Source organism: Hyphomicrobium sp., assembly GCF_019753045.1.
Lineage (GTDB): Bacteria > Pseudomonadota > Alphaproteobacteria > Rhizobiales > Hyphomicrobiaceae > Hyphomicrobium_B.
Map to the genome: position 1 here is coordinate 1 of NZ_JAIELN010000008.1, position 57,671 is coordinate 57,671.

Here is a 57,671-nt window from a genome sequence, read left to right on the forward strand (position 1 = left end):
CGGACGCGCTTTCGCTGCCGTCGTCCTCGAGCGGTCGCACGCCTGCGAAACTCCAGACGATGTCGGGACGCGTGACGGGTTCGCGGAAAAAGCGATTGGCGGCGTCGAGCAAGTAATCTTCTTCTTCGCGCGAGGCGCTGGCAGTTCGCGGATCGCCTGCGAATGTTTCCTCGGTCGTTCCGATCAACGTGAAGGCGTCTTCGAAGGGCAACGCGAAAACGATGCGGCCGTCGCGGTTTTGAAAGGTGTACGCGTCGTCGGCTCCGGCAATGCGCGGCACGGTGATGTGGCTGCCTTTGACCAATCTGACGGTTGGCGGTGCCGCTTTTTGCTGGCCGGTCGCGAGGGCTGCTACTTTCGCAACCCATGGTCCCGCCGCATTGACGACGGCGCGGGCGGCAATGCGTCGTCCTGACGATCCGAGAGCGGCCGCCCAAACACCATCTTCGGCTTGCAAGCCGGTGACGGGCGTTCTCGTTGCGACGCGTGCTCCGGCTTCGCGCGCGGCGATCGCGTTCAAAACGACGAGACGGGAATCGTCGACCGCGCAGTCCCAGTACGTGAAGCCGCGAAGCAATTCGGAAACGAGAGGTGCGCCGGCAGGATCCTGCCGCAGATCGATGGCGTGCGACGCGCCCAGGGACTCGCGGGCGGCAAGATGATCGTAAAGAAAAAGTCCCGCGCGCATCATCAGCTCGTGTCGCATCCCGGCGACCTGCGGAAGGATGAAGCGCAGCGGGCGGATGATGTGCGGCGCTTTCGCGAGAAGCACTTCGCGCTCGGCCAATGCTTCGCGAACGAGCCGGAATTCAAAATGTTCGAGGTAGCGGAGGCCGCCGTGAATGAGTTTGGAGCTCGCCGATGACGTTGCGCCCGCAAGGTCGTCGGCTTCGGCAAGGAAAACCGACAGGCCACGCATCGCGGCATCGGCCGCGATTCCAGCGCCGTTGATGCCGCCGCCAATCACGAGGAGATCGTAAATCTCGTCAGCCATTGCGTTGGTGCCGCCGTGCGTTGCGCCGTTTCTCGGACGCGTTGTCACGAGCCCAACTCTAGGCGACTCGTTCGCGCGCGCGAAGGTTTCAGGCGGGCGCTTCGGGCGTCTTTTTTCGCGGCCGCAGCAGAAGGCTGATCAAAAGTCCTGCAATGAAGCCCGCAGGGACGGCAACCAGCGTGATGGCTGCCGGTTTCAGGCCACCCCAGTTGGCAATTGTCGTGACATGCTTGACGAGAGCCGCGTGCGCGAGCGCTGCGGCGTCGGGTGTCGTCGCTGCGGCGAGAGCGGCCTGGAGTTCCGCGAAGCGCTTCGCGGCAACCGCGGGGGCATCCGAAAGGCCGCCCGAAATACTGAACAGTTCGACCGGCCAGATGTGGACACCGAGCAGATAGACGGCGGTGATCAACGTTCCGACGAGCATCGCCGCTATCGCGCCTGCCGCGTTCATATGGCGCCAGTGCAGCCCAAGAACGAGGGACGGAAAGATGCCTGCGGCAAGCAACGAAAAGCCTTCGGCGGCGAGCAGTCCCGTTCCGATAGCGGCAAAGAGTGCTACCATCGCGGCGACGACCAGAAGAGTTCCGCCGACCGACACCGAACGAAAATCCATATCGGGAGAGCGCTCTTCGCGCGTCGTCCTGATCTCGCGATCGGCGACGACGATCGAGGAGAGGAGCGCGTTTCCGACGAGCACGGACGCGAGTACGACGGCGAGCAGCAACGGATATTCCAACATGGGGCTGAGGCCAGAAATCATGGGTGCTGCAACGACGAACCCGTCCGTCGTGAACGCCAGATCCTGAAGTCTGAGGAAGCCGCGCTGTCCGGAAGCCTTGGCGCACGCTGCGGCGAGATCGGCCGATGCGAGTGAGGTCTGGTCGCAGACTTTTACCCAGCCCTGCGCACTCGCCTCGGCGAACGACTGGGGAATCGAAGCGATTTCGATACCCTTGGACATCACTTCTTCGAAGCCGATGCGACTGTAGATCGCGAGCGGCGGAAGACTGGCGATAAGTATGGCGACGGCGACGAGGGCGACAGCTGTACGCTTGACCGCGCCTCCGGGTGCGACCGCCGATTGCGATACGTGACGCCCGAGAAGATGCGGAGCCGCGACGACGCCTAACGCTACTGCGAGCAGCAGGCCCGCGAAATTTCGCATCGAAAGTTGGAGGAATGGGGACGTCATCGGCGTCAGAGATTTCACGTCCGATAGCCTGCTGACGACGAGCGCCTGATTGAGATTGGCGTGGCTTTCGAGGGCGGAGCCGAGCGTGAAGTGCGGCAGCAGCGAGCCGCTTGCGAAGACTGCGAGTGCGATGAGCGTTGCGAGCAGTCCGGCGGCGACGGCGACGAAGCCCAATCCGCCGCTCATTTTTGCCGGTGCGAAGAAAGTGCCTGCAAGCCAAGTCGCGGCGATCGCCACCGTGATACCGAGGATCGCCTGGTGCATCGGGATGCTGATGAGGCTCTGCAACGCGAGAGAACCCGCTCTGATGTCGGCCGCCAGTAGCAGGCCCGTTGCAGCCGACGCGATGAGAAACGCCAAGCGGCGCGTCAGGCTTCCGCCGTAGCGGATCGCGAAGAAACCGCTGATCGATTGCACGGGATAAAGAACGAAGCGCGGCGCTACGAGGATTGCGAGCAAGGCAACGCCGGCGACGAGGCCGAGCGGCAGCGCCAAGCCGTCGTAGCCCATTGCCGCGATGTAGCCGGTGAAACCCAGAAGCGCGACTGCACCGACGATCTCGCCCGCGAATATGAGCGCAGGGCGGATGCCTTCGCGCACCGGCACGCCGCCGGCTTTCCAGGCATAGAAAGCGACCAACGCAACGAGACCGATGATTGCGCCCTGAGCAGCAATCCAGAAGCCAAGCGGGAATCCGCCGATACGGATGACGTTGAGCGTCAGAGCCGACAACGGCAACGCAATCGCCAAGATCAGCCAAATCAGCAGGCTCGCCAGCAGCAGGCGACCAGAAGGCCGACTTGCGCCGGCAATATCCCCCAGACCCATCTTCACCCTCTCTGCGCCCCCGACACAGCATCCAAAGCGCGCTATTGGCGTCAGAAAGGCGTTACGATCAAGGCAGCGGACACAATTGGCCCGGCGGCCTGCCCGCCGGCGCCGCCCGGGATATCGGATACGGCTCCGTTGTGCTCGGTGCCGCCAGCGCGTGTGTTTGAAATTTGAGGGGTATTAAAACGGCAATGGGGTGGTTCGCGTTACCGAACCACCCCAATAGTTTCGTCCCTAGACTTGGACCTTTATTCGTTTTTTAGCCCTGCGACCGGTCCCGGCCTTCGCAAGTGGCCGCACCATGTACCAAACGATCTTCTGCGTCAAGTCACCGCGCGACATAAATAATTTTCGATTTTTCGATGCCCGAAAGATGATCAGTTGCGGATCGCACGACGGTGGATTTGCGCCGTTGTTTTACTCATGTGTCATATCGTGGTGCATGGAGCCCATCGAATCATCAACAGGCTGCTTGGCAAGGCCGTGAGGGCCCATAGCGCCTGGGGCCTCGACCGTTCCTTCGACTTCGATGGGTCCGGCCTTTTCGAAGGTCAGCGTGAGCTTGACGAGGTCGCCCTCTTTCAGCTGCTGCTTTAGACCCATCAGCATGATGTGATCGGCCATCGGCTTCAGAACGATGGATTGGCCGGGTTTCAGGTCGATGCCGTCGAGGCGGCGCATCTTCATGACATCGCCGTCCATCGTCATCGAGTGAACTTCGCCGTTTGCCGCGACGGGCGATGAAACGCCGATCAGCCGGTCGGAGGTATCCTTGTCGGTCTTGATCTCGGCGAACGCCGCGCCGATTTTCTGGCCTTCCGGGGTCGCGCGCGCCCAGGGATGGGCAACCGTTACGCCTTTGACGGTCACCTCGTGGGCCTCGGTGGCCTCAGTCAGAGCCGGCGCCAAGGTGGCTGCAAGGCCTGCCAGGAGGGCAAGGGCGGGGATTTTGAAACGCATGGGCAAATTCCTCCAGAGTGCGCGTTCGGGCGGATATAAGTCAAAACTGGATAAATGGCACGGGGCGACCGTGAAATTTGCCCTCTTGGCGAACGGCTTAACCTCAGGCTTCGGGGAATGTGCTAAAATGTATATTCTATCGAGCGGTAACGGGACTTAACGATTTGTCTTCGGCCAAGCGCATCCTACTGATCATCGGCGGCGGAATTGCTGCCTATAAGTGCCTGGACCTGATCCGGCGGCTTCGGGAGCGGGGTCATAGCGTCCGCGCCGTGATGACCAAGGCCGCCCATCATTTCGTGACGCCGCTTTCCGTTGGCGCATTAACGAACGAGCGGGTGCTGACCGACCTCTTCGATCTCGACGATGAGCGGGAGATCGGACACATCAGGCTGGCGCGCGACAGCGATTTGATCGTCGTCGCACCGGCGACCGCCGATCTCATCGCGCGGATGGCCGGCGGCCACGCCGACGATCTCGCGACGGCCGTTCTGCTTGCCACCGAGAAGCCCGTCCTGCTCGCACCTGCAATGAACCCTCAGATGTGGCTCAATCCGGCGACGCGCCGGAACGTTGCTCAACTCAAAGCCGACGGCATCCAGATCATCGGGCCGGCTGTCGGCGAGATGGCCGAGCGCGGTGAAGCTGGGCCTGGACGTCTCGTCGAGGTTCCGGAACTCATTGCTGCCATAGAAGGCGCATTCGAAGCAGGCGGGTCCGGCGGCGGCGTCCTCGAAGGACGGCACGTCATCATCACGAGCGGACCGACACACGAACCCATCGATCCGATCCGGTATCTGGCGAACCGCTCATCGGGCAAACAGGGTTTCGAACTCGCGGCTGCCGCGGCCGAACTCGGCGCGCGCGTGACGCTGATCACCGGCCCCGTTTCGCTTGTGGAGCCGGCTGGCGTCGAAATCATCCGCATCAAGACGGCTGCAGAAATGCTGGAAGCGGTGAAGGCCGCTTTGCCCGCCGATATCGCCGTTTTCGCCGCGGCCGTTGCGGACTGGCGCGTCGAGACCATCCAGACCGAAAAGATCAAGAAGTCCGAGAAAGAGGGTGCGCCCACGCTTTCGCTCACGGAAAATCCGGATATCCTTAAGATGATCGCACGGCCGGGGCCTGAGCGGCCGCGTCTCGTCATCGGCTTCGCGGCTGAAACGCAGAATGTGTTGACCCACGCCCAGGCGAAGCTCAAATCCAAGCGCGCCGACTGGATCGTCGCCAACGACGTTTCGCCGTTGTCGGGTGTGATGGGCGGCGAAAACAATACCGTCCATTTGATCACCGCAAGCGGTGTGGAGAGTTGGCCTGAGATGAGCAAGGCGAAGGTTGCGAAAAAACTCATGGAGCGCGCCGCGGAGCAGCTTCACGCCAAGCGCACGGCCGCTGAATGAAGGTCAAGGTCAGGCGTCTCGAGCACGCAGAAGGTCTTCCGCTCCCCGACTATCAGACCGCGGACGCCGCAGGGTTCGATCTCGTGGCTGCTGTTTCGGGCGATGTTGGCGTCACCATAGCACCCGGAGCACGCGCGCTCATTCCGACGGGCTTGATCTTCGAGCTGCCACGCGGAATGGAAGCACAGGTACGTCCGCGATCGGGGCTTGCCGTGAAGCACGGCGTGACGGTTCTCAATAGCCCCGGCACGATCGACGCGGATTATCGGGGCGAAGTCGCTGTCATTTTGATCAATCACGGGACTGACCCGTTTATCGTGGCGCGCGGAGAACGGGTCGCACAAATGATCGTTGCTCCGGTTGCGCGCGTAAAACTCCGCGAAGCCAAAAGGCTTACTGCAACAAAAAGGGGCGCGGGTGGTTTCGGGTCTACGGGTATTAGCGAGTCCCCATCCCATGATACGACCGGACGGCAGAAAGCCGTTGCTAAACGATCGGGCAAGGCGCAAAAAAAATCCAAATCGTGAGGTCGCGCGCAGGCGCGTTAATCACAAAAAGTGCAATGCTTATGGGCCTCTATGCGCGTTCCTCACCTCTTGAGGGCGACACTCGAACCTGCGAAAACCGTTCCCATATTGCGCACAGTGAGCGCGTCAATCCGAGGGCGAATCGAGATAACCATGACAGACACGATCGAAATCAAAACACTCGAAGCCACGAAGAGCTGGGGACGCGGTCGCGTCTACGAGAGCATCACTGAAACAATCGGTCATACGCCGCTCGTGCGGCTCTCGAAGATCAAAGCAGCAGCGAAGCTCAATGCTGACATTTTGCTGAAGCTTGAATTCTTCAACCCGCTCTCATCGGTCAAGGATCGTATCGGCGTTGCGATGATCGACGCACTCGAAGCTGAGGGCCGCATTAAGCCCGGCAAGACGGTGCTGATCGAACCAACTTCGGGGAACACAGGTATCGGTCTCGCATTCGTCGCTGCGGCGCGCGGCTACCGGCTCATTCTCGTCATGCCGGAAACGATGTCGATCGAGCGCAGAAAAATTCTGTCGCACCTCGGCGCGGAACTCGAATTGACGCCAGGCGCTGGCGGTATGCCGGCAGCTGTTGCGCGCGCTGAAGAGCTTGCCAAGGTGCTTCCCGATGCCGTGATCCCTGGCCAGTTCGACAATCCGGCCAATCCGCTCGTCCACGAAAAGACGACGGCGGAAGAACTCTTCAACGATACGAAGGGCAAGATCGACGCGCTTGTCATCGGTGTCGGCACCGGTGGCACGCTGACGGGTGTCGGCCGCATTCTCAAAAAACGCATTCCGGGGCTCAAGGTGATAGCTGTCGAACCGACGACTAGCGCGATCCTCTCCGGCCAGCCGCGCGGTCCGCACAAAATTCAGGGCATTGGCGCAGGGTTCATTCCAAGCGTTCTCGATACCGGTCTGATCGACGAGGTCGTGACCGTCGCGAGCGATACGGCATTCGAAGTTTCGCGCACTGTTGCCAAGGTCGAAGGTATTCCCGGCGGTATCTCGACGGGCGCCAACGTCGCCGCGGCGATTGCCGTCGCCGAAAGGCCGGAATTCGCGGGCAAAACGATCGTCACGTTTGCGCCGTCGTCTGCGGAGCGTTATTTCTCGAGCGAACTCTTCGTCGATCCGCAGCCGAAGACCTAAGCACTCGCGCGAAAGATTATCAGGCCCCATGGCACAGCTCACGTCAGACGAAGTGCAGCGCTTTAAACGCCACCTTGTTCTGCGTGACGTGGGTGCCCCGGGGCAGCAAAAACTCAAGGCGGCGCGCGTGCTCGTCATCGGCGCCGGCGGACTTGGTTCACCGGTCGTCACCTACCTCGCGGCGGCTGGCGTCGGGACGATTGGCATCATCGACGACGACACTGTCTCAATCGACAACCTTCAGCGCCAGATCGCTCATCGCACGGAGGATGCGGGCAGGTTGAAGGTCGACAGCGCACGCGACGCGATCCTTCGCATCAATCCGCACGTCACCGTCGAGACTTATGCTGAGCGCATCGACGCTTCGAATGCCCTAGACATCATCTCGCGCTACGACATCGTTGCTGACGGTTCGGATAATTTCGCGACGCGTTATCTGGTTTCGGACGCGTGCTATTTCGCGAAGCGGCCGCTTGCTTATGCGGCGCTCGGATCGTTCGACGGTTACGTCTCGGTTTTCAAGCCGCACGAGAAAGACCCGCAAGGGAATCCTTACCCGTCGCTCCGCTGCGTTTTTCCGGAAGCGCCTCCGGCAGGGCTTGTCGCCAATTGCGAAGAGGTCGGCGTGCTCGGACCGGTCGCGGGCGTCGTCGGGACTTTGCAGGCAACGGAAGTCGTGAAAGAGCTGTTGGGTCTCGGCGAGAGCCTTGCCGGACGGCTGCTCATCTACGACGCGCTCGCGACGCGGTTCGAAGTCGTCGCAATCGCCTGGGATCCGGATAATCCTCTAACGGGACGGAATCCGACGATCACCGATCTTGCGTCGGGGCAGACTTCTGCAAATCCGGCGTGCGCCGCGGAATAATTTTCAGAAAACGTTCGAGAGCAAAATTTTGAGACCGGCGGCGCTTGTCGTCGCCGCCGGTAAAACTCAGCTCAGAGCATCGCAGGATGAACGCGGTCGGGCGGTGCGTGCCCGTCGGCGAACGCCTTGATGTTGATGATCACCTTCTCGCCCATGTCGACGCGGCCTTCGATCGTCGCCGAGCTCATGTGCGGCAAGGCAATGACGCGGTCGGACGCCAAGAGCCGCGGATTGACGGCCGGCTCGTGCTCGAACACGTCGAGGCCTGCGCCTGCGATCGCGCCCGCTTCGAGAAGGCGAGCCAGCTCGTTCTCGTCGACGACCTCTCCGCGCGCCGTGTTGACGATGTAAGCCGACGGCTTCAGCAACTTGAGCCGGCGTGCCGACAACAGGTGATAAGTGCCAGGCGTATGCGGGCAGTTGATCGACACGATGTCGACGCGCGTCAGCATCTGGTCGAGGCTCTCCCAGAACGTTGCCTCGAGTTCCGCCTCGACGTCTTCGGAGACGCGACGCCGGTTGTGATAGTGGATCTGCAAGCCGAACGCCTTGGCGCGACGCGCAACCGCTTGGCCGATGCGGCCCATGCCGACGATGCCGAGCCGCTTGCCGTAGATGCGGTGTCCGAGCATCCATGTGGGCGACCAGCCGGACCATTTTGTCGCGGGGTCGCGCATGTACGCTGCGCCTTCGGCGAGGCGCCGGGGCACCGCGAGGATGAGCGCCATCGTCATGTCGGCGGTATCTTCGGTCAGCACGCCGGGCGTGTTGGTGACCAGGATGCCCCGGTTGCGGGCCGTGTCGAGATCGACATTGTCGACGCCCGTTCCGAAGTTCGCAATCAGGCGAAGCTTCGGGCCGGCTTGCGTCAGCACGGCGCGGTCGATGCGGTCAGTCACCGTCGGCACGAGGACGTCGGCGGTTTTGACGGCTTCGACGAGCTGAGCCTGACTGAGAGGCTTGTCTTCGAGATTGAGGCGCGTGTCGAAAAGCTCGCACATCCTAGTCTCGACGACATCGGGCAGCTTGCGGGTGACGACGACAACAGGTTTCTTTGGGGGGGTGGGCATTCGTTTCCCGTTGCAAGAAAATCGCGGCGTTCACATGACCCTTGCGAGGCCGCTTGAGAAAGTGCGGCCCCGTGTCTATCAGATGGTCTTCGCGAAGACAAAGTCCTGAAATCAGTTGCGGACGCCTAACACGAAGGCACGCTAGCCATTTTCTTTGCCGAGCGCGGGTTACACGCGGGGTTACAGGCCGCTTCAATGACAATATCGTTCCTAGAGCATAGACACGCCCGGCCGCGGGTGGGGTTGCGGCTGCCGCTTGGAAGCGGCTGGGCGACCGGCTTTCGGGCCGTACAGGCCAGGTTAGCGGGCGTGAGGGCAATTGGCGGCGGGGCGGTCCTCGCAGCTGCAGCAATCGCATTGGCCCTGGCAGTGCCCGGGCACGCGCTGGCGGCTGATTCGCCGGCGCTCGCCGGAAGCGGCTTGCCAGTGCCTCGGTTCGTCAGTCTCAAGTCGGACAGGGTCAATCTCAGGAACGGGCCGGGGACCGACTACCCGACCTCATGGGTCTACCGGCGCGCCGGACTTCCACTGGAAGTCATCAAGGAATTCGAGATCTGGCGCCAGGTTCGCGACGCCGAGGGCGCTACGGGTTGGGTTTTGCAGTCGTTGCTGTCTGGCCGGAGAACGGGCCTCGTTCTGCCTTGGGAACGCAAGACCGGGACGTCGCCGCCGCTGGTGCCGATCATGGCGAGCGATAGCGAACATACGAACGTGGTCGCGAATGTCGAAGCGGGTGTCATCGCCGACCTGCACATGTGCGACGGGCGCTGGTGCCGCGTAACGGTGGATCAATATAGCGGCTACATCGAGCAGAAGAAGCTCTGGGGCGTCTACGAAGGCGAGACGTTCAAGTAGAGTGCTACGCGCGCCAATCGGTGCGCGAGACGCTCAAGCTTTTGCGAATACTCAAGCCTTCGTCAGGCGCACGACCACATCGACGTGCGTGATCTTCAGGCCTTCGGGCGGCTCGGGAAGTCCGGCGACGGTGATCGCATCGCCGGGGATGTCCATCAGCTCGCCATTCGGCTCGAGCAAGAAGTGATTGTGATTGGACGTGTTGGTGTCGAAGTAGGCCTTCGAGCCTTCGATCGCCAATTCACGTAAGAGCCCGGCGCGCTTGAACTGGTGCAGGGTGTTGTAAACCGTCGCGAGCGAGACATGCTCTCCGAGGCCCGCGACTTCGGCGTGAAGCTGCTCGGCCGTTACGTGGCGGTCGCCGCCCTCGAACAGCAGCTTGCCGAGCGTCATGCGCTGCCGGGTCGGCCGGAGGCCCGCTTTTCGCAGGAGCTCAGGCGTGGAGAGCGGTGCTTCTGGTGCCATGCTTGCCGGAGATTTATCAGACATTTGCGTTTGCAGAACCGTGATTGCGTCCCCACGTTGGACCAACATGATGTCAGTCCCTACGAAACGCGGCGAATTATGATGAGTATAGTCACTTGCCTTAAAAGCCGCAACTTACGGCGAGAATGGCTCTTTAAGACCGGTCAACGCCCTGTTACACGCAGCGGCCAGCACTGCTAGGCGCAAGGGCAGGCGTATGTTACGACCCCCTTATCTTGACCTTCCCGGAGCATAATGTGAACGAACACCGCATAGTCGGCCATGAAACGAGGGGACCAGTGGCGGAACGCCGTTCGAGCTTCGAATTCGATGATTTGCTGGCCTGCGGGCGCGGCGAACTGTTCGGCCCGGGGAATGCGCAATTGCCGCTTCCGCCGATGCTTATGGTTGATCGCATCGCAACGATCTCCGAAACTGCCGGCGCACACGGTAAAGGCCTTATCGTCGCCGAGCTTAAGGTTGCTGGCAACGAGCGCCTGGACTGGCTATTCGCCTGCCATTTCAAAGGTGATCCGGTGATGCCGGGGTGCCTCGGCCTCGACGCTCTCTGGCAATTGACGGGATTCTATCTGGGCTGGCTCGGTCTCACCGGACAGGGCCGGGCTTCCGGCGTCGGCGAGGTCAAATTCACGCGTGAAGTTACGCCTGACGTAAAACTGCTCGAATATGTCATAGACATAAAGCGGGTCATTGCCCGGAAGCTGAAGCTCGCAGAGGCAGACGGTGTCCTGAAGGCCGATGGCGAGGTGATATACACAGCCAAGGACCTAAGGGTCCTACTCAAGTCGAGCGAAGGTCCTTAAGCGTTTGCGCAGAGGGCCCGGCTGTCAAAGCGGGCGGCAGCAGGAACCGCAGGAGTGAACGAGCGCATGCGGCGCGTAGTTGTGACTGGCATGGGTGTGGTGTCCTCGATAGGGAACAACACCCAAGAAGTTCTCGCTTCGTTGAGAGAGGCGAAGTCCGGTATTTCTCGTGCAGAGAAGTACGCCGAATTGGGCTTCAAATGCCAAGTCCACGGAGCCCCACAGATCGAGTGGGAGGCAATGGTTCCCCGGAAGCCCAAGCGCTTCATGGGGGCAGGTGTCGGCTGGAATTGGATCGCGATGGATCAAGCCATCCGCGATTCGGGTCTCGAAGCGTCCGACGTCGTCAACGAGCGCACCGGCATCATCGTCGGTTCGGGCGGACCGTCCACGCGGGCAATCGTCCAGGCGGCTGAAGTTACGCTCGAATCCGGGGGGCCGAAAAAAATCGGACCGTTCGAGGTCCCGAAGGCCATGTGCTCGGGCCCGTCTGCGGCGCTGGCTACGGCTTTCCAGATCAAGGGCGTTAACTATTCGATTTCATCGGCTTGCGCGACGAGCTCGCACTGCATCGGCAATGCTGCCGAGATGATCCAGTGGGGCAAGCAGGACGTGATGTTCGCCGGTGGGTGCGAAGAACTCGACTGGACCTTGTCGAATCTCTTCGACGCGATGGGCGCCATGTCGACGCACTTCAACGACACTCCGACGCGGGCGAGCCGCGCCTACGATAAGAATCGCGACGGTTTCGTTATCGCAGGCGGCGCCGGCGTCGTTGTGCTCGAGGAACTGGAGCACGCGAAAGCCCGTGGCGCGAAGATCTACGCCGAGATCGCAGGATACGGCGCGACGTCCGATGGTTATGACATGGTTGCGCCGTCGGGCGAGGGTGCGGAGCGCTGCATGCGCTTGGCGCTCAAGGGATTTGACGGTAAAGGCTTGCCCAAAATCGATTATCTCAATCCGCACGGAACGGGCACTCCCGTCGGTGATGCGAAGGAGATCGATGCTATCCGCACCGTGTTTGGCGGCAAGGCACCGGTCATTTCGGCGACGAAATCGTTAACGGGGCATTCGCTCGGCGCGATCGGCGTACAGGAAGCGATTTTCTCGCTTCTCATGATGAACAACGGTTTTATCTGCGAAAGCGCCAATATTGACGAGCTTGACCCGGCCTTCGCCGATATGCCAATCGCTCTGAAGCGTATAGACAACGCTGAACTTAACTGTGTGATGTCGAACAGCTTCGGTTTTGGCGGCACAAATGCCACTCTGATTTTCCGCCGGCATGATGCGTGAGTAACAAAAGCTTTCCTGGTCGCCGCTAGGAACTGCGTAGCGGCGGACGGTGAGGGCTATGAGAGTATACAAGCGTGGTGCCGGCTGGTTTGACGTTCGCGGGCGTACCTTTGGTGACAAAACGAGGCTTCCTATGACCGACTTCGATATCGCAAAGCCTGGCCCTTTGATGGCGGGCAAGCGCGGTCTTGTAATGGGGGTCGCCAACGATAGGTCGATCGCTTGGGGCATTGCGCGCGCGCTTGCGGGCCAAGGTGCAGAACTCGCCTTCACCTATCAGGGCGGCGCATTCGGCCGCCGGGCGCTGCCGCTCGCGCAATCGCTCGGTTCGAAAATCATCGAGGAATGCAACGTCCTCGACCTTGCGAGCGTCGACAATGTCTTCGCGCGCATCAAGGAAGAATGGGGCAGCCTCGATTTCGTCGTTCACGCGCTCGCCTATTCCGATCCGAAAGAGCTTGCAGGGCGCTATGCCGATACGAGCCGCGAGAATTTCATCAACTCGATGGTGATCTCGTGCTTCTCCTTCACCGAAATCTCGAAGCGCGCTGCAGCGCTGATGCCGAACGGCGGCTCGCTGATCACGCTTTCTTACGGCGGCGCGACGCGCTGGGTGCCGTCCTATAACGTCATGGGCGTTGCGAAGGCCGCGCTCGAAGCATCCGTGCGTTATCTCGCCGCCGATCTCGGGCCGCAGGGCGTGCGCGTCAACGCGCTCTCCGCCGGTCCGATGCGCACACTTTCGGGCGCCGGTGTTTCCGACGCGCGCGTGATCTTCAATTTCCAGCGCGATAACTCGCCGCTGCAACGCACGCCGACACTCGACGAGGTTGCGGGCTCGGCGCTCTATCTGCTGTCGCCGATGTCGGGCGCCGTCACCGGCGAAGTGCATTTTGTCGATTGCGGCTATAACACCGTGTCGATGCCTTCGCTCGAAGGCCTCAAGGAGCACGACACCGAAGGCAAGACGGCCAGCCGTTCGCCCTCGGCTGCTGCGGAGTGACATTTCGCGGCCGTTGACGTCCGCCAGCGGGCGTCGCAAACACTCCGCTCATGATCGGGGTATTTGATTCAGGTCTCGGCGGGCTGACCGTCCTGCGTGAGCTCGTCGCGCGGTTCAAGGCCGTCGATTTCGTTTATCTCGCCGATCATGCCCACGTCCCCTACGGCAACAGGCCTTCGGAAGACATCGTCGATTTTACGCGGGATTGCGTAGAGCAATTGTTCGCGCGCGGGGCGAAGCTCGCGCTTCTCGGCTGCAACACGGCGACGGCTGTGGCGCTTCGGCGCTTGCAGCAACAGTGGCTGCCGGAGAGCAAGTGGGCAGGCGCGCACAATGTCCTCGGCATCGTCGCTCCGACCGTCGAGGCTGCAACGCAAACGCCTTGGGCGGTGACGTCGCCGCAATATCCGCAGAAGTACAATACCGACACCATCGGCGTGTTCGGGACGACGCGGACGATCTCATCCGGCGTCTACGCGGAAGAGATCCGCAAGCGCTGTCCGAAGGTTACGGTCGTCCAACAGATCTGCTCGGAGCTTGCGGGCGCAATCGAGAACAAACGTCCGCTGGTGGAGCTCGATGTGCTGGTCCGCGATGGTGTTGCGGGTCTTCTCGGTCAGACGGGGAATTTGCCGCCGCATCGCGCAATCCTTGGGTGCACGCACTTTCCGCTCGTCGAGCCTTTGTTCAGGAAATATCTCCCGCCGTTCACACGCATTCTTTCGCAGCCCGAGGTCGTGGCCGACAGCTTTGAAGATTATCTCGCGCGCCGAACGAATTATCTGGATGGCGGTGAAGGCGGCATGCTGACGTTGCTGACAACCGGCGATCCGGACGAAGTGAGTGAAAAAGCACGCGTTTTCTGGCCAGACGTGCCACATTTCGCGAAAGCCTGACGCCGAGTTGCAACGCAGACACGGCATAGCTTCTCCGCCGTCACTGTTCCGATAGCGGTCATTATTCTCCCCTGCTAGCGTCGCCCCGTAAAACTTGGCAGGAGGCTTTGCCTCCAGGGGAGAGGAGTAGCCGAATGGCTCGAAAAATTTCGCTCGTGGCAGCGATGGTGGCAGTGGGCGTGTTGTCCGCTGCGTCACAGGGCATTGCAGCGACAGGCGGATCACTTGGCACGCTGAAGGGCGTCGGGGCCGCTCAGTCCACTGTTGAACAAGCGCACTTCTGGCACCGGACATGCCGCCGTGGACTCAACGGCTGGCACAAGCATGTCAAAGGCATCGGTCGCGTGCAGTGCACGAACCATGTCTGCAAGCACGGCAAGTGCTGGTGGTATTGATTGCATTCGCCCGAGCCGGGATACGATTCCGGCCGAGGTGACTGAGCAATAAAAAAAGCCGCCGGATCGATGATCCGGCGGCTTTATCAATTCTAGATGAGCGATGTCTTAGTTGCGTTCGCGGCGCGGGCCGCGATTGCGATCGCCGCCGCGTCCGCCTTCACGGCGCGGGGGGCGGCTTTCGAAGACCTCTTCCGGCTCGCCTTCAGCGCGCGGGATTTCCTGGCCGGTCGCCTGATCGACGATCTTCATCGACAGGCGGGTCTTGCCGCGATCGTCGAAGCCCAGAAGCTTGACGTAAACTTCCTGGCCTTCCTTCACAACTTCGCCGACGGTCTCAGGACGTCCCTGGGACAGCTGTGAAATGTGAACGAGGCCGTCCTTCGAGCCGAAGAAGTTCACGAATGCGCCGAACTCCATGATCTTCACGACCTTGCCCTTGTAGATCTGGCCGACCTCAGGCTCGGACGTGATGCCGCGAATGCGGGCGAGTGCCTTTTCGATCGACTCGCGGTTGGCGGACGCGATTTTCACCGTGCCGTCGTCCTCGATGTCGATCTTGGCGCCCGACTCGGCGACGATCTCGCGGATGACCGAACCGCCGGAGCCGATGACTTCGCGGATCTTGTCGACCGGGATCTTGATGGTTTCGATGCGCGGCGCGTATTCGCCGAGCTCGGTGCGGGCGCCTGTCAGCGCCTTCGACATTTCGCCGAGGATGTGGAGACGACCCTCCTGCGCCTGATCGAGGGCGATCCGCATGATCTCTTCGGTGATGCCCGTGATCTTGATGTCCATCTGCAGCGACGTGACACCCTTGTCGGTGCCGGCCACCTTGAAGTCCATGTCGCCGAGGTGATCTTCGTCGCCAAGGATGTCGGAAAGAACGACGTAGTCGTCGCCTTCCTTGATCAGGCCCATCGCGATACCGGCGACCGGCGATTTCAACGGCACGCCAGCGTCCATCAGAGCGAGAGAGGTACCGCAGACCGTCGCCATCGACGAGGAGCCGTTCGACTCGGTGATCTCAGAGACGACGCGCAGCGTGTAGGGGAACTCTTCCTGCGCGGGGAGCATCGGGTGGATGGCGCGCCAAGCGAGCTTGCCGTGACCGATTTCGCGGCGGCCCGGCGATCCCATGCGGCCAACTTCACCGACCGAGTATGGGGGGAAGTTGTAATGCAGCAGGAAGCGCTCTTTCTTCGTGCCTTCGAGGCTGTCGACGAACTGCTCGTCCTCGCCGGTGCCGAGCGTCGCGACGACGAGCGCCTGCGTCTCGCCACGGGTAAAGAGTGCTGAGCCGTGCGTGCGCGGAAGGACGTGAACTTCCGAAAGGATCGGGCGAACCGTCTTCAGGTCGCGTCCGTCGATGCGCCGCTTCGTCTTCAGGACGTCGCCACGCATGATGTCCATCTCGAGCGACTTGAACGCGTCGGTGAGAAGAACCTTCTCATCGGGGTTGTCGGGCGGAATGGAAATGCCTTCGGTGATCTGCTTCTTCGCCTGGGAAACGAGATCCTGGCGCTTGCCTTTTTCCTTCGTCGAGAACGCTTCCTTGAGCGTCGATTCGGCGATGGTTTTGACCTGGGCGGCGTACTTCGCCTTGTCCGGGATCTTGATGTCCCACGGTTCCTTGGCAGCCTTCTCGGCGAGCTTGATGATCGCCTGAATGACCGGCTGCATGTGCTTGTGGCCGAACATCACGGCTTCGAGCATCTGCGACTCGGGGAGTTCCTTGGCTTCCGATTCGACCATCATCACCGCGTCGTTCGTGCCGGCGACGACGAGATCGAGGACACTGTCCTTCATCTCATCGATCATCGGGTTCAGTACGAACTCACCGTTGATCAGGCCGACGCGCGCGGCGCCGATGGGGCCGAGGAACGGCAGGCCGGAAAGCGTCAGTGCCGCGGATGCTGCGACCATGCCGAGGATGTCGGGATCGTTCTCGAGGTCGTGCGAGAGGACGGTTACAACAACCTGCGTCTCGTTCTTGAAGCCTTCGACGAAGAGCGGGCGGATCGGACGGTCAATCAGGCGAGACGTGAGCGTCTCTTTCTCGCTCGGGCGGCCTTCGCGCTTGAAGTAGCCGCCAGGGATCTTGCCGGCGGCGTAGGTGCGTTCTTGATAATTCACGGTCAGCGGGAAGAAATCGATTCCGGGCTTTGCTGACCGGGCGCCGACAACGGTCGCCAGCACAGTCGTATCGCCGTACTGCGCCATGACCGCAGCATCCGCCTGGCGGGCGTAGTGGCCGGTCTCGAGCTTCAGCTTGCGGCCACCCCAATCAATTTCGACGCGATGGATATCAAACATGATCAATCTTTCGTTTTTCGCTTTTCTGTTCGGTCGGTCAGCCCGCCGGCCTCATGCCGGACGAGCGATATGGGCGGCCGGCGCAGATGTGCGCCGGCGGCTTTCTTGTTTATCGATTCGTATGACTGGCCATCGGCCTGTCCTGACTGAAGCGCTGAAATGAGCGCGCGAATTAGCGGCGGATGCCGTTCTTCTCGATGATCTTCTGGTAACGAGCGTTGTCCTTGGCCTTCACGTAGTCGAGCAACTGCCGGCGCTGGCTGACCATCTTGAGAAGGCCGCGGCGCGAGTGGTTGTCCTTCTTGTGCAGCTTGAAGTGCTCGGTCAGCTCGTTGATGCGATGCGTAAGCACGGCGATCTGAACTTCCGGCGAGCCGGTGTCGTTGGCCTTGGTTGCGCTATCTTTGATGACGGCCGTCTTCGCCACACGCCTGTGCGGTGCTACCTGCGACATCGAATTCTCCTTTCAGATTTGGAGTTTGGATCAAGCGGCGCCAGCCGGGATGTCGTCCAGCTGGGTCGCAAACGAAAGCCGCGCGGAAACCCGAGGCCCGCGCGGATGCGGTACTTATACACGAATGCCCGCCAAAGGCGAGTTTGAATTCGAGCATAAATCCCTAAGTCTCTTCAATAAGTTAAGACGATTCAGCGCTCGGCTACCCGAGATTGAAGACACGGGTCGGGTGGAGGGCGCCCTTGGCGAGTTCTCCAAGCGCGACAAGCCGGCCCTTCGACGTGGCGTAGGCGGGGCCCGACATAATCGGGGCGTCCCGGCCGCGGATCAAAACGGTCTGGCCTCGTGCAAGGGTGGCTGCATCGCTCTGCGAGACGAGCAGTTCCGGCAGATCGGCGAGCGCCGACTCGACGGGAAGAAGGTATTTCAGCACCTCGTCGGGATCGCCCGACTCGGCGGCTGCGAGAAGTGCTTCCATCGCCACCGCGCGGCCCTCATCGAAGGGGCCGACCTGCGTCCGGCGCAGCGCGATAACGTGGCCGTAGCAACCCATGATGCGGCCCATGTCTCGTGCGAGCGCACGCACATAGGTGCCTTTACCGCAGCGCGCTTCGAACACGCTCGTCGCTTCATCGGGCATGTCGACCAGAGACAGGCTGTCGATGAACACGGGGCGCGGCTCGAGCACGACCGTCTCACCGTTGCGTGCAAGGTCGTAGGCGCGCTCGCCGGCGATCTTGATCGCGGAATAAGCGGGCGGCTCCTGCATGATCTCGCCGTGGAAGCGAGGCAGCAGCGCTTCGATGTCTGCGCGTGCCGGACGGTTGTCGCTCGTCTTCGTTACCTTGCCTTCGGTATCGTCGGTTTCGGTCTCGGCGCCCCAACGAACCGTGAAGCGGTAGGCCTTTTCGCCGTCGACTGCGAACGAGACGGTCTTCGTTCCTTCGCCGAGCGCGATCGGCAGGATGCCAGTCGCCAGCGGATCCAATGTTCCCGAATGCCCGGCCTTCTGCGCGTTGAACGCGCGGCGCACGGCGGCGACGGCCTGCGTCGATGTCATGTTGATAGGCTTGTCGAGGACCAGCCAGCCGTTAACGGCGTTACCTTTTTTGCGTCGTGCCATCTTTTCTCTCAATGCTTCTTCCCATCAGGAACGGGAGAGAAGGTTCAATCTTTTTTTTCGACGTCGCGCCGAACTCGTTCACTGTCGAGAAGGCGATCGATACGCGTCGCTTCCTCGAATGTTTCGTCTTCACGGAAGCGCAAGTCCGGGGCGTAGCGCAGGTTCAGCGCCGCCGCGACTTCGCTCCGGATGAACTTCTTGTTTCGGGCCAGGGCCTCGATGACGGGTTTCACGTCGTTGCCGCCGAGCGGCATGACGTAAACCGTCGCGAGCTTGAGATCCGGTGTGAGACGAACCTCAGGGATCGTAATGACGTGCGATGCCAGAACGTCGTCGTGGATCTCGCCGCGCGACAGCAGCTCCGAGAGTTTATGCCGGATAAGCTCGCCAATACGCAGCATGCGCTGCGAAGGCGCTTTGGAGGATACCGATTTGGTTTTGGATCGCATTCTTAGCTTCCTCGCTCAGGCATCGCCGTCGGCTCCGCGCGATAGCGTTTCTGATAAATCGGCGAACGCGCGCATGTCAGCAACCGATTGAAAGGCGCGTAGCGGCACGATGACCGCGTTTCGCGGTGTCAGGCACAAAAACACATGCGCCGGCGCGTCAATGACGCGGGCGATGCTGTTCCATTCGAGAATTCGCGGCGGCCGGCCGTCGCTGATTTTCAAGTTTTCTTCCGAGACTTCGATTTCCGTATCCTCAGGGGGATATTCGGTCTGTGCGATGCGCCAATACGAGAGCAAGGTTAGCGCGAGGCTAAAAGCTGCAAAGCCGATCGCTCCGGCGACGACCGCAAAAATGATATGGCGATAGCCGGCGAGCGTTTCGGGTACGAAGCCTTCGAGTTGCTCGTCGAAAATCGCGAGCGCCATGCCGCAAGCGAAGATCGTCGCAAAGAATGCGAGCGTGCCGGACTGCGTGAGTTCGCGAGGCAAATGCTCGAACGCTGCGATATCAGCGCGCGTCAGGCGGAATGTCAGCCGCAGAGGCAGCTTAATCGTCAGATCTGTCATGTTCCGACCGCCGCAGGATGGGACCGCGCGCGGCCTCTTTCATTCGAATTGAACAAACACTTCGGCTCAGAGAGCGAAGCAAGCACACCGGCCAGCGAAGCAACGCCGCGCGGGAAGCTCCCGCGCGAGCGCCTTATTGGACGATTAGAGTGATCTCGCGATCGTTTCGACCTGGAAGCACTCGATCTGGTCGCCTTCGCGGATGTCCTGGTAGTTAGCGAAGGACATACCGCATTCCTGACCGGCGACGACTTCCTTCACGTCATCCTTGAAGCGCTTGAGGATCGAAAGCGTGCCTTCGTGGATGACGACGTTGTCGCGCAGCAGGCGAACCTTGGCGCCGCGTTCGACCTTGCCTTCGGTGACGATGCAACCGGCGACCTTGCCAGCCTTCGTGATGGTGAAGACCTGCTTGATCGTTGCGTAGCCGAGGAAGATTTCGCGCTTCGTCGGAGCCAGAAGACCCGACATCGCCGCCTTCACCTCATCCACGAGATCGTAGATGATATTGTAATAGCGGATCTCGACACCCTGAGCATCGGCTGCCTGCTTCGCCTGCGCGTTGGCGCGGACGTTGAAGCCGATGACGACGGCCTTCGCCGCAGCTGCCAGCGCAATATCGGATTCGGTGATGCCGCCGACGCCCGAATGCACGAGGCGCGCTTCGACTTCGTCGTTGCCGACTTTCTTCAATGCGCCAACGATGGCTTCGAGCGAACCCTGCACGTCGCCCTTGACGACAAGCGGGAATTCCTTCCGGCCAGCGTCCTTGAGCTGCTGCATCATCTGCTCGAGCGAGCTCTTCGTACCGGCCGAGCCCAAGGTCTCGCGACGCTTTCTGACGCGATAATCGGTCAGCTCGCGGGCACGTGCCTCGTTTTCGACGACAGCGAACTGATCGCCTGCTTCAGGTGCCGAGTCGAAGCCCAGGACTTCGACAGGAACCGATGGTCCGGCCGTTGCGATATTCGCGCCGTGGTCATTGAGAAGCGCGCGAACGCGTCCCCACGCCATGCCGGCCACGATGATGTCGCCGACGTGCAGCGTACCACGTTGAACGAGGACGGTGCCGACGGGGCCACGACCGCGCTCAAGCTTCGCTTCGATGACGACGCCTTCAGCCGTACGCGCCGGGTTGGCACGCAGGTCGAGGATTTCCGCCTGCAGATGGATCGCTTCCAGCAGCTTGTCGAGGTTGGTGCGCTTCAGCGCGGACACCGGAATTTCCAGCGTGTCGCCACCCATGCTTTCGACGACGATTTCGTGCGAAAGCAGTTCGGTGCGTACGCGGTTCGGATCCGCCTGCGGCTTGTCGATCTTGTTGATCGCGACGATGATCGGCACCTTCGCGGCCTTGGCGTGATTAATCGCTTCGACCGTCTGCGGCATGACGCCGTCATCGGCCGCGACGACAAGCACGACGATGTCCGTCACCTTCGCACCGCGTGCACGCATGGCCGTGAAGGCTTCGTGGCCTGGCGTGTCGATGAACGTGATCTTGTCGCCGTTCGGCGCCATCACCTGATAGGCGCCGATGTGCTGGGTGATGCCGCCGGCTTCACCCGACACGACGTTCGTCGAGCGGATCGCGTCGAGCAACGACGTCTTGCCATGGTCGACGTGACCCATGATCGTGACGACCGGGGCGCGATGTTCGAGGGCGGTCTCGTCGCCTTCCTTCTCTCCGACGAAGCCGATTTCGACGTCGGCTTCCGAGACGCGCTTCGGCGTATGACCGAACTCTTGAACGATGAGCTCAGCCGTATCCGCGTCGAGCACGTCGGTGATCTTATGCATCGCGCCTTGCTGCATCAGATACTTGATGAGATCGACGGCGCGCTCGGCCATACGGTTCGACAATTCCTGGATCGTGATGGCCTCAGGAATGGTGACCTCACGCGCGATCTTTTCGCGCGTCTGCTGAATGCCCATGGCCTTCAGCTTTTCTTTCTCGCGCTTGCGCTTGAGAGAGGCGAGCGAGCGAACCTGGGCTTCGCGGTCGAAGTTCGTGATCGTGAGCTTCTGACGCTGACGCCCATCGTCCTGAACCTTGACGGCCGGACGTGCGACTTTCACGCCGCCGGGGCCGCGTTTGCCGCGATCGTCTTCTTCGACCTGCTGGCGAGCAACGGGCGGCCGTGCGGGACGCGTCGGCTTTTCGATCGTCGTCGAATCTGCAGCGGCGGGAGCACCACGGCGTCCGGGTGTCGGCAGCTCGATTTCGCGCGGGCGACCCGCTTCGCCACGCGGCATGAATGCCGTGTTCGCCGACGGACGATTTGGCGTTCTCTGGAATGGCGGACGGCCACCTTCTTGGCGCGGCGATGACGACGGACCGGAGTCGCGACGATATTCACGCTGCGGAGCGTTGTTGTCGCGCGCAACCGGTGCGGACGGCGCCGGTGAGGCTGGCTGCGAAGGTGCAGGCGCTGCTGCAGGAGGTGCTGCTGCGGCGGGAGCCGGTGCGGGCTCGCTTTGTGCCGGCTGGGCCGGTGCTTCGGCGCGGGGCTGCGGTTCGGGTGGACGCGGAACAGGCTCGAAACGCACCGGCTCGACTTCCGTCGGGCGGGGTTCGTCGGCGCGAGCGGCGGCAAGCGCGCGTTCGCGCGCGGCGCGTTCCTCATTCGAAAGGACGCGGCCCGCAGAGCGTTCGTTTGCGCTCGGCTGATGCTGGGGCGTCGGCGGCGGAACTCTCGAGGGCGGCGTTGGCCGCTCGATCGTTTCGGTCGCTGCCGGCGAGCTGGCCTCTGCTTCTGTGCCGAGCCTGCGTGTTTTCTTCTTCTCGACCACGACGGATTTGGACCGGCCGTGGCTGAAGTTCTGCCGCACATGGCCAGACTCGACCGTTCGCTGCAGCGACAGCGGCTTGCGCGCTCCGACCCGGATGGTCTTATCGGTCTGGTCGTTCGAATCCGTCATGCGTTATCCGTTCAGCCTTCAGCTAGATAGTTCAGAAATTTCGTCCGTGGCCACTGGGGTGGCCTCAATCGCAGAAGACCGGTAGCGCAGAAGCCGCTCCGCTTCTTCCAGAAACCGATCCGACAGTCCTCCGGGTGTGAGGGCAGCATGTACCACACTTCCGCGGCCAATGGCCAAGCTCATTTGCGCAATGGTCAGAACATCGACAATTGCGGCAGGAGCGCCCCGGCTGGCCTGAATGGCCTTGTATTTTCGATCAATTTTACTTCGTCCGTCCAAGGCCGCATCGGAGCCATGGAGTATCGCTCTTACTGGCTTCTTCTCGAGCGCGGCATAAATTTTTTCAAATCCGGCGATAACGCTGCCCGCTTTATTGGCGAGGGACAGCATTCCCGCAACGCGCTTAACGATAAGATCATCTACTCGTTCTGCAAGATCTACCGGCGCTTCGGCCTTCATTTTAAGGCTTTTTGAAAAGGCGTGTGTCGAAACAGCCTTTTCGATCAGGCCCCGTTCGCAGCCGACCCAGACGCCGCGGCCGGGCAAACGCCGGTCGAGATCCGGGACGATTACGCCATCCGGCGACAAAGCGAAGCGGATCAGGTTCTCCGGATCAAGGGCTCTGCGCGTGACGGCGCACAGCCGCTCGGAACCCGCAACGGAGCCTTGCTCCGTCCGGTCCTGCGTAGGCCGATTTTGCCGTTTTGCCATCACGCCTGTTTGTTGCCTCTCCGGACATTCCCGTTAGCCTTCGGCGCCGACGCTACCGGTACCGGCAGCCTCGGTTTCGTCGCTAGCGGGCTTTTCGAGATCTTCAGCTTTGATCCAGCCCGCGTGGACGCGAGCAGCCATGATCATGTTTTCGACGTCGGTGCGCGACAGCTCGAACCCATCGAGGAAGCCTGCGTGACGCGCGTCGCCGTCTTTGTCCTTTTCTTTGTCCTTGTCCTTCTTGCGCTCGGTCCAGCCGATGAGTTCATCGGTCGCGCAGTCGGCGAAATCTTCGACGGTCTTGATGCCGTTTTCACCGAGCGCGACCATCATCGCGGTCGTGATGCCGGGGATCTCGGCCAGCTCGTCGGCGACGCCAAGCTCACGGCGCTTCGCATCGCGATCGGCTTCCTGCTGCTCGAGATATTCGCGAGCGCGGCTTTGGATCTGCTCGGCCGTGTTCTCGTCGAAACCTTCGATGTGTGCGATTTCGGCGATATCGACGTAAGCCACTTCCTCGATCGTCGCGAAACCTTCGGTCACGAGAAGCTGGGCGATGACTTCGTCGACGTCGAGCGAATCCATGAGAAGCTGCGTGCGCTCGGCGAATTCCTTCTGCCGGCGTTCGCTCTCTTCCTGCTCGGTCAGAATGTCGATGTCCCAACCGGTCAATTGCGAGGCCAGGCGCACGTTCTGGCCACGGCGGCCAATCGCGAGCGAGAGCTGGGCTTCGGGAACAACGACCTCGATGCGGTTTGAATCTTCGTCGAGCACGACCTTGGTGACTTCAGCGGGCGCGAGTGCGTTGACGATGAAGCTCGCCGCGTCCGGGTTCCACTGGATGATGTCGACCTTCTCGCCCTGCAGCTCGTTCACAACGGCCTGCACGCGAGCGCCACGCATACCGACGCAAGCGCCGACGGGATCGATGGATGAATCCTTCGAGATAACCGCGATTTTCGCGCGGCTTCCCGGATCGCGGGCGACCGACTTGATCTCGACGACGCCGTCGTAGATCTCGGGGACCTCGGCGCGGAACAGCATCGACATGAATTCGGGTCGCGCGCGGGTCAGAAAGATTTGCGGGCCGCGCTGCTCGCGGCGGACTTCGTAGATGTAGGCGCGGATGCGATCGCCGAGGCGAACGTTTTCGCGCGGGATCATTTCGTCGCGACGGATGATGCCTTCGGCGCGGCCGAGATCGACGATGACGTTGCCGTATTCGACACGCTTGACGGTGCCGTTGATGACGTCGCCGCTACGGTCCTTGTATTCGGAGAACTGGCGATCACGTTCGGCTTCGCGGACCTTCTGGACGATGACCTGCTTGGCATTCTGGGCAGCGACGCGGCCGAATTCCAAGGGGGGAAGCGTTTCGGCGATCATGTCGCCGGCTTTGGCATCGGGGTTGCGCTTCTTGGCGTCTTCGACGGTGATCTGCGTTGCGTCGTTCTCGACTTCGTCGACGACGGCGAGGACGCGGGTCAGCTTTGCTTCGCCCGTCTTCGGGTCGATCTCACAGCGGATGTCGTTCTCGGCGCCGTAGCGCGACTTCGCGGCCTTCTGGATGGCGTCTTCCATCGCCTCGATGACAATCTTCTTGTCGATCGTCTTTTCGCGGGCGACGGCATCTGCAATTTGCAGAAGCTCGAGCCGGTTGGCACTGATGCCTGCCATGGCCATAGGTCAATCCTCCAGGTCGTCTTCGTCGAGTTCGGCGCCGTCACCGGGCCGGTTGGAATGGCGCTCTTTGGCGCGTTGTAGTGCTTCGCGAATAAGTTCGTCCGTCAGAACAAGTTTGGCGTCGGCTATCAAATGAACCGGCAGGCCGAGGTGCTGAACGCCATGTTCGCCGGTATCGGTTTTGATCCGGACTTCGCCGTCCTCGAAACCTTCGAGAACGCCCTTGAACCTTTTACGACCGTCGATCGCTTCATTCAGCTCAATCTTGGCTTCGTGACCCGACCAATCCTCGAAGTCGCTCGGGCGAACGAGCGGACGGTCGATGCCGGGCGACGAAACTTCGAGGCGATAGGCACCCGAAACCGGATCGTTGACATCGAGCACCGGCGAGACGGCTTTCGAAATCGCTTCGCAGTCATCGACGTTGATCGAGCCGTCGGGACGTTCCGCCATGACCTGAACGGTGCGGTCGCGACCGTCGCCCTGAATCTTCACGCGGACCAACCGGAAGCCGAGATCTTCGAGTACGGGTTCGACAACAGCTGCAACGTCTGCTGCAAGACCTGTCTCGCGCAGAAAGCGGCCGGTATCGGAACCCTGTTCCGACGGCGTTGCCGAGCTGTTGGCGATGGTATCCTGCAATTGCGTTCCTGAGCTTAAAGTTCGTCCGGAGCGGGCCTTGCGGTCCACTCTGTATCGGATCGACGTGTTATTGGAATGACCGCTAAATAGGCGAGTTTTCGCCTTTGTGCAAGGCTCGGTTGCCGCTATTGACGCAGAAAGCGGAAATAATAGCGCCGACGGCCTTCTCGCACCGCCTTGGCCTCGTAGCGCGTTTCCGGCCAGTCGAGCGGTCGATCGCGCCAGTCTGCGGGGGTCGCTGCCTGCCACGCAAAGGCCGGTTCCGTCGCAAAAGCTTCAAGCATCGTGCGGGCATAGTCGCCGATATCGGTGCCGATGCGGAGTTCCGCACCCGGCCGCATGACGCGTGCCAAAAGTTTCAGCAGGGAAGAATTAACCAGCCGGCGTTTTCGGTGCTTTCGCTTCGGCCAGGGGTCCGGAAAGAGGATAAAGGCGCGATCGATCGAGCCCGGGGCGACGGACTTCAGAATTTCGCGAACATCGCCCATGTGGACGCGCACGTTTTCCAAATTTTCGGTGGTGACGGCGGTCAAGACCTTGATGACGCCGTCCTCGAAGGGTTCGCAGCCGATCAGCGCAACGTCGCGGTTCTGGCGGGCCTGCCAAAGGAGGTGCTCGCCGCCGCCGAAGCCGATTTCGAGCCAGTTCTGCCGGAAGCCTTCAGGGGGCTTCGCCGGGTCGAACGAAAGCCGCGGCAGATCTTCGCGCAGCAGCGAGGCTTGGCGCGCGCTCGGCTTTCGCCCGCGCCTTCGTCCAAATGATCTCAGTTCGTGGTCGTCAGCCGGCATTTGCACGCTACATCACATCAAAAAGGAAAGGCGGCCATTTGCGCAGCCGCCTTTGAATCTCACAGGCCCAGGTCGTTATCGTGGCTCGTTCGCGTTAGGAAACGGCCTTGGCGATCTTGGCGGCAAGGTCCGTTTTCTCCCACGAGAAGCCGCCGTCCTTTTCAGCCGGACGGCCGAAATGGCCATATGCGGATGTCCGGGAATAGATCGGCTTGTTGAGATCGAGATGGCTGCGAATGCCGCGAGGCGTCAGATCCATGACTTCGCCGAGCACCTTCTCGATCTGGGCTTCGTCGACTTTGCTCGTGCCGTAGGTATCGACGTAAATCGACAGCGGCTTGGCGACGCCGATCGCATACGACAGCTGGATCGTGCAGCGGTCTGCGATGCCCGATGCAACGACGTTTTTCGCGAGATAGCGCGCGGCATACGCTGCGGAGCGGTCAACCTTCGTCGGATCCTTGCCGGAGAATGCGCCGCCGCCATGGGGCGCTGCGCCACCGTAGGTGTCGACGATGATCTTGCGGCCGGTCAGTCCGGTGTCGCCATCGGGGCCGCCGATAAAGAACTTGCCCGTCGGGTTGATGTGCCAAACGGTGTCTTTCGAGATCCAAGTGTCTGGGAGCGCCGCGCGGACGTAAGGTTCGATGATTTCGCGCACCTGACGCGAACTCAAATCCTCGACGATGTGCTGGTGCGATACAACGATCTGGGTGACGCCGACAGGCTTGCCGTTCTCATAGCGAACGGTCACCTGGCTCTTGGCGTCCGGGCCGAGCTTGGCGGCATCGCCCTGCTTGGCTTTGCGGGCGAGTGCGAGGTCGCGCAAAATGTTGTGTGCGTAGTAGATCGGCGCCGGCATCAATTCCGGCGTCTCGTTGCAGGCGTATCCGAACATGATGCCTTGGTCGCCAGCACCTTCTTCCTGGTTCGTCGGCTGCTTGGCGTCGACGCCGGCTGCAATGTCGGCCGACTGGGAATGCAACAGAACTTCGATGTTGCAGTTCGCCCAATGGAAGCCTTCCTGCTCGTAGCCGATGTCCTTGATGGCTTTGCGCGTGAGGTCCTGGATGGCGGCAACGGTCACGCCTTTGGGGCCGCGCGATTCACCGGCGATGATGACGCGATTCGTGGTCGCCATCGTTTCGCATGCGGCGCGGATGCCCCAGGGGTCGAGACCTTCCTTGGCGCCTTCGCGATAGAACGCGTCGACGACTTCGTCGGAAATGCGATCGCAGACTTTGTCCGGGTGACCTTCGGAGACGGATTCACTCGTGAATAGGAAGGACTTGCGCGCCACTGTGGCCCCCGTGTTGAGAAATTAGGTCTCGGCGATCGTTGCCAGTTGTCTTCGATGCCTGTCATGCCGGCAGCTTGAAAAGCGCCGGTTTGTCGCAATCTTGGTGGATTCGGTCAAGCCAGCGCGTGCGGCCGCGCGCCAAATGGGCCGCGACCTAGCGACCCTTCTGCCAAACCGGAGGCTCAGCCGAATATCGGAGCGCTCAAGCTCCGCTTCAGCCTTCTTCGCCAGCCAGGGCACGAACGAGATCGACGATCGAGCGGCGCACCTTCGGATCGGTGATACGGGCGAAGGCTTTGTTCAGCTCGAGCCCTTCGCGTGTGCCAAGAAAGTCGACGACATAGCTTTCGTCGGGCTGGGTCTCGGCAAAGCCTGGCATCTGCACGCTTGCGGCGTGGGCGCCCAGAGGTGCCTCGTCGTAAAAGAACTGCACCGGTACGCCGAGAACGCGGGCGAGATCGAACAGCCGGCTCGCGCCAATGCGGTTCACGCCCTTCTCGTATTTCTGAACTTGCTGGAATGTGAGACCAAGATGCTCGCCAAGTTTCTCCTGGCTCATCCCGAGAAGCATGCGCCGCAGCCTCACGCGTGAGCCGACATGGACGTCCATCGGATTAGCGCGACGAGAACCTTTCGGCGTTTCTTCGCTTGTGTCGTCTTCGATAGATATTTCGTTCACCATCACGCGTACAGCCACCAGTTCCCATCGAGAAAGGGTCTGCACTTCCTAGGTGCACGGGAGACGGGCGTCAATGTTTGACCGCCTCCGCGACAAGTTGACTTCAACACTTTGATTAACGACCATTTTTCCGAAACCGGAAAGCGGCCCCTGCGAAACCTGCCAGAATAAGCGCTAAAGTCCAGTCGCCAAGCCTTGCGTAGAGAGGCGGAGATATCGCCTCCGGCAGGGCGCTGTCGATCTGGCCCCGCACATCTAAACCCAGCGTTTGGAGCGCACGGCCATACGGGTCGATGACGCTGGAAATGCCATTATTGGCGGCCCTTACGAGGGGAACGCCCTCCTCCACGGCGCGAATCCGCGACTGGTGGAAATGCTGGTAGGGGCCGGTCGATTCGCCGAACCAGCCGTCATTCGTGACGTTCATCAGAACGCCCGGCCTCTGGCTTCCCTGGACGATGTTTCCTGGAAAGAGCGCCTCGTAGCAGACGAGGCCCAAAGTGGGCGGCAGGCCCGGGATCGTCATCAGCGGCCGGGGATCCTGGCCGACCGCAAATGAACCGCGGCCATGCGTGAGCTTTTGTATGCCGACCTTAGAAAGCGCGGCCTCCAAGGGCACGTATTCGCCGAACGGGACCAGATTGATCTTGTCGTAGGTCGCCACAGGTTCAGCGCGTTCGTTCAAGACGAGGATGCTGTTCAGCGCCCGGGCATCGGGTGCCGCGGCCGTGCCGGGGGTGGGTGACGGGTCGTGGCGAAGGGCACCCGTGATGAGCGTCGTTCCCGGGGGCAGAATATTCGCAAGGATGTCGAGGGCGACCGGGGCTTCCAGCGGGAAGAAGGGCATGGCTGCTTCCGGCCAGATGAGGTGCGTGATGCCCTGAAGCGAATCCTTCTCTCCCGCCGGGTTTTCGAGCGAGAGCGCGATGTGATCGTCGAAGATGCGGCGTTGATATTCCGACATCCATTTTTCGCGCTGCGGAACGCTCGGCTGAACGATCCGAAGCTTTACGCCGGGCACAAACGCTTGCGGTGTCTCCAATCGCCAGAGTCCATAGGCGAGGAGGAGGCCGATGGGCACTGCCGCGAGCGCTGCGGCGGCACCGATCTTCTGCAGCGAAAGCGGACCGCGGTTGTCGCCGAGCGCCACGAGAGGCGCAGGAAATACGAACAGCGCGATTGCGGTCAGTCCATAGGCGCCGAAGAGCGCAGCGCTCTGCATCAGCGGCAGAGGGTACGTCAGCGCATAACCAACGAGGTTCCAGGGGAACCCGGTCAGGATATGTCCGCGCAGCCATTCTGCAACGGCAAGCGTTATGGCGAAGACGAAAACGCGGCCGATGCCTTCGCACCAGAAGGCGCGCGCGGCCGCGGCGGCGAGACCCCAGAACAGTGCAAGCCCCGCGGGCAATAGCGTCACCGCGAACGGCAGAAGCCACGCGAACTTGTCGGCTTCCACAAGGAAGGCTTCGCCGATCCAGAAGAGATTGAAAAAGAAATACCCGAAGCCGAACGCCCAACCGGCCGAGAATGCGCGACGCCGATTGGTGCTGCCATCGATGAGCCAGACGAAGACGGGCAACGTCAGGAAGAGAATCGGGAAAGCGAAAATCGGCGCAAACGATAGCGCGGAAAGTCCGCCGGCAACGAAGGCAATGAGCATTCGCCGCCAGCCGCGAAGCGCCATTATCCTGGCGCGAATGCCCGAGATTCGCTGCGGATTTGCGATTGCGGCGTCCATCACGCCTTCGGCGTTTCAGGCAAAGACTTCGTGTTGGTGACGGGCGCGCGCGGCGGATGGACCTTGAGCTTTTTCACGCGCCGGGGATCGGCATCGAGCACTTCGAACTCGACACCTGTCGGGTGACGGATGAGCTCGCCGCGGGCCGGGACGCGCCCCAGCATCGAGAAGATCAAACCGCCGATCGTATCGACTTCGGTCTCTTCGTCATCGGGCACCAGCTTCACGCCGAGATGCTTCTCAAGCTCTTCTATCGGCGTGCGGGCGACGGCGACGATGCCGAGCTTCGGATCGACGACGATATTGGTTTCCTCGTCATCGTCGTGCTCGTCCTCGATGTTGCCGACGACCTGTTCGATCAGATCCTCGATCGTGACGAGGCCATCGGTGCCGCCGTACTCGTCGACGACGAGGGCCATGTGGATGCGCGTCGACTGCATTCGGATGAGCAGATCGACCGCGGGCATCGATGGCGGCACATACAGGATCTGCCGGCGTATTTTCACCGTCGTGATGGGACGGCTCAGATCGACGCTTCTGAGATCGAATAAATTCGCCGCGGGCTTCTCGGCGTCTGGATCGGTCTTGGCATTCTTGACGGGCTGCCCCGTCGCTTCCGCCATCAGCCAGCGAAGCACATCCTTGATGTGAATCATGCCTCGCGGATCGTCGAGCGTCTCGCGGAAGAGCGGTATGCGCGAGACGCCGGCCTCGTTGAATGTCTGAAGCAGTTCGGAGATCGGCTCGTCCTCGTCGAGGGCGGTGATATCCGCGCGGGGAATCATCAGCGACGCAACGCGGCTCGAGCCGAAGCGCAGGAGCCGTTCGAGCATTTTGCGTTCGGCGTCGGTGAAGTTCGCCGATGTGCCGGTCTTGAGTGCTCCCTCGAGCGCGTCACGGACATTCTGGGGTACGACAAGGCCGAGCTTGGCGCGAACCGTCTGGAGCCAGCCGTGCTGACCGAAGGATCGACTGTCGTCGTCTAGGGTGTCGGACACTGTCTTATGCTGTGTGTTGTCGGTCATGGCCATGGGTGGGAGTCCGGTCAGTCATTTGTACCGGTTTCCAGTGCGCCCGTGTAGGGATTTGCAACGCCCAACTTAGAAAGTATTTCAATTTCAATGGTTTCCATACGTTCCGCGTCCGCGGTCGTCTCGTGATCATAGCCTAAAAGATGCAACACGCCATGCACCACCAAGTGTTGCACGTGGTGTTCGAACGGCACCCCCTGTTCCAGAGCTTCACGTTCAACGGTTTCCAACGCCATGATGATATCGCCGAGCTGGGCGTCCGACGCATCGCCGCCGGCTGGAAAAGACAATACATTCGTGGGCTTAGCTTTGCCGCGGAAACGTTCGTTGAGATCGGCGACAATGGCGTCGGAGGATAGGGCGATGGTCACGAACGCCGTTTGCAAACCGTCGCTGCCCGCGAGAATTGCTGCGCGGGCAGCGTCCTCGATGACGCCATCCAGGTTGCTCACACGCGACCAGTCGCCGTCATCTTCGACGATTTCGATCTCGAAGACCGGAGCAGATGCTTTTTCAGACGGCGGCATGGTTTTTTGGAGTCAGATGTCCTTCGGGCGATCGTAGGCATCGACGATCTTGGCGACAAGATCACGACGGACGATATCGCCGGCGAGGAACCTCACGATCGAGATGTCGTCCACATCGCCGAGCAGATCGACGGCTTCGACGAGACCTGACTTCGTTCCCGGCGGCAGATCGATCTGCGAGGGATCGCCCGTCACGACCATTTTCGATCCTTCGCCGATACGGGTCAGAAACATCTTCATCTGCATGCTGGTCGTGTTCTGGGCTTCGTCGAGAATGACGAAAGCGTTGGCCAGAGTGCGGCCACGCATGAACGCCAGCGGCGCGACTTCGATGACGCCGGTTTCTATATCGCGCTCGACCTTTTCGGGCGGCAGAACATCATAAAGGGCGTCGTAGAGCGGCCTCAGATATGGGTCGACCTTGTCGCGCATGTCGCCCGGCAGAAAGCCGAGGCGCTCGCCTGCTTCGACGGCGGGACGCGAAAGGATGATGCGCTCGACAAGCCCACGTTCGAGGCACTGGGCCGCGAAAGCGACAGCGATATAGGTCTTGCCGGTGCCTGCCGGTCCGAGACCGAATACGAGGTCGTGCTTGTCTATGGCGCGGATATAGGTGCTTTGCGTCGGCGTGCGCGCTTTGACGACACGGCGGCGCGTGGCGACTTGGGCTTGTCCCTCGGACGCGGTCCCTTCCGCGCGGGCATGACGGATCAGCCCGTCGATATCACCGGGGCCGATCGTTTCGCCTTTTGCAATTCGGGCATAGAGGCGTTCCAGCACACTTCGCGCATTGGCGCAGGAAGTTGCGGGGCCCGTCAGGATGACGACGTTGCCATGGGCATGCGCGTCAATGCCTAATCGATCTTCTATGAGGGCCAGGTGGCTATCGTATTCCCCAAGCAACTGCGTGAGCAGCCGATTGTCTTCAAAGGGTACAACGACGCGAGCATCTTCGAACTCCGGCTTATTGGGCCGTTTCGACGCCGACGCGGAGGACCCGCGGAATGCTGCCAATCCTGACACTCCCTTGCTGGTTGCTCGTGCTCTTCTAGCCGTATCTCTCAAATTCGAATCGACCACTATCCCAACGTTAGCATGTGACAAAGAGGTTCGGCATGCTCCGGTGTGGTTAACGCACAGCGAACCTTAAACGACAACCGAACCCGATCAGTATAACCCGCTTATGCTGCAGGTATGACACCTGACAGGCTGACGCGCCGGGTTTCCGTTACCGCCACGTTGGCCGTCCGGCCTGTGAAATTGCCATCTCCTACCGCATGGACAAGCTGTAGATAGGGTGACCTGCCGATGAATTCACCTGGGTTGCGACCAGGTCGTTCGAAAAGCACAGGCATGGTGCTTCCGAGCGTCTTGGCGTTGAAGGCGCCCTGCTGCTCATCCAGCAGCGCTTGGAGCCGATGCAGCCGCCCGGTCTTCACATCCTCGGGCACTTGCACTTCGAGGGCGGCGGCGGGGGTTCCGGGCCGCGGGCTGTATTTGAACGAAAAGGCCTGAGCAAAGCCGACAGCCTTCACGAGCGCGATCGTTTCTTCGGCGTCTTCTTCGGTTTCGCCGGGGAAGCCGACGATGAAGTCGCTTGAGAGGGCGATGTCCGGCCGGGCCGCGCGAACGCGCGCGATCAGATCGATGTATTCCGCGGCGCGATGCTTGCGGTTCATGGCCGTCAGCATGCGGTCGGAGCCGGATTGCACGGGGAGGTGCAGAAACGGCATCAGCTGCGGCACCTCGGCGTGTGCGGCGATCAGATCGTCGCTCATGTCACGTGGGTGGCTCGTCATGTAGCGAATGCGTTCGATGCCGTCGATATCGGCCAGCCTGCGGATCAATTCCGCGAGGCCCATGGCGCGTCCCGAAGGGCCTTCGCCGTGATAGGCGTTGACGTTCTGGCCGAGGAGAACCAGCTCTTTTGCGCCTGCTGCTGCAAGCTCTCGCGCTTCCGCTTCGAGCTTAGCGACGGGACGGGAAAACTCCGCTCCGCGCGTATAGGGCACCACGCAGAACGTGCAGAACTTGTCGCAACCTTCCTGGACGGTGAGAAACGCCGACGGCGAAGACGCACGGCGCGGCGCCTTCATCGCGGTGAATTTCTCGTCGCCCGGAAATTCCGTTTCGACGATGTGCTCGCTTTTGGTTTCAGCGCGGACGATCAGCTCGGGAAGGCGATGATAGCTCTGCGGTCCGATGACGAGATCGACCGCGGGCTGACGCCTCGTGATCTCCGATCCTTCGGCTTGGGCGACGCAACCAGCGACTGCGATGACCGTTTCCTTGCCGTCGCGTTTGCGCGTGTCCTTGATGTCGCGGATGCGCCCGAGATCCGAATAGACTTTCTCGGCGGCCTTCTCGCGGATGTGGCAGGTATTCAGGATCACCAGATCGGCGTTGCCCACGTCTTCGGTCTGGCTGTAGCCGTCGCGCGCTAAGGCCTCCGCCATACGCTCGCTGTCGTAGACGTTCATCTGACAGCCGAACGTCTTCAGAAAATAGGTTTTCGTGTTTGCGCGCTGCACGTGAATAGCCGGCTCGAAATGGTCTTATTTGCTCATGAACTCGTCGGACCAGCGCATAGCATAGAAAGCCGCGCTTATGTCCATTTCTCGCTGCGGACCTGCGGCAATGCGAGCTTTTGCCGGCGGCTTTCCTGAGAAGGTTCGACCGGAACGAGGCCGGGATCGCCCGGGCGGCCGCGGAGGATCCCGAGAACAGCCGTGCGGATCGCCCGTTCGGTCTTCAGAGCCAAATCCTTGCGGTCCTTGAATTCGCTCAGGGGAACGGGTTGTCCGACCTTGATCGTGACCGTTATGGGCCCTGATCGCAAAACGCCCCAGGCGTGCGACGTCATCTCCATGTCGCCGTACCAGCCGATGCGCGGGCGATCGGCGCGCGTCAACGGAATGCCGCGGACGTGGGTGTAGACGACGGCTGCGGTCTGGACGACGACCTGCGGGTCGGACGGCGCAGCCGCGCCCGAGACGGCTCCAAACAGCGACGTTTTGAACGGGAGCACGCGATTGCCGTCGCTCGAGGTTCCCTCGGCGAAGAGAACGATCGCGTCGCCGTCTTTCAGCCGCGTCATGATTTCGGCCGCGGCATCGCCTGTTGCCTGCCGTCGTGTCCGGTCGACGAATACGGAGCGCTGCAGGCGCGCGAGAGCTGAGACGAAGGGCCAGCCTCCGACTTCCAGCTTGGCCACGAACGAAACGGGCGCAAGCGCCGAGAGCACGGGGATGTCGAGCCAGGACGTATGATTGCAGACGAGGAGCACGGGCGAATCTTCGACGACCGCGCCATCGATCTCGAGCGTTATCCCGAGTATCCGGCAGACTTTATTGTGGTACCAATTCGGAAAGCGCCGTGCGGCTTTGGGGGCGATCTTCAACAACAGTGCCTGCACCGGCATCAGCGGCACGGTGAAGCCCATGAAAGCTGCGAGTACGGCTGAGGCGCGAAGTGAGCCGTTTGCCATTGCGGTCGCTAGCCTTTCCGGTTCGAAGGCTTTTTCTTCGCGAGCGGCACGCCATAAAGTTCCAGCCGATGGCCGACCAGCTCGAAACCGAGTTCGCGTGCGATGCGATCCTGCAGCTCCTCGATTTCGGGATTCGAAAATTCGATCACACGGCCGCTCTCGATGTCGACGAGATGATCGTGATGCTCGCGCGGCGCGGCTTCGTAGCGTCCACGGCCGTGGCCGAATTCGTGCCGTTCGAGAATGCCTTTCGCGGAAAACAGCTTGAGCGTGCGATAAACGGTCGAGAGCGAAATTCTTCGATCGATCGTATGGGCGCGGCGATGCACCTCTTCGACGTCGGGATGGTCGGTGGCTGTCGAAAGCACCTGTGCGATGACGCGGCGTTGGCCCGTCATTCGCAGTCCGCATTCCGCGCATCGCGATTCGATAGACGTCTCGGATTTCGCGGCCGGCAGGGTCATAGCGATTAGGCTTTGGCTTAAGGGCGACTATTCCTCGTCGCCGGAGTATGGCCGGGTTATAGGCAGTGACAAGGCTGCGCGTCTACATCAGGCCGGCTGTTCAGAATCTTCGAGCGTCAGAACGAGCGTCAGGGCATCAACGCGGGCGTTGCCGGGGCGTTCATAATAGCGCTTTCGGCGTCCGGCTTCGACAAATCCAAGCTTGCGGTAGAGGGCGAGGCCTGCCGCGTTGTCCTCTGCAACTTCAAGGAATATGCGCTTGGCGCCGCCACGTCGCGCTGCGCGCATCAATCCTTCGAGGAGGCCGGTCGCGAGCCCGACGCGCTGCCAGTCGGGCGACACACCGATGGAGAGGATCTCGGCCTCGTCGGCGGCGAGCTGGCCGATCAAGAAGCCGATGACCGTTTTTTTCTGGCCTCCTGCGACGGCGATCAGGGACGTTGCGGCGGGGTGTTCCAGAAGCGATTTGATCGCTGCGGCATCCCAAGGCGGATCGAAAAGTTTGGTGTGTAACGTTGCGATTTCTTCGGCTCGATCCGGCGCCGCCCAGAGCATGCTCGCATGCTTCAAATTTCGGAACGGCGTGACGTTCGTCATGCCCCGGCTCCGATGAATGGGCTCGGCGCTGGAGGCTTCGCATCGGGCGCGCGGAGATAGAGCGGCTTCACCGTTCGCGAAACGGGAAGCTCGCAGGCGGGGAAAAGCATATCGAGGGCGTCGGGAAGCAGATCCGGCAGGATAGCCGTCGCCTCGGCTCCTTCGCGATTGGCTTCGGTTGCGAGCAGCTCGGCGCCGGAGCCCGCGATGACGATCGGTTCTTGTCCCAACAACTTAGCAGCGGCGGAAATCGTCGCGCATTGCGCCTCGACGACGGTTTGCATCGTGTGGCGGTCGAAGACCTCGAAATAGACTTCGCCCCGCCGCGCGTCAGTTGCGATGGCGATGCGCCGCGTCGGAGCCGCGGGGATGTGCGCGCTCATCGCCATCAAACGGAGACTCGACAGAGCGACGAACTCAGCGCCTGTCGCGAGCGCCAGTGCGCGTGCCGCGGAGACGGAAATGCGCGTGCCGGTAAACGTGCCAGGCCCGTAGGTCAGCGCGATACGGTCAAGGGACCTAAATTCGAGTCCGGCCTCGGTCATCACTGTTGCGATCATCGGCAGCAAGCGCTCCGCGTGCCCCGTTTGCATGGGCTCGAAGGCAAAAGCGATGCCCGGGGTGAGGGTGCGAAGCCCACGGCCCGCCGCGGCCGAGCAAGCATCGAAACAGGTGTCGAGCGAAAGTATGTTCATTCCTGGCGGAGCTTTTAAATGACCGTGGCTATTTCGTCGAACGTGAAGCGTGGCGAGCGCGGGTGGACCCCCGCCGGATCCCCGTACCCCAAATTACAGAGGAAATTCGACTTAATTTCTGTTCCGGTAAAGAACTCTGCGTCTACCCCCGCGTTTTGAAAGCCTGACATTGGACCGCAGTCGAGCCCGAGGGCGCGTGCCGCGAGAATGAAATACCCGCCCTGGAGCGTTCCATTACGAAACGCGGTTGTATCGGCGTGCTGCTTTTTGCCCGTGAACCAACTTTTGGCGTCGGTATGCGGGAAGAGCTTCGGCAGCGCTTCGTAGAAGTTCAAATCGTACGCAATAATGGCCGTTACCGGTGCGGCCATCGTCTTATCCACATTGCCGGCGCTGAGGTGCGGTTTCAGGCGCGCTTTTGCTTCGGGCGATTTGACGAAGACGAAACGGGCCGGCGAACAGTTAGCGCTCGTCGGAGCCCATCTCATATGCTCGACGATCTGGCGTAGGAGGGCGTCGGGTACCTCCTTGGGTTGCCATTTGTTGTTGGTGCGCGCCTTGTCGAACAGTTGGTCGAGTGTGGTTTGATCGAGCGGTTCAGCCATTATGTCCCGTGCGTTTTGAAGTCCAAATAAGAAGAACCCCGCCGGAGCGGGGTTCGAAGTGCAGAAATTTCGGATCAGACCGCCTGTACGGCTTGCACGTCGGGGCAGAAGTGCTTCAGCAGGTTTTCGATGCCGTGCCGCAGCGTCGCCGTCGAACTCGGGCAACCCGAGCAGGCGCCACGCATGTGGAGATAGACGACGCCGTCGCGGAAGCCCGAAAACGTGATATCGCCGCCATCCTGGGCGACGGCTGGGCGCACGCGCGTCTCGAGCAATTCCTTGATCGTCGCGACGGTCGACTCGTCTTCAGGGTCGTAGCTTTCCGAGGCGTTGTCGTTGGCGTCTTCGCCTTCGGAGACGGGCGCGCCGGACATGTAATGTTCCATGATTGCGCCCAGCACCATCGGCTTCAGATGCTGCCACTCGATGTTGCCCTTGGTGACCGAAATGAAGTCGGAGCCGAGGAAGACGCCGTCAACGCCCTCGATCGAAAAGAGCCGGGTGGCGAGCGGCGATGCAGATGCATCGCTCTTCGTGCGGAAATCTGCAGTGCCATCCGCGAGGACGCCTCGTCCCGGAATGAACTTCAGCGTCGCCGGATTGGGCGTGGCTTCCGTTTGAATAAACATATTGCCTCACTTCGTGGTCGTTGTTCCACGCGCGCCGTACCGCACGGGCAGGATTGGAAGGCTTCAAATATAGGTATGGCGGCTGCCCATGTCGAGGTATCGCCCCATGGCTGCCAAGGCGTCAATTTAGGCCAAAGCCTTGATTTCCGCGAGTGAAAGTTGGCCTGGGACTACCGTTACGGGTACGGCGAAGCCGCCGGTTGCCCGGGCTGTTGCCAAGGACGCGACCAGCGGGCCCGGCCCCTTGGCGTCGATCGAGGCCCCGAGCACGAGGATTGCGATGTCCTCGTCTTCGGCGATGACATGGTTGATCTCTTCTGCGGTGCGACCTTCGCGCAGGACGTCCTCGGTCTCGACGTTCTCAAATCCAGCGTGTGCGAGCTTTCGCCGGAAAAGGCGAAACAGCGCCTTGGCCTTGGTTGTCTCTTCGTCCAGCTGGACCTGGTGGACGCCCGCCCAATGCTGCAACTCGCTCGGCTCGATCACGTAGAGCATGACGATCAGGCCCGACGAGCGCTGAACGCGGCTCGCGGCGTAATAAAGCGCGCTTTCGACTTCCTGGCTCTCGTCGACGACGATCAGGAATTTACGGCGATGGCCTTCTTCGAACGAGCGGCGAGGTTTCATGGGCGCGATGCTGCCATTCCTCGGCATTCGCTGCAACGGCCAGTGTCGGGGATTTCGTCAGCTTCTGATGAAGCCGACGATGTCCTTGACTTTACCCATGATGGGGGTTGCGATTTCCCGCGCCCGCGAAGACCCATCAGCGAGGATGCGGTCAATCTCCGCCGGATCGCCGGTCAGCCGCTTTATCTCGTTCGCGATGGGTTCGATCCTCGCGACGAGCGCGTCGGCCAGAACCTTCTTGAACGCAGAGAATTGCTGACCGCCGACTTCGGCCAGCACGGCGTCGACGGGCTTGTCGACCAAAGTCGCGTAGATTCCGATTAGATTTTCGGCTTCCGGACGGCCCGAAAAGCCGCCTTCATCGCTCGGCAGCGGCTCGGGGTCGGTCTTTGCCTTCTGAACTTTCTTTGCGATCGTATCGGCATCGTCCGTCATGTTGATCCGCGATAGGTCAGACGGATCGGACTTCGACATCTTCTTCGAACCGTCGCGCAGGCTCATGACCCGGGTCGCCGCGCCCGTGATGACCGGCTCCGGCTGGGGGAAGAAGATTCCGTCAGCGAAGCCTTCGGCGATGATCGAGGCCGAGAAGTCATTGTTGAACTTCTGGGCGATGTCGCGGGCGAGTTCCAAGTGCTGCTTCTGATCTTCGCCGACGGGCACATGCGTTGCCCGGTAAGCGAGGATGTCGGCGGCCATCAGGTTCGGGTAGGCGTAAAGACCGACGGATGCCTGCTCGCGGTCCTTACCGGCTTTTTCCTTGAACTGGGTCATGCGGTTCAGCCAGCCGAGGCGGGCGACGCAGTTGAAGACCCAGGCGAGCTCAGCGTGGGCGCTGACCTGCGACTGGTTGAAGAGAATGCTTTTCTTCGGGTCGAGACCGGCGGCGATATAGGCCGCCGTAACCTGGCGGATTGCGTTCCTGAGTTCAGCCGGATCCTGCCACACGGTGATCGCATGCAGATCGACGACGCAATAAACGCACTCGTGGGTCTCCTGCATTTTGATCCAGTTGACCATCGCGCCGAGATAGTTGCCGAGATGCAAGCTGCCGGTCGGCTGCATGCCGGAGAAAACGCGCGGCGTGATTTTCATTGGAGTACGTACCGTGTTGAAGGAGATCCGGCGGCCTTATCGCGTGCGGAGGCCCGCCGCGCAAGGGCGAAGGCTTTTGGCTCGTTCCGGTTGCTAGTTCTTGTCGCTAGTTTTGGCGCCGCGTCAGGCGGCCGAGCTGGCCGATGGACATGACACCGGTTGCGAAAACCAAGAAGGCGAAAACACCCAGTCCGACGCCAATCTCGAGCGCCAGGAAGGACGCTTTGACGAAAAACCCACCGCTATGATCGAGATACGGCGCGAGGACGTGGCTCGTGCCCAGCAGGGCGATGACCATGGCGACGCTCGAAAACAGGATCAGCGGAATGTTCCGTTTGATCCGCGCGTCGACAATGAAGTCGCCACGCCGCCGCAAGGTCGACCATAGGAGATAGGCGTTGAGCCAGCCGCCAAGAGTGGTGGCGATGGCAATCCCGAGCTGGGGCATCATGCCGAGATGGCGCAACAGGAAGAACAGCGCAATCGAGCCGATCGTGTTCGCCGTGAGGCTGATGGTTGCGTACCGCATCGGCGTCGTCGTGTCTTCGCGGGCGTAGTAGGCCGGCGAGAAGACCTTGATCATCACGAATGCGGGAAGACCGAGCGCAAACAGCGCCAGCACCGAAGCCGTGACTTTGGTGTCCTCGGGGCCGAACGCGCCGCGCTCGAAAAGAACGCGGGTAATGTCGGTCGGGATCGCAACAAGGGCGAGAGCTGCCGGGATCGTCAGCAGGAGCGCGAATTCCAGCGAGCGGTTCTGGCTGTCCATCACGCCTGCGGTGTTGCCCATTCTGAGCTGGCGCGAAACGTCGGGCAGCAGCACGATGCCAATGGCGATGCCGACGATTGCCAGCGGCAATTCGTATATCCGGTCTGCATAATAGAGATGGGAAACGGCGCCGGGCTGGAGCGAAGCGATGACCGTTCCAATCGCGATATTGAGCTGTGTCACGCCGCCGGAAATAACGCCGGGGATGCCGAGGCGCACGAGTTTGCGCACATCTGGCGTCAGCCGTGGCCGGCGGATTGAGAGATGCATGCCGGCCTGGCGCATGCCCCACATCAGCAGCGCGAGCTGAAGGAAGCCTGCTACGAAGACGCCCCATGCCTGGATGATGCCGGCTTCGGGGCCCGCCCGGTAGCCGTACCACAACGCGATGAGCGTCGCGATCATCATGACGCCGTTGAGCACAATCGAAACCGATGCGCTTTCGGCGAAGCGCCCGACGGAGTTCAGCGCGCCGGACATCAACGCGACGATCGACATGCACAGCAGATACGGCATCGTGATCCGGGTGAGGAGCACGGACAAATCGAACTTCTCGGGGTTGGCGTCGAAGCCCGGCGCCAAGCCGTACATCAGCACGGGCATGGCGATTTCGGCGACGAACGTGACGATCAGCAGGATGAAGAGAAGGCCCGCCATCGCGTCTTCGGCAAACCGGCGGGCTGCATCCTTGCCGTCGCCTTCGAGCTTCTTGGCGAATATCGGCACGAAAGCGGAGTTGAAGGCGCCTTCTCCGAACAGCCGGCGAAACAGGTTGGGAAAGCGGAAGGCGACAACGAAGGCATCAGCCACCCATCCGGAGCCGAGCGTCGCTGCGATCAGGATGTCGCGCATGAAGCCGAATACACGGCTCAGAAGGGTCAAGCCGCCGACGGTCGCGAACGATTTATAGAGTTTCATCGATTGAACGGCTTACGGTTCGCGTTTTGCCAAGGCAGCAGGCTGCCCTCTTAAACCGGCTTAGGCCAGCAGACATCCGGCATTTTGATGGTCGGACGGCCTCAATTGTGAGGAGTGGCCGACAAGTCACGTCGAGGTCTCGTTGCATTTGTCCCATTTCGGGCGTTCCGAGGACATTCGCCGCGTCCGTTAGGCGCGGGCAGGTTCAGATGCCGTTTTTACAGGATCGGAGTCCGGATCGAGAACGGACTGCAACCGCGTCCGGAGCGCGATCTGGCGCGCTTCGTTGACGATCTGCTTGCCGACGAGATCGGTCACGTAAAACACGTCGACAGCCTTTTCGCCGAACGTCGTTACGTGCGCCGAGGCGATATCGAGCGACAGATCGGAAAGGGCGGACGTCAATTCGTAAAGGAGGCCGGGGCGATCGCGGCCGGAAACTTCGAGAACCGTCAGGCGATCGGAGAGGGCGTTGTTGATGACGACCTCCGGCTCGACAGTAAACGCCTCGACGCCTCTCGAGCCGATGCGCCGCTTTTGCAGGAGGCCCGCAAGCTGTTCCTTGCCGTTCAGCAAGCGCTCGATCGTATCGATGATGCGACGTGCACGGCGAAGCTCGTCCTCGTCGTCACGGAATTCGCGATTGAGCAAAAACGTGTCGAGTGCGAAGCCATCCCGCGTAGTCGTGATGTGCGCGCCAGCGATGTTGGCGCCGGCTGCGGCGCAGGCTCCAGCGAAGAGCGAGAGAAGCCTCGCGTGGTTCGGCGCGAAAACCGTCAGCTCCGTTATCGCGGTGAAGGAATCGGTTTTGACCGCGGTCGCGAATTTCGTCTGCGAGCGCATGGCGTCGCGCACGACGTTCGCATGCTCGATTTGCGTCGCGAGATCGGTGCGTAGCCAATAATTCGGATAGTGCCGCGCGATGAAGTCGTCGACGTCGCTCGCCGGCCAATTGAAGAGGGCGTTGCGCAAAGCCGTCTGCGCCTGCTCGATCCGTTCGCCGCGCGGCGCTTGCGTATGGCCGCCCGCAACGAGCGGTTCGGTTTCGTGGTAAAGCGTGCGCAGGAGCTGACCTTTCCAGCCATTCCAGACGCCGGGGCCGACGGCCATGATATCGGCAGAGGTCAACAGCAGGAGCATTTTCAAGCGCTCCGGACTTTGCACGATGTTGGCGAATGCGCGGATCGTATCGGGATCGGATATATCGCGCGAATGGGCAAAGTTGCTCATCGTCAGGTGCTGCTGGATGAGCCACGCGACGAGCTCCGTTTCGGCGGCCGTCATGCCCAGTCGCGGGCAGATCTTGCGGGCGATGCGCGCGCCGACCGTCGAATGGTTTTCCTTTCGGCCCTTGCCGATATCGTGAATGAAGGCCGCAACGAGCAGGGCACGGCGATTTTGAAGCGAGGAGAAGACGGCCGTCGAGAGCGGCAGCTCGGCAGCAAGATCGCCGCGCTCGATGGCGACGATGTTGCCGAGCGTTCTCAAAAGATGCTCATCGACCGTGTAGTGATGATACATGTTGAACTGCATCATTGCGACGATGCGGCCGAACTCGGGCAGGAAGCGGCCGAGCACGCCGGCTTCGTTCATGTGCCGGAGCGAGGCTTCCGGATTGCCGTGCGCTGTCAGCAGCGAGAGAAATATGCTGTTTGCTTCGGGATCGTGCCGCAGCTTGTCGTCGATCAGTCGAAGCGAGCTGCGAAGCAGACGAATGGCGTCCGGATGCAGGTAAGCGCCGGTATTCGCAGCCTGCGCGAAGAAGCGGATGAGATTGACCGGATCGCGCACGAAGACATCGGCGTCGGCGACGTTCAGGCGATCGTTGTCGATGCGGAAATCGGTTTTCTGGCGGACTTCGCGCCGCATCTTCCAGCTCAGCGGGTTCAGCAGCCGCTTGTAGCCGGGCGATGTCTTCAGCTGCTGCATTTCGAGCGCGCCGCAGAGGATCGTCGTCAGGTCGCCGACATCCTTTGCGATGAGAAAATAGTGCTTCATGAAGCGCTCGACAGCGCGCAGCCCTTCACGCGACGTATAGCCGAGGCTTTGCGCCATAGAGGGCTGCACCTCGAACGACAATACTTCTTCGGCGCGTCCCGTCAGGAAGTGCAGGAAGCAGCGAACACGCCAAAGAAAATCCTCGCAGCGGCGGAAGGTCTGCACCTCTTCGGGTGTGAATATTCCGGCTTCAACGGCCGCAGCGCCGACGTCCTGGTTGAAGATGTATTTCGATAGCCAATGCAACGTGTGCAGATCGCGGAGGCCGCCCTTGCCGTCCTTGATGTTCGGTTCGACTTTGTAACGGCTTTCGCCTGCGCGCCGCGTTCGTTCGTCGCGTTCGGCCATCTTGGCATCGATGAATTGGCGCGCCGTGCCGGTGACGACTTCAGAGCTGAAACGATCCTCGAACTCTGCAAAAAGCTGTTTGTCTCCGAGGATGAGGCGGGAGTCGAGAAGGGCTGTGCGGATGGTGATATCGGCGAGGCCGAGCTTCAGGCACTGCTCGACGGTACGGGTGGCGTGCCCGACTTTGAAGCCCAGGTCCCAAAGCAGATAGAGCATGTATTCGGCGACGCTCTCGCCCCATGGCGTCTGCTTGTAGGGAAGCAGGAACAGGAGATCGATGTCGGAACCCGGCGCGAGGAGGCCGCGTCCGTAACCGCCCGTCGCGACGATCGCCATTCGCTCGGCGTCGGATGGGTTGGTCGCACGATAGACGTGCGTTACCGTGTAATCGTAGATCAGCCTGATCATCTCGTCCTGAAACAGGCTCAGGCCGCCAGCGCATCGTCTGCCGTTGCCGTCGGCTTCAAGCGCAGTTCGCGCAGATTCCCGGGCGTTCTTGAGAATGGTCTTCAGGCTGTCGAGGACCTTGGGCCGCGCTTCAGACGGCGACGGACTCGCATTGAAATGCGCGGTCAGCTCGCGACGCGCCGCTAGCGTATCGAAGTACGGCGGCGGGACCAGCACATTGAATGTTTCGTCGGTCAAGGCTTTGTCTTCTTCTGGGCTTCGGCAAGAGCCTTGAGTTCATAAAGCTTTTCGAGCGCCGCCTTCGGCGACAGTTCATCAGGATGCATGGCAGTGAGCAGCTTTTCAACGGCTGAAGGCTCATTGGCCGTGGCTGCGCCCCTCGGCCGCGCTGCTGAAAACAAAGGTAGATCGTCAATACCTTCATTGTCGATGCGCGGACGCCGATCCGCCTTTTCCAATCGCTCTAGAACCTGACGGGCCCGAGAGACAACGGCGGCCGGCAGGCCCGCCAGCTTCGCGACCTGGATACCATACGAGCGGTCGGCGGCGCCGGGCTTGACTTTGTGCAGAAAAACAATGGTATCCTGCCATTCGGCAACGTCCATAGTGACGTTTGCGATCCCATCGAGGCGTCGCGCAAGGGCGGTCAGCTCGTGATAGTGGGTGGCGAATAGGGCCCGCGCCTTGGTTACTCCGTGTAGATATTCCACGGTCGCCCAGGCGATGGATAGGCCGTCGAACGTGGCGGTGCCGCGGCCGATCTCATCGAGAATGACGAGGGAATGCTCGGTCGCCTGATTAAGGATGGCGGCCGTTTCGACCATTTCGACCATGAAAGTCGAGCGTCCGCGCGCAAGGTCGTCGGATGCGCCGACGCGCGAGAATAGCCGGTCGACGATACCGATGTGTGCGGATCGTGCGGGCACGTATGAGCCCATCTGCGCCATTACCGTGATGAGGGCGTTCTGGCGGAGGAAGGTCGATTTACCGGCCATGTTCGGGCCGGTCACAAGCCATATGCGGGCGTCCGGCAACTCGTCGAAGCCGGGGGGCGCTTCGGCTCCCCCCCTGCCCAGGACGCAGTCGTTTTCGATGAATGCGGCGCCTTCGCTTTTCGCCAAGGCCTGCTGAACGACCGGGTGACGGCCGCCACGGATTTCGAACGCCGAGCTTTGATCGGTGATCGGCCGCACATAGCCTTGTTCGAGCGCCAGAGCGGCAAGCGCCGCGTAGACGTCGAGTTCGGCAAGTGCGCCTGCGGCAGCCCCGAGCGCCTCGGTTGCGATTCCGATGTCTTGCGCGAGGCTCGCGAAAATTTCCTGCTCCAAGCTCAGCGCGCGTTCGCTTGCGGACGCGATCTGGCCTTCGGTTTCGAGCAGTTCGGCGGTCGCAAATCGCACGGCGTTGGCCATCGTTTGCCGATGCCTGAAACGTTCAGACAGCGGAGGGGACAGCAGCGGCTTGGCGTTGAGCTGCGTCACCTCGATATAGAAGCCGAGGATGTTGTTGTGGCGGACGCGAAGCGTCTTCACGCCCGTCTCTTCGATATACCGCGCTTCGAGGTCTGCCATCACGCGGCGGCTATCGTTTCGCAATGCGCGAGCCTTATCGAGATCGGCGTTGTAGCCGTCTTTGACGAAGCCGCCGTCGCGTTTGAGAAGCGGCGGATCGTCGACGAGAGCGCTATCGAGCGCGGAAGCGAGAGACGGCGGAACAGCTGTAAGACGCGAGCGGATCGATTGAAGCTCGGGCGGCAGCGGCAGTGGTCCTGTCGCCGCCGTCAGCATGGCGGCAGCTTCTCCGGCCGCCTCCAGGGCGTCGCGAACGGCTGCCAAATCGCGAGGGCCGCCGCGCCCGAAACCCAGTCGTGGCAAGGCGCGTGCGAGATCGGGCGTTCCGCGGAGGAGAAAGCGGAGGTCGTCCATCAGGCGGCGATTGGAAAGCAAGCAGCTGATAGCGTCGAGCCTCGCTTCGATTGCGAGAGGATCAGTCAGGGGGCTCGAGATTCGCGCAAGCAATTCACGGGCGCCTGCGCCGGTTATCGTCCGGTCGATGGCGCCGAGCAGCGACGACGACTTGTCACCGGATGACGATTTCACCAACTCCAGGCTCGTCCGGCTCGCTGCATCGATGAAGAGGCAGGCGCTGCCCGTGCGGCGCGGGGCGTGAATGAGCGGCTTCTGCCCCATCTGCGTCAGGTCGACGTACTTCAGGACTGCGCCAATCGCCGCCAGCTCGCGGCGCGAAAACCCTCCGAACCCCGCGAGATCGGCAACGCCCAAGCAGGCTTTGAGATCGCGTGTACCGGCGGTGCTGTCGAAATATGCGGAGGGGATAGGCGTCGTCTTGCCGCCCGAATATTCGACGGCCCTGACGAATGTTTGATCGGCGAGCATCGTATCTGCCGCGAGCACTTCGCTCGGCGCCAGGCGAATGAGTTCGCCGGCGAGATCGAGGGCCGATATTTCGGCAACCGCGAATTCGCCCGTCGAGATGTCGAGCGAGGCGAGTGCGACGCGCGATTGGGCCGGGTCGTCTGCGCTCGGCGATGAGCCAAAAACCGCGGTCAGGTAATTGCTGGCTTTGGCGTCGAGGAGGGCTTCTTCGGTCAGCGTGCCGGGCGTTACGAGACGCACGACATCGCGTTTGACGACAGCTTTGGCGCCGCGCTTTCGCGCTTCGGCCGGATCTTCGAGCTGTTCGCAGACGGCGACGCGATACCCCTTCTTAATCAGACGCTGCAAATATTCGTCGGCCCGGTGCACGGGGACGCCGCACATCGGGATGTCGTTTCCCCTGTGCTTGCCGCGCTTCGTCAAAACGATCGATAGGGCTTCGGAGGCGGTAACCGCATCTTCAAAGAAAAGCTCGTAGAAGTCCCCCATGCGGTACCAAAGGAGGCTATCCGGATTTGCTGCCTTGATTTCGAGGTACTGCGCCATCGACGGCGTCGCCTCGTAAGAGACGGCCGGTTCACCTTCGCTGTGCGACACTTCGGCTGTCGCCGGCGGCTCCGATTCTGGTGGCCTGCTCTTGCGCTGCACGTCGGTTCTGGACATCAAGTGACTACGTTTCAATTTGCCCCATTGGCCCTGATCGATGGCGCAGCATGAGACGCTCCACCGCCCCGATCGAAGCGTCGGATATGCATAGGTTGCCGTATCGTCTGCTGCAACCTATCGTGCCGCCACTTTTCCCCTGATGTGTGGTCCTGCAGCAATGCCGCCCGCAAAAATCGATAAACGGTCCGACAACATGGCCCCCCTTCGTCGCGCAGCCCAAGTTACGGCTCAGGAAGCGCTCGCCTTTCACGCGGGCGGCAAGCCCGGCAAACTCGAAATTACGCCGACGAAACCCTTGTCGACGCAGCGCGATCTCTCGCTGGCTTACTCTCCGGGTGTTGCTATCCCGGTTCAGGCGATCGCGGAGAACCCAAGGGACGCATACGCCTATACGAGCAAAGGCAACTTCGTTGCGGTTGTGTCGAACGGCACGGCCATTCTCGGACTTGGCAATCTCGGCGCGCTGGCAGCAAAACCTGTGATGGAAGGCAAGGCGGCGCTGTTCAAGCGCTTCGCGGATCTTGATTCCATAGATCTCCTCGTCGACACGGCCGATCCCGAGGCCTTCATCAACTCCGTTCGTTATCTTGGGCCCTCGTTCGGCGGCATAAATCTCGAAGACATCAAGTCTCCCGACTGTTTCGTCATCGAAGAGAAGCTCAAAGAGCTGCTCGATATCCCGGTCTTTCATGATGACCAGCATGGGACGGCAATCGTCGTCGCGGCGGGCATCCTGAATGGGCTCCGTGTCGTCGAGAAAGACATCGGCGATGTGAAGCTCGTCTGTGCCGGGGCGGGTGCTGCGGCGCTTGCCTGTCTCAATTTGCTCGTGATGATCGGCGTCAAGCGCGAACACATCACCGTCTGTGATATCGAAGGCGTCGTCTATGAGGGCCGCAAGGAACTGATGGACATCTACAAGGCGCCCTTCGCGCAGAAGACGAATGCGAGGGTGCTGGCGGAGGTCATCGAAGGCGCCGACATTTTCCTCGGGCTGTCGGCGGCTGGTGTTCTTTCGCAAGAGATGGTCGCGACGATGGGGCCAAAGCCAATCATTTTCGCGATGGCAAACCCCGATCCGGAAATCACGCCAGAAGAAGTGAAGGCCGTCCGGTCAGACGCAGTCATCGCGACCGGCCGCTCCGATTATCCGAACCAGGTCAACAACGTTCTTTGCTTCCCCTTCATCTTCCGCGGCGCGCTCGACGTTCATGCGACGACGATCAATGACGCTATGAAGATCGCCGCGGCGGAAGCCATCGCGGCGCTTGCGCGCGCTGAAGTTCCGGACAAGGTCGCAGCAGCTTTTCTCGGAGAGCGTCCGACGTTTGGGCCGGGGTACATCATTCCCGCGCCGTTCGATCCGCGGCTTCTGCCGCACGTCTCGGCGGCCGTCGCGAAAGCCGCAATGGATTCGGGCGTCGCACGCAATCCGATCGTCGATATGGATGGCTATGTCGCACGGTTGCGGGGGCGTCTCGATCCGGTCGCGAGCTGGCTGCAATCGACATTCGATGCCGTCCGCGCCGATCCGAAGCGCGTTGTCTTCGCCGAGGGCGAGGAGCATGCCGTCATTCGCGCGGCGAACACCTTTCTACAGCAAGGCTTCGGTCAGCCGATTTTGATCGGGTCGAAAAAGATCGTCACCGAGCGGTTTCGCGAACTCGGCATACCGCTGCGGAAAGAATTCGCATTGATCGACACGACGGCGTCGCCGTTTCTCGAAGAGTTCTCGGATTATCTCTATTCGCGTCTTCAGCGGCGCGGATATCTGAAGCGCGATTGCGAGCGCCTCGTCACCAACGAGCGCAATGTGTTCGGCGCGTTGATGGTGGCGCATGGCCATGCAGACGCGATGGTTTCGGGCGTCACGCGCAACTGGACGAGCGTCTATTCCGACGTTCATCGCGTCATGGATCCAAAGCCGGGACGTCACGTCATCGGCGTCTCGCTGGCATTGAGCCGCGGCCGCGCCGTTCTTATCGCCGATACCAGCATCCATGACATGCCGACTGCGGAGCAGCTCGCCAATATCGCCGTCGAGGCCGCGCGGACCGCACGCGCTTTCGGGATCGAGCCGCGTGTGGCGCTGCTCGCTTACTCGAATTTCGGACAGCCGAAGAGCGAACGCACGGAGAAGGTACGGCAAGCGGTGCGGATTCTCGACGAGCGTCTCGTTGATTTCGAATATGACGGCGACATGGCTGCCGACGTGGCGCTCAATCGCTCGCTGATGGATCATTATCCGTTCTGCCGCCTGTCGGACACGGCGAACGTCCTTATCATGCCGGCGTTTCACGCCGCATCGATTTCAACGAAGATGCTGAAAGAGCTCGGAGGCGCGACTCTCATCGGGCCGATCGTCGTCGGTCTTTCGCATCCGGTGCAGATCTGCACGTTCGGATCGACCGACGCCGATATCGTCAATATGGCGGCACTCGCGGCCTACGGGGCGGGCCGCGACTAAGAGCGGACGCGCAGGCCGCTCAAGCGTCGACGGCTATCCGGCTCTTTGTCTCGTTCGGCGTGCCGTAGTGCTCGAAGTAGCGCGGATCGATATTGGCGACCGGCATGATGACGAGAACGTCGGTCGTGCCGAATTGCTTGTCGAGCACGGCACCATCGCCGAAATATGCGCCAAGTCGCAGGTAAGCCTTGATGAGGGGCGGCATTGCCTTCAACGCGGCTTTCTGGTCGATTTCGGCCTCGGGCATCCGGTTCATCGGGATATAGAGATGATCCTTTGCGCGGCAGCGCCACTCCTCCGGAGCCAAGGCCCGGTGGTGAAGAAAGCTCAGCGCCATTCTGTGTTCGTCGAGGTCGATGCCTTCGAAGCTCGCGCATCCGATCATGACGTCGATGCGATTTTCGCGGACGTACGTCCAAAGGCCGTGCCACAGAAGTTCGACGGACCGTTTGCTCCGATAGGGCGAGAGAACGCAAGAACGGCCGAGTTCCATGAACCGGTGCGTCGATGCTTTGCGCCGTAGAAGGGGCGAGATATCGTATTCGCTCGCCGAATAGAATCCGGGGCCGCGTTCGGCGACTTCCTGGCGAAGGATACGATAGGTGCCGACGACCTTCGGCCTTTCGGGGCGTCCGGCGCGTCCCGGTTTCGTCTGATCGACATCGACGACGAGAAGGTGATCGCAGAGGGCGTCGTAGGCGTCCTCGTCGCGGCGGCGAAACTGCGCGAGCCTTGTCGGGACGGCCGACATTTCTTCGTAGAAAACCTGATAACGAAGGCGCTGCGCGAGTTTTATTTCCGACCAGGTGCGGGCTAAGCGCACCTCGAGGTTGCCGACGCGGCCATAGATTTTGGGTTCGATGTCGCGGGCCAATCCGGTGAGGCGAAGCGCCGGCGTCTTTACTGCGCCGAATGCTGCGAGCGCTGCCGGAAACTTCCCGGGCATGCCCGGCCGCCGTCTACCCCGGTCTGCGATCGACTGCCACATAGTGCGCACATCCTTCCTCAGTTCCTGAGATGGCGCTACCACGATTCCGTGACAGTTTTTAGATTCGATGAATGGCCGGTCAGGCCGCCGGGGTCGCCGCGTCACGGGACGGAGCCGTCCATCTGAGCAGCAGATCATGGAGATCGCGGGCGTCGAACGGCTTCGCAAGATAGTCGTCCATTCCGGCCATCCGGCAGCGCTCGCGGTCCTCAGGGAAGGCATTCGCGGTTAACGCGATAATTGGCGGGCAGGACGGGCCAATGGCTTTTCGCTCCGAATAGAGAGCCTTGATCGACTTCGTGGCTGTGAGGCCGTCGATGTCGGGCATCAGGAGATCCATCAAAATCAGGTCGAATGCGGGGCGTTTCTTTTCGAGCGTTTCCCAGACAACCCTTATCGCCGAGCGTCCGTCCTCGACGACCGTTGGCTTGCCGCCCGCGCGCTCGATGACCTTGCAGGCGAGTAGCGCGTTGATCTGGTTGTCTTCGGCGACGAGGACGCTGAAGGCGTTCCGATGCTCGCAGCGCCCCGCGTCGCCCGATCGTTCGCCAGCGACTGAAAACGATCCCACGGCAGCGATGCCTGGAATAGTCCCGCGTTGAAGTTCCAGCACTGCCGTGAAGACGGCGCCCTTTTCAGGATCGCCGCTGGCTACGATCTCTCCGAACATCGCTTGGGCGAGCCGCTTCGAAATCGCGAGGCCGAGGCCCGCTCCGCCCGGATGGCTCGTCGCGGATTCGCCTTGCTCGAATTCGTTGAAAAGCTGGTCTGCAGAGTCGGAAGAAAAGCCGATGCCGGAATCTGCGACTTCGATCGCGATGCGCACCGCGCCTTGGGACCCGGCTGCTTTATCCGCGGCCAACTCAGTCCTAACGGCAACGCCGCCGGTGTCGGTGAACTTCACGGCGTTCGAAAGCAGATTGAGGACGATCTGACGGACCCGCATCTCGTCGCCGCGGACCCATTCGGGCACGTCGCCCGACATCGTGCAGGTAAACGCGAGTTGTTTCGCGGCGGCGTCCGGCGTCATGAGCTGCATCGCCTGGGCGATACAGTTCTGCAGCGAGAAGTCTTCATTTGTGAGATCGAGCTTGCCAGCTTCGATCTTGGAGAAATCGAGAATGTCATCCAGCAGGATCAGCAAAGCACGCGCCGACTCTTCGGCGATGCGCGCATGCGTCTGCTGTTCGGCATCGAGGCGCGTATCGCGCATGAGGCTCAGCATGCCGAGAATCCCATTCATCGGCGTTCTGATTTCGTGGCTCATCGCCGCGAGGAACCGCGATTTTTCCCTGCTGGCGGCTTCGGCACGGTCGCGGGCGTCTTTAAGATTTTCCTCGATCTCACGCGCGACGGTGACGTCGTGTCCTACGCTTTGGATTTCGATCTCGCCGGTCTCGCCTCGGACTTCGCTCGTTTCCCACGCAATCCATCTTTTGCCGTGGCGCGTGCGCAAAAGTTCGAGCGTACGGCGGCCCGAGGATGACGATCCGGCGAGCGGTTCGGTTCGGACAACTGGGGGACGGTAGATCGAGCCGGTGATGTCTTCGGCGCGGATATCGAAGGCATCGAAGAAGGCGCGGTTCGCGAACCTCAAGCGGCCATCGAGCGAGCAGCGGACGACAAAATCGCGCTGCGCATCGAGAAATTGGCGGTAGCGAATAGCGCTGTCGGACAATTGCCAATGCGCGTCCTTTATTTCTTCAAACTTGCGAATGCCGTCGCGTCTGCGCAATCGAGCACCGCGGGCGACGATCTCGATTAACGGGTGAGACATCAGAATACTGGCGACGGTGACGGCGACCAGCAGCGCGGTTCCGCCCAGAGCGGCCGCGAGGCCCAAATCAAATTTGTGCCAGCTTGCCGTCAGTCCGCCGGCGAGCAAGATCACCCCGGCGAAAAGCGCTATCACCGCATACGGGCGCGATGCTTTGACCGCCTGCCGCCTCAGGCGGGATGACGGTTTTGCGCCCATACCCGCCTTGACGGGCCGCGCGTAGACCGGTTTTTGCAACAACGCTTTTGCCCCTGTATTCGGGGCGACAGTCGGCTGCGGGTATTTTACAGAATCTAAAGAGACGTGGTTAAGCAGGACGGGCGGCGCTCAAAAAATGTTCGCTGAAAGCTGCTCATTGCCTTCACGCTGACACGATGAAATTCAAGCGCGTCGAAAATCGTCGTCCGTCAACTTGCGCGCAGCTTCCTCAATCATGAGCGGAACACCGTTCCTGATCGGAAAGGCCAAGCCAGCAGCCTTGCTGATGAGTTCGCGCGTCTTGGCGTCGTACACAAGCCGCGTCTTGGTCAAAGGACAGACGAGCAATTCCAAAAGTTTCGGATCGACGGCATTGGCGGTGTCGCCGGATGCTTCTTCGCTTTCGCTCATCGAAGCTCTCCCTAGCTATTGCAGCGTCGTGCCGCTACTGCCGTTCGAGGCGAGATCGATCTCCGCGAGTGCGACGAGCACTTCGGCGCGGGATCTCAGATCCTTCGCTTCGAGGAGGGCCTGTTTCTCTTCGGGCCCATACGGACACATGACCGACAGTGCGTTGATGAGGAATTCGTTCGACGCGCGCTGGATCGTCGCCCAGTCGGTTTTCAGGCGGTTCGCTTCAAGATAGGTTTTCAAAACGCGCAAGAGGTTTTGACGATCGACGAGCTCTTCGCCGAGGCCTTCCGTCAAGTCGCTCGCGAACTTGTCGTAGCTGACGCTCATGATGCGATAGGGCATGTCGGTTTCGGCCTCGCCGACGCACTGGAAGCGCGTGATGCCGGTGAGCGTGATGATGAGACGTCCGTCGTCGAGTTCCTGATACGAGGTCACGCGGCCCGCGCAGCCGACGGAACGCAGGCCGGCCGTCTTTTCGACTGGGCTCTCCTGGTCGTCGTCGCCCGATACGACCGGCTGCAGGATGCCGATGATCCTGGCGCCCGACATCACGCCGTCGATCATCTCGAGATAGCGCGGTTCGAAAATATTCAGCGGCAATGTCGCGCGCGGAAGCAGGATCGCCCCACGAAGCGGAAAGACCGGAATCCTCGAGGGCAGGTCGGCTGGACGCCGGTAGCGTTCCGTGAGCGTCAAATTCGGTCGTCTCCGCTTTGTGCCGAAAAATTAACTGAACAGGATCGATGCGAGCTTCCGCCGGCCGTCTGCGACGAGCGGGTCTTTCGGGCCCCACGCGTCGAAAAACTGCAGGAGTTGCTTGCGGGCCGCCTCATCGTTCCACTTCCTGTCCATCCTGACGAGATCGAGCAGAAGTTCAAGGGCCTCTTCCCTGTCGCCCCTGGCCGCCAGACCGACCGCCAAATCGAGGCGGGCTTGATAGTCGGCCGGGTTTTTAGCCGCCCGTGTCCGCAAAGCGGTGAGGTCGGTGGTGTCGGCGCCCTTCTCGGCCAGTAGGATGGCGGCTTCGATGCCTTTGACGACGGCCAATTCCCGTTTGTCAGGCGGCACCAAGGAGAGGGTTTGCTTGGCGCGTTCCACGTCGCCGCTTTTCATGTAGCAGGTGGCAAGGCCCGCCAAGGCTTCGGCGTTGGTTCTGTCCGCCTGAAGGACGGATGCGAAAGCTTCGGCCGCGCCTTGCAGGTCGTCCTGCTCAAGCAACTCTTCGCCGGCCTTCAAGATTTCGGTAATGCCCAGTTCGGCATCATCGGCGACGAGGCGGTCGATGAAGGTCTTGATGGCGCTTTCCGGTTGCGCGCCGACAAATCCATCAACCGGCTGGCCGTCGCGAAAGGCGTAGATCGTCGGGAGCGATTGCACGCGGAGCTGCGCGGCGATCGCCTGATTTTCGTCGACGTTGACTTTCACGAGGCGAACCTTGCCCCGATAACTGCGGACGACCTTCTCGATCAGCGGCGTCAATTGCTTGCACGGCCCGCACCACGCTGCCCAGAAGTCAACAATAACCGGCACCGATTTCGACGCGTCGAGAACGTCTGCCTTGAAGGACGCGGTCGTCGCGTCCTTTACGATGTCCGCCGCGCCCGGTGCGCCGGCGAATTCCTTGTCACCGAATTCCATTGACCCAATCTCCTCGCCGCCGCTCAGACCTTCAAGACGCGGTCAATACCATGACATGGGGATCATGGCCGGTTGTTTGAATGAACCGCAAAAGATCTTCCCGTGCAATGTTCGTGGTTGCGGTGTTCTCCAGCGGATGACAGTTGATGGTTTCCGCTGCCATGAGGGCCTGGTCAAACACGATCTTCACGCGCTGTGCAGTGTCGTTGATGGCGGCAAAAGCCGTCACGGCGCCGGGTGTCACACCAAGGGCTTCCAGCAGCAGTTCCGGCTTGCCGAACGAAAACCGGCCCGCAGGAAGCCTTTTCGAGAGGGCTTTGAGGTCCACGCGCGTCTCGGTGTTGGCGATCACGAGGAAGAGCGCTCCTTTATCATCTTTGAGGAAAAGATTCTTCGTGTGCGCGCCGGGGAGCGCGATCTCGATCGATGTGCTGTCGGCGACGGTAAAGGCGGGAGGATGCTCGACCGTCTTCGTCTGAATTCCGAGGTGATCCAAAACCGAGAAAAGCTGCTCGCGCGTGTGGGGCATCGATGGGTCGCTCATGCTAAGATCGGGACGATATCATTCTGATGGATGGAAGTTGCGAGGAGGGTCTTACATTATGTCTCAACCGGCGCCCGCATTCTCGTTATGAAGGGGCCTTGCATTGGTTTCTCACTTGCGCCATAAGGCGGGTCTTCCGTCGCCGCAAGGCGCTGATGCTGCTGGACATGCGGGTGTAGCTCAGGGGTAGAGCACGACCTTGCCAAGGTCGGGGTCGAGGGTTCGAATCCCTTCGCCCGCTCCAGTATCACAAGATTTCAGAATACCTCCTGGAATCAGCACGAATTGTGCAACGCCATATCGCGTGAAGCCATTTCGTCGTCGATGCAACACTCCATTCCGATATAAGTCGACCAATGCTCGCTTTACGAAAACGTATGGAAAGCGGACGAGGCCCCGTCGCTATAGGTAGCTCCTCACTTGGCGTCAAAACGACGCTCGTAACCAAGGAGAGAAGCTTCATGAAGACTACGTTGGGTGTCGCCCTCGCGGCCGTCGCGATGGTTCTCGGAGCCGGAATTGCAAACGCAGCTTCGGTCAGCAGCGATGTGAACTCGCTCAAGCTGCTTTCCGGCCAATCGCCGGTAGCCCAAAACGTCTATTGGCGGCATCACCGCCATTGCTGGTGGCGTCACGGGCATCGTCACTGCCGCTGGTGGTAGTTTCGAGTACGGCGCCCATGGGGCGCCGTATTTCTATCGCCGCAACGCCGTTCTTGAGACTCGCTCACGACTCGCTCAGGCCATACACCCGGAGGAAAATGCACCCGCGTTGATAGGAAAGGGTGCAACAGTGTTGAAACGCTACGTGCAGTTTCTTCAAGCGGCGCTGGCCTGCGGAATTATGGTCGTCCTTATCTTCAGTATTCCGGTGCTAATGGCCGCAACTCCCATACACTTCGATATCTCCTTCACATCTCCGCGGGCATCGACCGCCGCATTAGCCGCCGAAAATCCGTAAGGGCTGGCGCGAGATACGAAACCGGCCCCAATCGGGGCCGGGGTCGATCGCCTATCTGTAATAGTAATGGCGAATGCGCCGGCGATAGTAATAATCGTCGTAGGGATAATCATCGTAATAGGCGTAGTCGTCGTAATAGGGTCCGTAGAATCCGATAGCCGGACCCCATCCCCAGCCGCCTCCGCCCCATCCCCGATGGCCGCGCCAATGACCACCGTATCCGTGGGCAAACCCGCCGTGGCCGAAGCCATGGCCGAAATGACCGCCGTGTCCGCCGCGCGCCTCAGCGCTTGCCGAGAAGCCGGCGACGGCAATTGCGGCCAAGGCGCCGCCAAGAGCTTTCTTCCAACCGTCCATATCGAGCTCCCATATTAATTTGCGAAAACGACCTCATTGATCGCTCTACGCAAATAACTGGGAACGGCCTGCGCTAGTTCTAATGCGATTGCCGCAATGCTGCTTCGCAGATATGGACATCCACCGCCAAATACCGTGCTATTTCCGCACTTATTCGGTGTCACTTATGCAACTTGTGACCGGAACGCGCGGGCGAATTCGCAATTGAACAATGCAGCATGCGGACGCTTTATTTGAGCTTCGGAAGTAGACTGCGGGCGGCTACTTCGATCGCACCCAACCGTACCCGCCTTCGCGCACAAGAACGCGCTCACGCTGGACCGAGATGACAGGCGGGTGATTGACGACTTCGGCTGCAGCCGGGCGAACGACGATCGATCTGTTGATCACGCCGTGGACGGGCGGCTCGTAAACGCGCGTGGCAGTGGCGGGTTTGACCAGAACGGTTCGCGGAGCGACGCCGTAGACGGCGGGCGTCACGTAGATAATGCGCCGAGCGGGACTAACGACAACGTCTCGCGCGATCGTTTTCATAACAGGGGGCGCTTTCACCTTGCACAGCTTCTCCCTGCCGTCGGGTCCGCTGCGACGTTCCCAGACAAAGCCGCCGGGCGAAACGACGACAGTCTGCTCGACGCGCCGCGTGACGGGCGGAATGTATTCGGAGCGTTTGGTTTGTTGACTGACGATGACGCGCTCAAGTTTCGTGCCGTAGACGGGTGGCGTCGTCACCGTTCGCCATTTGCCGGGACGCATGACGACCGGAACGGCGACGTTTTTCACGACGGCAGGCGTCGCCACAACTTCGCGCCAGCCGGGCCGGACGAGCACGTGCCGGGTCCTGGTCGTGTAGACGTCAGGAATTCTGACCTTGTCGTAGCAGGCGACGGCGCGTTCCCCGCAGCGCTCGCTGGCGGCGGAAGCCGGCCCCGTCGCCAATACAACCAGCGACGTGGCGACCGAAG

General features: G+C 61.1%; 52 protein-coding genes, 1 tRNA gene and 1 pseudogene (1 of these 54 running past the window's edge). 13 read left to right on the plus strand and 41 right to left on the minus strand.

Annotated features, from left to right (window positions below; all coding sequences use genetic code 11):
• The 3 genes from glpD to K2Q04_RS10115 form a co-directional block, all read right to left on the minus strand.
• Positions 1 to 1,042, minus strand: a 1,042-nt coding sequence (gene glpD / locus K2Q04_RS10105) for a glycerol-3-phosphate dehydrogenase (RefSeq protein WP_291162804.1), incomplete at its 3' end; no start/stop codon positions are given.
• A 40-nt stretch (positions 1,043 to 1,082) separates the two neighbouring features.
• Positions 1,083 to 3,014 carry a sodium/substrate symporter small subunit gene (locus tag K2Q04_RS10110; RefSeq protein ID WP_291162806.1) on the minus strand — a complete coding sequence of 644 codons (1,932 nt, stop codon included), beginning with the start codon at positions 3,012 to 3,014 and terminating at the stop codon, positions 1,083 to 1,085.
• Between the two features lie 420 nt (positions 3,015 to 3,434).
• Positions 3,435 to 3,977, minus strand: coding sequence for a copper chaperone PCu(A)C (locus K2Q04_RS10115; protein ID WP_291162809.1), 543 nt, complete (start codon positions 3,975 to 3,977; stop codon positions 3,435 to 3,437).
• A gap of 164 nt (positions 3,978 to 4,141) precedes the next feature.
• Between K2Q04_RS10115 and coaBC the strand changes: the two genes are divergently transcribed.
• The 4 genes and pseudogenes from coaBC (at position 4,142) to K2Q04_RS10135 (ending at position 7,924) form a co-directional block, all read left to right on the plus strand.
• Positions 4,142 to 5,377, plus strand: a complete 1,236-nt coding sequence (gene coaBC, locus K2Q04_RS10120) for a bifunctional phosphopantothenoylcysteine decarboxylase/phosphopantothenate--cysteine ligase CoaBC (RefSeq protein WP_291162811.1) — start codon at positions 4,142 to 4,144, stop codon at positions 5,375 to 5,377.
• Positions 5,374 to 5,814, plus strand: a pseudogene (gene dut, locus K2Q04_RS10125) (dUTP diphosphatase); the annotation flags it as partial. The gene coaBC and the pseudogene dut, both read left to right, overlap by 4 nt.
• A gap of 243 nt (positions 5,815 to 6,057) precedes the next feature.
• Positions 6,058 to 7,059, plus strand: a complete 1,002-nt coding sequence (cysK, locus tag K2Q04_RS10130) for a cysteine synthase A (protein ID WP_291162815.1) — start codon at positions 6,058 to 6,060, stop codon at positions 7,057 to 7,059.
• Between the two features lie 28 nt (positions 7,060 to 7,087).
• The gene (locus K2Q04_RS10135) at positions 7,088 to 7,924 is read left to right on the plus strand and encodes a HesA/MoeB/ThiF family protein (protein WP_291162817.1); all 837 of its coding nucleotides are present in this window, start codon (positions 7,088 to 7,090) and stop codon (positions 7,922 to 7,924) included.
• A gap of 71 nt (positions 7,925 to 7,995) precedes the next feature.
• Here K2Q04_RS10135 and K2Q04_RS10140 read toward each other — a convergent pair whose 3' ends face one another.
• On the minus strand, positions 7,996 to 8,994 hold the full coding sequence (locus K2Q04_RS10140; RefSeq protein WP_291162819.1) for a D-glycerate dehydrogenase: 999 nt from the start codon (positions 8,992 to 8,994) through the stop codon (positions 7,996 to 7,998).
• Between the two features lie 426 nt (positions 8,995 to 9,420).
• On the opposite strand from K2Q04_RS10140, the gene K2Q04_RS10145 reads away from it, so the two are divergent.
• Complete coding sequence (locus tag K2Q04_RS10145; RefSeq protein WP_291162822.1) at positions 9,421 to 9,849, plus strand: SH3 domain-containing protein; 429 nt, start codon at positions 9,421 to 9,423, stop codon at positions 9,847 to 9,849.
• 51 nt (positions 9,850 to 9,900) lie between these two features.
• Here the strand turns inward: K2Q04_RS10145 and irrA are convergent, their stop codons facing one another.
• Positions 9,901 to 10,338, minus strand: coding sequence for an iron response transcriptional regulator IrrA (irrA, locus tag K2Q04_RS10150; protein WP_291162825.1), 438 nt, complete (start codon positions 10,336 to 10,338; stop codon positions 9,901 to 9,903).
• Between the two features lie 275 nt (positions 10,339 to 10,613).
• Here irrA and fabA point away from each other — a divergent pair, with 275 nt between their 5' ends.
• The 5 genes from fabA (at position 10,614) to K2Q04_RS10175 (ending at position 14,731) form a co-directional block, all read left to right on the plus strand.
• Positions 10,614 to 11,138 carry a bifunctional 3-hydroxydecanoyl-ACP dehydratase/trans-2-decenoyl-ACP isomerase gene (fabA, locus tag K2Q04_RS10155; RefSeq protein WP_092868900.1) on the plus strand — a complete coding sequence of 175 codons (525 nt, stop codon included), beginning with the start codon at positions 10,614 to 10,616 and terminating at the stop codon, positions 11,136 to 11,138.
• A 66-nt stretch (positions 11,139 to 11,204) separates the two neighbouring features.
• Positions 11,205 to 12,437, plus strand: a complete 1,233-nt coding sequence (gene fabB / locus K2Q04_RS10160; RefSeq protein ID WP_291162829.1) for a beta-ketoacyl-ACP synthase I — start codon at positions 11,205 to 11,207, stop codon at positions 12,435 to 12,437.
• Between the two features lie 133 nt (positions 12,438 to 12,570).
• On the plus strand, positions 12,571 to 13,440 hold the full coding sequence (gene fabI, locus K2Q04_RS10165) for an enoyl-ACP reductase FabI (protein ID WP_291162832.1): 870 nt from the start codon (positions 12,571 to 12,573) through the stop codon (positions 13,438 to 13,440).
• A 50-nt stretch (positions 13,441 to 13,490) separates the two neighbouring features.
• Positions 13,491 to 14,336 carry an aspartate/glutamate racemase family protein gene (locus tag K2Q04_RS10170; RefSeq protein ID WP_291162834.1) on the plus strand — a complete coding sequence of 282 codons (846 nt, stop codon included), beginning with the start codon at positions 13,491 to 13,493 and terminating at the stop codon, positions 14,334 to 14,336.
• A gap of 134 nt (positions 14,337 to 14,470) precedes the next feature.
• Positions 14,471 to 14,731 (plus strand): hypothetical protein, encoded by a 261-nt coding sequence (locus K2Q04_RS10175; protein WP_291162837.1) that lies wholly within the window; start codon positions 14,471 to 14,473, stop codon positions 14,729 to 14,731.
• 108 nt (positions 14,732 to 14,839) lie between these two features.
• Here K2Q04_RS10175 and pnp read toward each other — a convergent pair whose 3' ends face one another.
• From pnp to mutS, 28 genes are all read right to left on the minus strand, one after another.
• A complete protein-coding gene (pnp, locus tag K2Q04_RS10180; RefSeq protein ID WP_291162840.1) occupies positions 14,840 to 17,047 on the minus strand; it encodes a polyribonucleotide nucleotidyltransferase in 2,208 nt (735 codons plus the stop codon).
• A 172-nt stretch (positions 17,048 to 17,219) separates the two neighbouring features.
• Entirely contained in the window at positions 17,220 to 17,501 is a 282-nt protein-coding gene (gene rpsO, locus K2Q04_RS10185; RefSeq protein WP_045834620.1) for a 30S ribosomal protein S15, read from the minus strand.
• Between the two features lie 202 nt (positions 17,502 to 17,703).
• Positions 17,704 to 18,624, minus strand: coding sequence for a tRNA pseudouridine(55) synthase TruB (gene truB / locus K2Q04_RS10190; protein WP_291162846.1), 921 nt, complete (start codon positions 18,622 to 18,624; stop codon positions 17,704 to 17,706).
• Between the two features lie 44 nt (positions 18,625 to 18,668).
• Positions 18,669 to 19,073, minus strand: coding sequence for a 30S ribosome-binding factor RbfA (rbfA, locus tag K2Q04_RS10195; protein WP_291162849.1), 405 nt, complete (start codon positions 19,071 to 19,073; stop codon positions 18,669 to 18,671).
• A 15-nt stretch (positions 19,074 to 19,088) separates the two neighbouring features.
• Positions 19,089 to 19,640, minus strand: coding sequence for a YcxB family protein (locus K2Q04_RS10200; protein ID WP_291162851.1), 552 nt, complete (start codon positions 19,638 to 19,640; stop codon positions 19,089 to 19,091).
• A 144-nt stretch (positions 19,641 to 19,784) separates the two neighbouring features.
• Positions 19,785 to 22,559: a translation initiation factor IF-2 gene (infB, locus tag K2Q04_RS10205; RefSeq protein WP_291162853.1), complete on the minus strand. Its 2,775-nt coding sequence runs from the start codon at positions 22,557 to 22,559 to the stop codon at positions 19,785 to 19,787.
• 18 nt (positions 22,560 to 22,577) lie between these two features.
• On the minus strand, positions 22,578 to 23,270 hold the full coding sequence (locus K2Q04_RS10210) for an RNA-binding protein (RefSeq protein ID WP_291162856.1): 693 nt from the start codon (positions 23,268 to 23,270) through the stop codon (positions 22,578 to 22,580).
• Positions 23,271 to 23,303: 33 nt separating this feature from the next.
• Positions 23,304 to 24,953 carry a transcription termination factor NusA gene (gene nusA, locus K2Q04_RS10215; RefSeq protein ID WP_291162859.1) on the minus strand — a complete coding sequence of 550 codons (1,650 nt, stop codon included), beginning with the start codon at positions 24,951 to 24,953 and terminating at the stop codon, positions 23,304 to 23,306.
• Between the two features lie 3 nt (positions 24,954 to 24,956).
• Positions 24,957 to 25,595 (minus strand): ribosome maturation factor RimP, encoded by a 639-nt coding sequence (gene rimP, locus K2Q04_RS10220; RefSeq protein ID WP_291162863.1) that lies wholly within the window; start codon positions 25,593 to 25,595, stop codon positions 24,957 to 24,959.
• 125 nt (positions 25,596 to 25,720) lie between these two features.
• Positions 25,721 to 26,383 carry a tRNA (guanosine(46)-N7)-methyltransferase TrmB gene (gene trmB, locus K2Q04_RS10225; RefSeq protein ID WP_291162866.1) on the minus strand — a complete coding sequence of 221 codons (663 nt, stop codon included), beginning with the start codon at positions 26,381 to 26,383 and terminating at the stop codon, positions 25,721 to 25,723.
• A gap of 94 nt (positions 26,384 to 26,477) precedes the next feature.
• Positions 26,478 to 27,683, minus strand: a complete 1,206-nt coding sequence (gene metK, locus K2Q04_RS10230; RefSeq protein WP_291162869.1) for a methionine adenosyltransferase — start codon at positions 27,681 to 27,683, stop codon at positions 26,478 to 26,480.
• Positions 27,684 to 27,897: 214 nt separating this feature from the next.
• Positions 27,898 to 28,365, minus strand: coding sequence for a helix-turn-helix transcriptional regulator (locus K2Q04_RS10235; RefSeq protein ID WP_291163268.1), 468 nt, complete (start codon positions 28,363 to 28,365; stop codon positions 27,898 to 27,900).
• Positions 28,366 to 28,477: 112 nt separating this feature from the next.
• Positions 28,478 to 30,103: an apolipoprotein N-acyltransferase gene (gene lnt / locus K2Q04_RS10240; protein ID WP_291162872.1), complete on the minus strand. Its 1,626-nt coding sequence runs from the start codon at positions 30,101 to 30,103 to the stop codon at positions 28,478 to 28,480.
• A complete protein-coding gene (locus K2Q04_RS10245; protein WP_291162875.1) occupies positions 30,103 to 31,134 on the minus strand; it encodes a hemolysin family protein in 1,032 nt (343 codons plus the stop codon). Before K2Q04_RS10245 ends, lnt begins: the two co-directional genes overlap by 1 nt.
• A 14-nt stretch (positions 31,135 to 31,148) precedes the next feature.
• Complete coding sequence (ybeY, locus tag K2Q04_RS10250; RefSeq protein ID WP_291162878.1) at positions 31,149 to 31,661, minus strand: rRNA maturation RNase YbeY; 513 nt, start codon at positions 31,659 to 31,661, stop codon at positions 31,149 to 31,151.
• A 12-nt stretch (positions 31,662 to 31,673) separates the two neighbouring features.
• The gene (locus K2Q04_RS10255; protein ID WP_291162881.1) at positions 31,674 to 32,675 is read right to left on the minus strand and encodes a PhoH family protein; all 1,002 of its coding nucleotides are present in this window, start codon (positions 32,673 to 32,675) and stop codon (positions 31,674 to 31,676) included.
• 167 nt (positions 32,676 to 32,842) lie between these two features.
• Positions 32,843 to 34,192, minus strand: coding sequence for a tRNA (N6-isopentenyl adenosine(37)-C2)-methylthiotransferase MiaB (gene miaB / locus K2Q04_RS10260; protein WP_291162884.1), 1,350 nt, complete (start codon positions 34,190 to 34,192; stop codon positions 32,843 to 32,845).
• A 74-nt stretch (positions 34,193 to 34,266) separates the two neighbouring features.
• Positions 34,267 to 35,148, minus strand: a complete 882-nt coding sequence (locus tag K2Q04_RS10265) for a lysophospholipid acyltransferase family protein (protein WP_291162887.1) — start codon at positions 35,146 to 35,148, stop codon at positions 34,267 to 34,269.
• Positions 35,149 to 35,156: 8 nt separating this feature from the next.
• Positions 35,157 to 35,612, minus strand: coding sequence for a Fur family transcriptional regulator (locus tag K2Q04_RS10270; RefSeq protein WP_291162890.1), 456 nt, complete (start codon positions 35,610 to 35,612; stop codon positions 35,157 to 35,159).
• Positions 35,613 to 35,699: 87 nt separating this feature from the next.
• Positions 35,700 to 36,209: a ribosomal protein S18-alanine N-acetyltransferase gene (rimI, locus tag K2Q04_RS10275; protein ID WP_291162893.1), complete on the minus strand. Its 510-nt coding sequence runs from the start codon at positions 36,207 to 36,209 to the stop codon at positions 35,700 to 35,702.
• On the minus strand, positions 36,206 to 36,904 hold the full coding sequence (gene tsaB, locus K2Q04_RS10280; RefSeq protein ID WP_291162896.1) for a tRNA (adenosine(37)-N6)-threonylcarbamoyltransferase complex dimerization subunit type 1 TsaB: 699 nt from the start codon (positions 36,902 to 36,904) through the stop codon (positions 36,206 to 36,208). Before tsaB ends, rimI begins: the two co-directional genes overlap by 4 nt.
• A gap of 14 nt (positions 36,905 to 36,918) precedes the next feature.
• Entirely contained in the window at positions 36,919 to 37,509 is a 591-nt protein-coding gene (locus K2Q04_RS10285) for a malonic semialdehyde reductase (RefSeq protein ID WP_291162899.1), read from the minus strand.
• Positions 37,510 to 37,583: 74 nt separating this feature from the next.
• The gene (locus K2Q04_RS10290) at positions 37,584 to 38,138 is read right to left on the minus strand and encodes a NifU family protein (protein WP_291162902.1); all 555 of its coding nucleotides are present in this window, start codon (positions 38,136 to 38,138) and stop codon (positions 37,584 to 37,586) included.
• Between the two features lie 126 nt (positions 38,139 to 38,264).
• Positions 38,265 to 38,765: a universal stress protein gene (locus tag K2Q04_RS10295; RefSeq protein ID WP_291162905.1), complete on the minus strand. Its 501-nt coding sequence runs from the start codon at positions 38,763 to 38,765 to the stop codon at positions 38,265 to 38,267.
• Positions 38,766 to 38,822: 57 nt separating this feature from the next.
• Entirely contained in the window at positions 38,823 to 39,860 is a 1,038-nt protein-coding gene (trpS, locus tag K2Q04_RS10300) for a tryptophan--tRNA ligase (protein ID WP_291162907.1), read from the minus strand.
• A gap of 106 nt (positions 39,861 to 39,966) precedes the next feature.
• A complete protein-coding gene (gene murJ, locus K2Q04_RS10305; RefSeq protein ID WP_291162910.1) occupies positions 39,967 to 41,547 on the minus strand; it encodes a murein biosynthesis integral membrane protein MurJ in 1,581 nt (526 codons plus the stop codon).
• A gap of 189 nt (positions 41,548 to 41,736) precedes the next feature.
• Positions 41,737 to 44,538, minus strand: a complete 2,802-nt coding sequence (locus K2Q04_RS10310; RefSeq protein ID WP_291162913.1) for a [protein-PII] uridylyltransferase — start codon at positions 44,536 to 44,538, stop codon at positions 41,737 to 41,739.
• Entirely contained in the window at positions 44,535 to 47,360 is a 2,826-nt protein-coding gene (gene mutS / locus K2Q04_RS10315) for a DNA mismatch repair protein MutS (RefSeq protein WP_291162916.1), read from the minus strand. The genes K2Q04_RS10310 and mutS overlap by 4 nt, the downstream gene beginning before the upstream one ends.
• A 196-nt stretch (positions 47,361 to 47,556) precedes the next feature.
• On the opposite strand from mutS, the gene K2Q04_RS10320 reads away from it, so the two are divergent.
• On the plus strand, positions 47,557 to 49,830 hold the full coding sequence (locus K2Q04_RS10320; protein ID WP_291162919.1) for an NADP-dependent malic enzyme: 2,274 nt from the start codon (positions 47,557 to 47,559) through the stop codon (positions 49,828 to 49,830).
• A gap of 19 nt (positions 49,831 to 49,849) precedes the next feature.
• Here K2Q04_RS10320 and K2Q04_RS10325 read toward each other — a convergent pair whose 3' ends face one another.
• From K2Q04_RS10325 to K2Q04_RS10350, 6 genes are all read right to left on the minus strand, one after another.
• Entirely contained in the window at positions 49,850 to 50,818 is a 969-nt protein-coding gene (locus K2Q04_RS10325) for a GNAT family N-acyltransferase (RefSeq protein ID WP_291162922.1), read from the minus strand.
• A gap of 79 nt (positions 50,819 to 50,897) precedes the next feature.
• Positions 50,898 to 52,835: an ATP-binding protein gene (locus K2Q04_RS10330; RefSeq protein ID WP_291162924.1), complete on the minus strand. Its 1,938-nt coding sequence runs from the start codon at positions 52,833 to 52,835 to the stop codon at positions 50,898 to 50,900.
• Positions 52,836 to 52,976: 141 nt separating this feature from the next.
• Positions 52,977 to 53,204 (minus strand): Trm112 family protein, encoded by a 228-nt coding sequence (locus tag K2Q04_RS10335; protein WP_291162927.1) that lies wholly within the window; start codon positions 53,202 to 53,204, stop codon positions 52,977 to 52,979.
• Positions 53,205 to 53,219: 15 nt separating this feature from the next.
• Positions 53,220 to 53,903, minus strand: coding sequence for an LON peptidase substrate-binding domain-containing protein (locus K2Q04_RS10340; RefSeq protein ID WP_291162930.1), 684 nt, complete (start codon positions 53,901 to 53,903; stop codon positions 53,220 to 53,222).
• A 30-nt stretch (positions 53,904 to 53,933) separates the two neighbouring features.
• Positions 53,934 to 54,845, minus strand: coding sequence for a thioredoxin (gene trxA, locus K2Q04_RS10345; protein ID WP_291162932.1), 912 nt, complete (start codon positions 54,843 to 54,845; stop codon positions 53,934 to 53,936).
• 31 nt (positions 54,846 to 54,876) lie between these two features.
• A complete protein-coding gene (locus tag K2Q04_RS10350) occupies positions 54,877 to 55,389 on the minus strand; it encodes a prolyl-tRNA synthetase associated domain-containing protein (protein WP_291162934.1) in 513 nt (170 codons plus the stop codon).
• A 169-nt stretch (positions 55,390 to 55,558) separates the two neighbouring features.
• Here K2Q04_RS10350 and K2Q04_RS10355 point away from each other — a divergent pair.
• Positions 55,559 to 55,633: transfer RNA gene (locus tag K2Q04_RS10355), tRNA-Gly, on the plus strand.
• 217 nt (positions 55,634 to 55,850) lie between these two features.
• Entirely contained in the window at positions 55,851 to 56,051 is a 201-nt protein-coding gene (locus K2Q04_RS10360; protein WP_291162936.1) for a hypothetical protein, read from the plus strand.
• Between the two features lie 349 nt (positions 56,052 to 56,400).
• On the opposite strand, the gene K2Q04_RS10365 is transcribed toward K2Q04_RS10360, so the two are convergent.
• Both K2Q04_RS10365 and K2Q04_RS10370 read right to left on the minus strand, forming a co-directional pair.
• A complete protein-coding gene (locus tag K2Q04_RS10365; RefSeq protein ID WP_291162938.1) occupies positions 56,401 to 56,706 on the minus strand; it encodes a hypothetical protein in 306 nt (101 codons plus the stop codon).
• 261 nt (positions 56,707 to 56,967) lie between these two features.
• Positions 56,968 to 57,671, minus strand: the 3' portion of a protein-coding gene (locus K2Q04_RS10370; protein ID WP_291162939.1) for a hypothetical protein. It continues 22 nt past the right edge of the window; the window shows 704 of its 726 coding nt (coding positions 23–726); its start codon lies off the right edge, out of view — the gene reads right to left on this strand; its stop codon occupies positions 56,968 to 56,970.

Coding starts and splice junctions, on each gene's coding strand:
- K2Q04_RS10110 (WP_291162806.1), bottom strand. CDS start 3,014: ATGGGTCTGGGGGATATTGCCGGCGCAAGTCGGCCTTCTGGTCGCCTG.
- K2Q04_RS10115 (WP_291162809.1), bottom strand. CDS start 3,977: ATGCGTTTCAAAATCCCCGCCCTTGCCCTCCTGGCAGGCCTTGCAGCC.
- cysK (WP_291162815.1), top strand. CDS start 6,058: ATGACAGACACGATCGAAATCAAAACACTCGAAGCCACGAAGAGCTGG.
- K2Q04_RS10135 (WP_291162817.1), top strand. CDS start 7,088: ATGGCACAGCTCACGTCAGACGAAGTGCAGCGCTTTAAACGCCACCTT.
- K2Q04_RS10140 (WP_291162819.1), bottom strand. CDS start 8,994: ATGCCCACCCCCCCAAAGAAACCTGTTGTCGTCGTCACCCGCAAGCTG.
- irrA (WP_291162825.1), bottom strand. CDS start 10,338: ATGTCTGATAAATCTCCGGCAAGCATGGCACCAGAAGCACCGCTCTCC.
- fabB (WP_291162829.1), top strand. CDS start 11,205: ATGCGGCGCGTAGTTGTGACTGGCATGGGTGTGGTGTCCTCGATAGGG.
- fabI (WP_291162832.1), top strand. CDS start 12,571: ATGACCGACTTCGATATCGCAAAGCCTGGCCCTTTGATGGCGGGCAAG.
- K2Q04_RS10170 (WP_291162834.1), top strand. CDS start 13,491: ATGATCGGGGTATTTGATTCAGGTCTCGGCGGGCTGACCGTCCTGCGT.
- K2Q04_RS10175 (WP_291162837.1), top strand. CDS start 14,471: ATGGCTCGAAAAATTTCGCTCGTGGCAGCGATGGTGGCAGTGGGCGTG.
- pnp (WP_291162840.1), bottom strand. CDS start 17,047: ATGTTTGATATCCATCGCGTCGAAATTGATTGGGGTGGCCGCAAGCTG.
- rpsO (WP_045834620.1), bottom strand. CDS start 17,501: ATGTCGCAGGTAGCACCGCACAGGCGTGTGGCGAAGACGGCCGTCATC.
- truB (WP_291162846.1), bottom strand. CDS start 18,624: ATGGCACGACGCAAAAAAGGTAACGCCGTTAACGGCTGGCTGGTCCTC.
- rbfA (WP_291162849.1), bottom strand. CDS start 19,073: ATGCGATCCAAAACCAAATCGGTATCCTCCAAAGCGCCTTCGCAGCGC.
- K2Q04_RS10200 (WP_291162851.1), bottom strand. CDS start 19,640: ATGACAGATCTGACGATTAAGCTGCCTCTGCGGCTGACATTCCGCCTG.
- infB (WP_291162853.1), bottom strand. CDS start 22,559: ATGACGGATTCGAACGACCAGACCGATAAGACCATCCGGGTCGGAGCG.
- K2Q04_RS10210 (WP_291162856.1), bottom strand. CDS start 23,270: ATGGCAAAACGGCAAAATCGGCCTACGCAGGACCGGACGGAGCAAGGC.
- nusA (WP_291162859.1), bottom strand. CDS start 24,953: ATGGCCATGGCAGGCATCAGTGCCAACCGGCTCGAGCTTCTGCAAATT.
- trmB (WP_291162866.1), bottom strand. CDS start 26,383: ATGCCGGCTGACGACCACGAACTGAGATCATTTGGACGAAGGCGCGGG.
- K2Q04_RS10235 (WP_291163268.1), bottom strand. CDS start 28,365: ATGGTGAACGAAATATCTATCGAAGACGACACAAGCGAAGAAACGCCG.
- lnt (WP_291162872.1), bottom strand. CDS start 30,103: ATGGACGCCGCAATCGCAAATCCGCAGCGAATCTCGGGCATTCGCGCC.
- K2Q04_RS10245 (WP_291162875.1), bottom strand. CDS start 31,134: ATGGCCATGACCGACAACACACAGCATAAGACAGTGTCCGACACCCTA.
- ybeY (WP_291162878.1), bottom strand. CDS start 31,661: ATGCCGCCGTCTGAAAAAGCATCTGCTCCGGTCTTCGAGATCGAAATC.
- K2Q04_RS10265 (WP_291162887.1), bottom strand. CDS start 35,148: ATGGCAAACGGCTCACTTCGCGCCTCAGCCGTACTCGCAGCTTTCATG.
- K2Q04_RS10270 (WP_291162890.1), bottom strand. CDS start 35,612: ATGACCCTGCCGGCCGCGAAATCCGAGACGTCTATCGAATCGCGATGC.
- rimI (WP_291162893.1), bottom strand. CDS start 36,209: ATGACGAACGTCACGCCGTTCCGAAATTTGAAGCATGCGAGCATGCTC.
- tsaB (WP_291162896.1), bottom strand. CDS start 36,904: ATGAACATACTTTCGCTCGACACCTGTTTCGATGCTTGCTCGGCCGCG.
- K2Q04_RS10285 (WP_291162899.1), bottom strand. CDS start 37,509: ATGGCTGAACCGCTCGATCAAACCACACTCGACCAACTGTTCGACAAG.
- K2Q04_RS10290 (WP_291162902.1), bottom strand. CDS start 38,138: ATGTTTATTCAAACGGAAGCCACGCCCAATCCGGCGACGCTGAAGTTC.
- K2Q04_RS10295 (WP_291162905.1), bottom strand. CDS start 38,765: ATGAAACCTCGCCGCTCGTTCGAAGAAGGCCATCGCCGTAAATTCCTG.
- trpS (WP_291162907.1), bottom strand. CDS start 39,860: ATGAAAATCACGCCGCGCGTTTTCTCCGGCATGCAGCCGACCGGCAGC.
- murJ (WP_291162910.1), bottom strand. CDS start 41,547: ATGAAACTCTATAAATCGTTCGCGACCGTCGGCGGCTTGACCCTTCTG.
- mutS (WP_291162916.1), bottom strand. CDS start 47,360: ATGTCCAGAACCGACGTGCAGCGCAAGAGCAGGCCACCAGAATCGGAG.
- K2Q04_RS10320 (WP_291162919.1), top strand. CDS start 47,557: ATGGCCCCCCTTCGTCGCGCAGCCCAAGTTACGGCTCAGGAAGCGCTC.
- K2Q04_RS10325 (WP_291162922.1), bottom strand. CDS start 50,818: ATGTGGCAGTCGATCGCAGACCGGGGTAGACGGCGGCCGGGCATGCCC.
- K2Q04_RS10335 (WP_291162927.1), bottom strand. CDS start 53,204: ATGAGCGAAAGCGAAGAAGCATCCGGCGACACCGCCAATGCCGTCGAT.
- trxA (WP_291162932.1), bottom strand. CDS start 54,845: ATGGAATTCGGTGACAAGGAATTCGCCGGCGCACCGGGCGCGGCGGAC.
- K2Q04_RS10350 (WP_291162934.1), bottom strand. CDS start 55,389: ATGAGCGACCCATCGATGCCCCACACGCGCGAGCAGCTTTTCTCGGTT.
- K2Q04_RS10360 (WP_291162936.1), top strand. CDS start 55,851: ATGAAGACTACGTTGGGTGTCGCCCTCGCGGCCGTCGCGATGGTTCTC.
- K2Q04_RS10365 (WP_291162938.1), bottom strand. CDS start 56,706: ATGGACGGTTGGAAGAAAGCTCTTGGCGGCGCCTTGGCCGCAATTGCC.